Annotated in this window: 54 protein-coding genes and 1 pseudogene (2 of these 55 cut by a window edge); 27 read left to right on the forward strand and 28 right to left on the reverse strand. The window is 68.1% G+C overall.

The genetic code is table 11. The features are described 5' to 3' along the window. Together G6N28_RS12560 and G6N28_RS12565 are read left to right on the forward strand one after the other, a co-directional pair. Positions 1-958: the 3' portion of an Ig-like domain-containing protein gene (locus G6N28_RS12560; protein WP_163900707.1), read on the forward strand. 3578 nt of this gene lie to the left of the window's left edge; the window shows 958 of its 4536 coding nt (coding positions 3579-4536); its start codon lies off the left edge, out of view; it ends in the stop codon at positions 956-958. Positions 959-1015: 57 nt separating this feature from the next. Then, on the forward strand, positions 1016-1447 hold the full coding sequence (locus tag G6N28_RS12565) for a hypothetical protein (protein ID WP_163900709.1): 432 nt from the start codon (positions 1016-1018) through the stop codon (positions 1445-1447). On the opposite strand, the gene dinB is transcribed toward G6N28_RS12565, so the two are convergent. Together dinB and G6N28_RS12575 are read right to left on the reverse strand one after the other, a co-directional pair. Further along, complete coding sequence (gene dinB, locus G6N28_RS12570) at positions 1444-2673, reverse strand: DNA polymerase IV (RefSeq protein WP_163900711.1); 1230 nt, start codon at positions 2671-2673, stop codon at positions 1444-1446. The two genes, G6N28_RS12565 and dinB, sit on opposite strands and share 4 nt — an antisense overlap. A 30-nt stretch (positions 2674-2703) precedes the next feature. Next, positions 2704-3351 carry a TetR/AcrR family transcriptional regulator gene (locus tag G6N28_RS12575; RefSeq protein ID WP_163900713.1) on the reverse strand — a complete coding sequence of 216 codons (648 nt, stop codon included), beginning with the start codon at positions 3349-3351 and terminating at the stop codon, positions 2704-2706. A 76-nt stretch (positions 3352-3427) separates the two neighbouring features. Between G6N28_RS12575 and G6N28_RS12580 the strand changes: the two genes are divergently transcribed. Then, entirely contained in the window at positions 3428-4897 is a 1470-nt protein-coding gene (locus G6N28_RS12580; RefSeq protein ID WP_163900715.1) for a flavin-containing monooxygenase, read from the forward strand. 17 nt (positions 4898-4914) lie between these two features. On the opposite strand, the gene rraA is transcribed toward G6N28_RS12580, so the two are convergent. The 8 genes and pseudogenes from rraA to G6N28_RS12620 all read right to left on the reverse strand — a co-directional run bounded on the left by rraA (position 4915) and on the right by G6N28_RS12620 (position 9993). Beyond that, positions 4915-5394: a ribonuclease E activity regulator RraA gene (gene rraA / locus G6N28_RS12585; RefSeq protein WP_163900717.1), complete on the reverse strand. Its 480-nt coding sequence runs from the start codon at positions 5392-5394 to the stop codon at positions 4915-4917. After that, positions 5391-6144: pseudogene (locus G6N28_RS12590) on the reverse strand (MerR family transcriptional regulator). Before G6N28_RS12590 ends, rraA begins: the two are co-directional and overlap by 4 nt. 33 nt (positions 6145-6177) lie before the next feature. After that, entirely contained in the window at positions 6178-6648 is a 471-nt protein-coding gene (locus tag G6N28_RS12595; protein ID WP_163900719.1) for a hypothetical protein, read from the reverse strand. Positions 6649-6716: 68 nt separating this feature from the next. Next, complete coding sequence (locus G6N28_RS12600; protein ID WP_235674555.1) at positions 6717-7640, reverse strand: CopD family protein; 924 nt, start codon at positions 7638-7640, stop codon at positions 6717-6719. After that, positions 7637-8146 (reverse strand): copper resistance CopC family protein, encoded by a 510-nt coding sequence (locus tag G6N28_RS12605; protein ID WP_163900724.1) that lies wholly within the window; start codon positions 8144-8146, stop codon positions 7637-7639. The genes G6N28_RS12600 and G6N28_RS12605 overlap by 4 nt, the downstream gene beginning before the upstream one ends. Beyond that, positions 8143-8769: a YcnI family copper-binding membrane protein gene (locus G6N28_RS12610; RefSeq protein ID WP_163900725.1), complete on the reverse strand. Its 627-nt coding sequence runs from the start codon at positions 8767-8769 to the stop codon at positions 8143-8145. The genes G6N28_RS12605 and G6N28_RS12610 overlap by 4 nt, the downstream gene beginning before the upstream one ends. Before the next feature lie 35 nt (positions 8770-8804). Next, positions 8805-9335, reverse strand: a complete 531-nt coding sequence (locus tag G6N28_RS12615; protein ID WP_179962065.1) for a hypothetical protein — start codon at positions 9333-9335, stop codon at positions 8805-8807. 1 nt (position 9336) lies between these two features. After that, entirely contained in the window at positions 9337-9993 is a 657-nt protein-coding gene (locus G6N28_RS12620) for a DUF6474 family protein (protein WP_163900727.1), read from the reverse strand. Positions 9994-10201: 208 nt separating this feature from the next. Between G6N28_RS12620 and G6N28_RS12625 the strand changes: the two genes are divergently transcribed. Then, entirely contained in the window at positions 10202-10693 is a 492-nt protein-coding gene (locus G6N28_RS12625; protein ID WP_163900729.1) for an ImmA/IrrE family metallo-endopeptidase, read from the forward strand. Continuing rightward, on the forward strand, positions 10690-11859 hold the full coding sequence (locus G6N28_RS12630; protein ID WP_163900731.1) for a hypothetical protein: 1170 nt from the start codon (positions 10690-10692) through the stop codon (positions 11857-11859). The genes G6N28_RS12625 and G6N28_RS12630 overlap by 4 nt, the downstream gene beginning before the upstream one ends. A gap of 47 nt (positions 11860-11906) precedes the next feature. On the opposite strand, the gene G6N28_RS12635 is transcribed toward G6N28_RS12630, so the two are convergent. The 4 genes from G6N28_RS12635 to G6N28_RS12650 form a co-directional block, all read right to left on the reverse strand. After that, the gene (locus tag G6N28_RS12635) at positions 11907-12305 is read right to left on the reverse strand and encodes a helix-turn-helix domain-containing protein (RefSeq protein WP_163900733.1); all 399 of its coding nucleotides are present in this window, start codon (positions 12303-12305) and stop codon (positions 11907-11909) included. A gap of 343 nt (positions 12306-12648) precedes the next feature. Further along, positions 12649-13329 carry a TMEM165/GDT1 family protein gene (locus tag G6N28_RS12640; protein ID WP_163900735.1) on the reverse strand — a complete coding sequence of 227 codons (681 nt, stop codon included), beginning with the start codon at positions 13327-13329 and terminating at the stop codon, positions 12649-12651. A 265-nt stretch (positions 13330-13594) separates the two neighbouring features. Continuing rightward, positions 13595-14128 (reverse strand): peptidase, encoded by a 534-nt coding sequence (locus G6N28_RS12645; RefSeq protein WP_163900736.1) that lies wholly within the window; start codon positions 14126-14128, stop codon positions 13595-13597. A 70-nt stretch (positions 14129-14198) separates the two neighbouring features. Then, positions 14199-14480 (reverse strand): S24/S26 family peptidase, encoded by a 282-nt coding sequence (locus tag G6N28_RS12650; protein ID WP_163906187.1) that lies wholly within the window; start codon positions 14478-14480, stop codon positions 14199-14201. A gap of 86 nt (positions 14481-14566) precedes the next feature. On the opposite strand from G6N28_RS12650, the gene sodN reads away from it, so the two are divergent. Beyond that, positions 14567-14989, forward strand: coding sequence for a superoxide dismutase, Ni (gene sodN / locus G6N28_RS12655; RefSeq protein WP_163900739.1), 423 nt, complete (start codon positions 14567-14569; stop codon positions 14987-14989). Positions 14990-15053: 64 nt separating this feature from the next. Here sodN and G6N28_RS26740 read toward each other — a convergent pair whose 3' ends face one another. Then, on the reverse strand, positions 15054-15212 hold the full coding sequence (locus G6N28_RS26740) for a hypothetical protein (protein ID WP_170307895.1): 159 nt from the start codon (positions 15210-15212) through the stop codon (positions 15054-15056). 378 nt (positions 15213-15590) lie between these two features. On the opposite strand from G6N28_RS26740, the gene G6N28_RS12660 reads away from it, so the two are divergent. Further along, positions 15591-16640 (forward strand): DUF4328 domain-containing protein, encoded by a 1050-nt coding sequence (locus tag G6N28_RS12660; RefSeq protein WP_163900741.1) that lies wholly within the window; start codon positions 15591-15593, stop codon positions 16638-16640. Then, on the forward strand, positions 16637-17488 hold the full coding sequence (locus G6N28_RS12665) for a glycerophosphodiester phosphodiesterase (RefSeq protein WP_163900743.1): 852 nt from the start codon (positions 16637-16639) through the stop codon (positions 17486-17488). Before G6N28_RS12660 ends, G6N28_RS12665 begins: the two co-directional genes overlap by 4 nt. A gap of 11 nt (positions 17489-17499) precedes the next feature. Here the strand turns inward: G6N28_RS12665 and G6N28_RS12670 are convergent, their stop codons facing one another. From G6N28_RS12670 to G6N28_RS12685, 4 genes are all read right to left on the reverse strand, one after another. Then, positions 17500-18045, reverse strand: coding sequence for a ferritin (locus G6N28_RS12670; protein WP_163900745.1), 546 nt, complete (start codon positions 18043-18045; stop codon positions 17500-17502). Positions 18046-18175: 130 nt separating this feature from the next. Beyond that, a complete protein-coding gene (locus G6N28_RS12675) occupies positions 18176-19348 on the reverse strand; it encodes an LCP family protein (protein ID WP_235674759.1) in 1173 nt (390 codons plus the stop codon). Positions 19349-19442: 94 nt separating this feature from the next. After that, positions 19443-20210 (reverse strand): CPBP family intramembrane glutamic endopeptidase, encoded by a 768-nt coding sequence (locus G6N28_RS12680; protein WP_163900749.1) that lies wholly within the window; start codon positions 20208-20210, stop codon positions 19443-19445. Positions 20211-20240: 30 nt separating this feature from the next. Then, on the reverse strand, positions 20241-21035 hold the full coding sequence (locus tag G6N28_RS12685) for a DUF2470 domain-containing protein (protein ID WP_163900751.1): 795 nt from the start codon (positions 21033-21035) through the stop codon (positions 20241-20243). A 107-nt stretch (positions 21036-21142) separates the two neighbouring features. Between G6N28_RS12685 and pheA the strand changes: the two genes are divergently transcribed. Next, a complete protein-coding gene (pheA, locus tag G6N28_RS12690; RefSeq protein ID WP_163900754.1) occupies positions 21143-22069 on the forward strand; it encodes a prephenate dehydratase in 927 nt (308 codons plus the stop codon). Further along, positions 22066-22758 carry a histidine phosphatase family protein gene (locus tag G6N28_RS12695; RefSeq protein WP_163900757.1) on the forward strand — a complete coding sequence of 231 codons (693 nt, stop codon included), beginning with the start codon at positions 22066-22068 and terminating at the stop codon, positions 22756-22758. The genes pheA and G6N28_RS12695 overlap by 4 nt, the downstream gene beginning before the upstream one ends. On the opposite strand, the gene G6N28_RS12700 is transcribed toward G6N28_RS12695, so the two are convergent. From G6N28_RS12700 to G6N28_RS12710, 3 genes are read right to left on the reverse strand one after another with little or no spacing between them, the layout of a single operon-like run. Continuing rightward, a complete protein-coding gene (locus G6N28_RS12700; RefSeq protein WP_163900759.1) occupies positions 22738-22932 on the reverse strand; it encodes a hypothetical protein in 195 nt (64 codons plus the stop codon). The genes G6N28_RS12695 and G6N28_RS12700 overlap by 21 nt on opposite strands. Positions 22933-22980: 48 nt before the next feature. After that, complete coding sequence (locus G6N28_RS12705) at positions 22981-23331, reverse strand: metallopeptidase family protein (protein ID WP_163900760.1); 351 nt, start codon at positions 23329-23331, stop codon at positions 22981-22983. 4 nt (positions 23332-23335) lie between these two features. Then, positions 23336-24748 (reverse strand): septum formation family protein, encoded by a 1413-nt coding sequence (locus G6N28_RS12710; RefSeq protein ID WP_163900762.1) that lies wholly within the window; start codon positions 24746-24748, stop codon positions 23336-23338. A gap of 201 nt (positions 24749-24949) precedes the next feature. Between G6N28_RS12710 and serS the strand changes: the two genes are divergently transcribed. Beyond that, positions 24950-26209, forward strand: a complete 1260-nt coding sequence (gene serS / locus G6N28_RS12715; protein WP_163900764.1) for a serine--tRNA ligase — start codon at positions 24950-24952, stop codon at positions 26207-26209. Here the strand turns inward: serS and G6N28_RS12720 are convergent, their stop codons facing one another. Both G6N28_RS12720 and G6N28_RS12725 read right to left on the reverse strand, forming a co-directional pair. Next, complete coding sequence (locus G6N28_RS12720; protein ID WP_163900766.1) at positions 26210-26542, reverse strand: hypothetical protein; 333 nt, start codon at positions 26540-26542, stop codon at positions 26210-26212. Then, positions 26539-28101: an MBL fold metallo-hydrolase gene (locus G6N28_RS12725; RefSeq protein ID WP_163900768.1), complete on the reverse strand. Its 1563-nt coding sequence runs from the start codon at positions 28099-28101 to the stop codon at positions 26539-26541. Before G6N28_RS12725 ends, G6N28_RS12720 begins: the two co-directional genes overlap by 4 nt. 94 nt (positions 28102-28195) lie before the next feature. On the opposite strand from G6N28_RS12725, the gene G6N28_RS12730 reads away from it, so the two are divergent. From G6N28_RS12730 to G6N28_RS12740, 3 genes are read left to right on the forward strand one after another with little or no spacing between them, the layout of a single operon-like run. Then, positions 28196-28972, forward strand: coding sequence for a lysophospholipid acyltransferase family protein (locus G6N28_RS12730; RefSeq protein ID WP_163900769.1), 777 nt, complete (start codon positions 28196-28198; stop codon positions 28970-28972). A gap of 5 nt (positions 28973-28977) precedes the next feature. Continuing rightward, complete coding sequence (locus G6N28_RS12735) at positions 28978-29739, forward strand: lysophospholipid acyltransferase family protein (protein WP_163900772.1); 762 nt, start codon at positions 28978-28980, stop codon at positions 29737-29739. After that, positions 29736-30554 carry an HAD family hydrolase gene (locus G6N28_RS12740; RefSeq protein ID WP_163900774.1) on the forward strand — a complete coding sequence of 273 codons (819 nt, stop codon included), beginning with the start codon at positions 29736-29738 and terminating at the stop codon, positions 30552-30554. Before G6N28_RS12735 ends, G6N28_RS12740 begins: the two co-directional genes overlap by 4 nt. A gap of 24 nt (positions 30555-30578) precedes the next feature. Here G6N28_RS12740 and G6N28_RS12745 read toward each other — a convergent pair whose 3' ends face one another. Next, positions 30579-32150 carry an N-acetylmuramoyl-L-alanine amidase gene (locus tag G6N28_RS12745; RefSeq protein WP_276001168.1) on the reverse strand — a complete coding sequence of 524 codons (1572 nt, stop codon included), beginning with the start codon at positions 32148-32150 and terminating at the stop codon, positions 30579-30581. Positions 32151-32338: 188 nt separating this feature from the next. Then, complete coding sequence (locus G6N28_RS12750) at positions 32339-33238, reverse strand: hypothetical protein (RefSeq protein WP_163900778.1); 900 nt, start codon at positions 33236-33238, stop codon at positions 32339-32341. 219 nt (positions 33239-33457) lie between these two features. Between G6N28_RS12750 and glf the strand changes: the two genes are divergently transcribed. The 13 genes from glf to G6N28_RS12815 all read left to right on the forward strand — a co-directional run bounded on the left by glf (position 33458) and on the right by G6N28_RS12815 (position 54156). After that, positions 33458-34660 carry a UDP-galactopyranose mutase gene (glf, locus tag G6N28_RS12755; RefSeq protein WP_163900780.1) on the forward strand — a complete coding sequence of 401 codons (1203 nt, stop codon included), beginning with the start codon at positions 33458-33460 and terminating at the stop codon, positions 34658-34660. Beyond that, positions 34657-36579 carry a glycosyltransferase gene (locus G6N28_RS12760; protein WP_163900782.1) on the forward strand — a complete coding sequence of 641 codons (1923 nt, stop codon included), beginning with the start codon at positions 34657-34659 and terminating at the stop codon, positions 36577-36579. The genes glf and G6N28_RS12760 overlap by 4 nt, the downstream gene beginning before the upstream one ends. Continuing rightward, positions 36572-37120, forward strand: coding sequence for a phosphatase PAP2 family protein (locus G6N28_RS12765; protein WP_163900784.1), 549 nt, complete (start codon positions 36572-36574; stop codon positions 37118-37120). The genes G6N28_RS12760 and G6N28_RS12765 overlap by 8 nt, the downstream gene beginning before the upstream one ends. After that, positions 37117-38079 carry a decaprenyl-phosphate phosphoribosyltransferase gene (locus tag G6N28_RS12770; RefSeq protein ID WP_163900786.1) on the forward strand — a complete coding sequence of 321 codons (963 nt, stop codon included), beginning with the start codon at positions 37117-37119 and terminating at the stop codon, positions 38077-38079. Before G6N28_RS12765 ends, G6N28_RS12770 begins: the two co-directional genes overlap by 4 nt. Beyond that, the gene (gene zomB / locus G6N28_RS12775; protein ID WP_407664956.1) at positions 38057-40129 is read left to right on the forward strand and encodes a terminal beta-(1->2)-arabinofuranosyltransferase; all 2073 of its coding nucleotides are present in this window, start codon (positions 38057-38059) and stop codon (positions 40127-40129) included. Before G6N28_RS12770 ends, zomB begins: the two co-directional genes overlap by 23 nt. 109 nt (positions 40130-40238) lie before the next feature. After that, on the forward strand, positions 40239-41249 hold the full coding sequence (locus G6N28_RS12780; RefSeq protein WP_163900790.1) for an alpha/beta hydrolase: 1011 nt from the start codon (positions 40239-40241) through the stop codon (positions 41247-41249). Positions 41250-41378: 129 nt separating this feature from the next. After that, positions 41379-42449, forward strand: coding sequence for an esterase family protein (locus tag G6N28_RS12785; RefSeq protein ID WP_163900793.1), 1071 nt, complete (start codon positions 41379-41381; stop codon positions 42447-42449). Between the two features lie 142 nt (positions 42450-42591). Beyond that, a complete protein-coding gene (locus G6N28_RS12790; protein WP_179962066.1) occupies positions 42592-43479 on the forward strand; it encodes an alpha/beta hydrolase-fold protein in 888 nt (295 codons plus the stop codon). Positions 43480-43534: 55 nt separating this feature from the next. Then, positions 43535-43999, forward strand: a complete 465-nt coding sequence (locus G6N28_RS12795; protein ID WP_163900797.1) for a DUF732 domain-containing protein — start codon at positions 43535-43537, stop codon at positions 43997-43999. 18 nt (positions 44000-44017) lie between these two features. Beyond that, positions 44018-45025: a carboxylesterase Culp6 gene (gene culp6 / locus G6N28_RS12800; RefSeq protein ID WP_163900799.1), complete on the forward strand. Its 1008-nt coding sequence runs from the start codon at positions 44018-44020 to the stop codon at positions 45023-45025. Positions 45026-45231: 206 nt separating this feature from the next. Beyond that, a complete protein-coding gene (fadD32, locus tag G6N28_RS12805) occupies positions 45232-47121 on the forward strand; it encodes a long-chain-fatty-acid--AMP ligase FadD32 (RefSeq protein WP_163900801.1) in 1890 nt (629 codons plus the stop codon). Between the two features lie 19 nt (positions 47122-47140). Beyond that, a complete protein-coding gene (pks13, locus tag G6N28_RS12810) occupies positions 47141-52585 on the forward strand; it encodes a polyketide synthase Pks13 (RefSeq protein WP_163900802.1) in 5445 nt (1814 codons plus the stop codon). Further along, the gene (locus tag G6N28_RS12815) at positions 52582-54156 is read left to right on the forward strand and encodes an acyl-CoA carboxylase subunit beta (RefSeq protein WP_163900805.1); all 1575 of its coding nucleotides are present in this window, start codon (positions 52582-52584) and stop codon (positions 54154-54156) included. The genes pks13 and G6N28_RS12815 overlap by 4 nt, the downstream gene beginning before the upstream one ends. 88 nt (positions 54157-54244) lie before the next feature. Here G6N28_RS12815 and G6N28_RS12820 read toward each other — a convergent pair whose 3' ends face one another. Both G6N28_RS12820 and G6N28_RS12825 read right to left on the reverse strand, forming a co-directional pair. Next, positions 54245-55153: an MBL fold metallo-hydrolase gene (locus tag G6N28_RS12820; protein ID WP_163900807.1), complete on the reverse strand. Its 909-nt coding sequence runs from the start codon at positions 55151-55153 to the stop codon at positions 54245-54247. Between the two features lie 115 nt (positions 55154-55268). Further along, positions 55269-57369: the 3' portion of an arabinosyltransferase domain-containing protein gene (locus tag G6N28_RS12825; RefSeq protein ID WP_163900809.1), read on the reverse strand. The gene runs 1109 nt beyond the window's last position; only the last 2101 of its 3210 coding nucleotides appear in the window; its start codon lies beyond the right edge, outside the window — the gene reads right to left on this strand; it ends in the stop codon at positions 55269-55271.

The following is a 57369-nucleotide window of genomic DNA, read 5'->3' on the forward strand; positions in this document are numbered from 1 at the left end:
CAACAGCTTCGGCGTAGCGGCGACTGCGACCGTGGCGGTGACCGTCAAGGACGCTGAGCCCATCACCTTCGACGACGAAGTGGTGCCGTCGCAAACCTTCCTTGATATGCATGCCAACCTGATTCATGTGCTGACAGATGACGAACTGCGGATCGTCCACCGCGGGACCGGCAGGTGGGACATCATCGAACTCGGCGCGACGCCATCGAGCGTCACGGTGACTTCCCGCGGTGATTACGCCTATGTCGGCACGTCGGATGGCGCTGATGTCACGGCCGTCGCAAAGATCGACCTCCGCACGGGCGCCTCGACGGCGATCGGCGAAGTCGCCCAACCAACGGCCATGGCACTGAACCGTTCTGAGCGCAAGCTATACGTCGCGAACTATCAGGACGCCACCGTCTCGGTGATCGACACGCAGACAGGGGAACAGCAGATCCTGGATATAGGTCTGCGGAGCAATTCCATCGCGGTCAGCGAGTTCGGCGAGACCCTGTACGTCGGGAGTATCAACAACGAAGTGTGGGCGGTCAACGGTGAGACCGGATCGAAAGAGCTTGTGTACAGCGGTGCCTGGGATGAGACGACCGTCGCGGACCTGAGCGTCACCGCGGTGCGCAATTTCGTATATGTGGCCGATGGGCTCAACAAGAGGGTGGCCGTCATCGACACCTCTACCAACGAGACCTACGCCGTCTACGACGTCTGGGACAGTCCCACGGGCGTGATCGCATCGCGCTACGGCGGGGTCGTACTCGTCGCGTCCCGTGCCGAGAACAAGATCGCGGTCATCAGCCTGGAACTCGGCGTGCTCGGCGCGTTCGAGGTCGGTGGCGATCTCATTGACATCGATTTCGCGGACACCTTCCAGGACGACGCTTATGTCACGACGCGCGAAGGTATTTCGAGAATTCGGACCGCGGACATCTATTATCTTTTCCGAACGGACCAGCTGTGAGCGCCTGCCTGGCCGGCCGCGGCCGAGCCGCGTACCGCTTCGGCTTAGACTCCACGCATGGGCGCTGATCTCGGTGTCGACACCACCGTCACCCTGCTCGCTGCGGGGCTGATCTTCCTGCTGGCGCTGGTGCTCGGCGTGTGGAAGTACCGGCAGATGGCCACGGCGGAGAACCACCTCGCGCACCCGTATGTGGACATCGCGCACCGCGCGGCGCTGCTGTACTCGTTCGCCACGCTGCTGATCGCGGTGTTCGTCGAACTCAGCCGCTGGCCGACGTGGGTTAACCTGACCGCGGCGATGGTGGCGGTTTTCTTCTTCGTCGTCGCGATCGCGAGCTACATCAACCACGGCGCCCGCCGCGACACCACCAACCAGTTCGCGCGCCCCACCGCGGCGTTGCACGCCGGGATGGTGGCGCTGATCATCGGTGAGATCGGCGGTTTTGCGGTGCTTTTCGCGGGATTTGTTGCCGCGCAGTTCTTCTAGTCCGGCAGCTGCGGCATCTCCAGGCCCGGGTCGCGACCGAGCAGCACCCCGCGAGTGAGTGCGGCGTTTCCGTAGCGCTGCCGCACCTGGTCGACGGCGGCGTCGAGCGCGAGCGGGTCCGCGTGTCCCCAACTCACGTGTGGGCCCACTTCGAACGGCAACTCCAGCTGTTGTGCGCCATCGCGGTCGATGCCTGACACCGCGAAGCCGATCAACGTGAGACCCCGCTCGGCGATCAGCGGAGCGGCGGCCGCCACCAGCGACCGCACGGTGGCCAGGATCGCGTCCGTCGACGCCGTCGCGCGCGGCATCGTGTGGGATCGGGTGGCCCGGCTGAAATCGTCAAACCGCAGCCGTAACACCACCGTTCGTCCGGTGCGACCGGCCTTGCGCATTCGGCGGGTGATCCGGTCGACGAGGTTGACGACGACGGCGTCGACCTCGACCGCCGACATCGCGTTGCCGGCCCGGCCGAGCGCGCGTTGGGCACCAACCGAGCGGCGGCGCACGCCGGTCACCACCCGGCGCCGGTCGATGTTGCGGGACAACGCGAACAGCCTGCTGCCCATCGCCCCGCCGACCAGCGAGCCCAGCGTCGACTCGCTGAGCTCGGCGACGTCGGCCACCGTCTCGATGCCGTAGTTGTGGAGCTTCTCGGCGGTCTTGGCGCCCACGCCCCACAGCCGGCGCACCGGCAGCGGGTGCAGGAACGCCAGTTCCCGGTCGGGCGGAACGAGCAGCAACCCGTCGGGCTTGGCCTCCTGGCTGGCCACCTTCGCCAGGAACTTGGTGCGGGCGATGCCGACCGTGATGGGCAGCCCGACCCGGCTGCGGACCTGTGCCCGCAGCCGTGCCGCGATCTCCACCGGGGTACCCGAGACCCGCGCCAGCCCGGAGACGTCGAGGAAGGCCTCGTCCACGCTGAGCGGTTCGACCACCGGCGTGGTGTCGTCGAAGACCTCGAACACCGCCCGGCTGGCCTCGGTGTACGCCGACATGCGCGGGGGCACGACCACGGCGTGGGGACACAGCTGCCGTGCCTGACGGCCGCCCATCGCGGTGCGCACGCCGTAGGCCTTGGCCTCGTAACTCGCTGCCAGCACGACCCCGCCGCCGACGATCACCGGTCTGCCGCGCAGCGCGGGGTCGTCACGCTGCTCGACGGACGCGTAGAACGAATCGAGGTCCGCGTGCAGGATCGCCGCAGCCGACTTTGACACGAACATATGTTCGCATCGCGGGACGACAATCCGCGGTCAGTGCGGGGATTTGCCGTAGATGCTGGTGACCCAGATGTGGGCCAGTGTGTCGACGAGGTTCTCGGAGCTGACCGCTGGTTGCTGCTCGGCGAACGCCGCCAGCATCGTCCGCTCGTTCATCAGGTTGAGCGCGACGGCCAGGTCGGCCGAGGGGATGGTCTCGGGAGCCGCGCCGCGGGCGCGTTCGGCGTCGATGGACTCGGCGGTGTGGTCGATCCACTTCTGCATGAAGTGCGACCACACCTCCCGGATCTCGGGGTTCGACGGCCGGGCTGCGGCGCCTGCGAGGGTCACGGCCCGATGCGAGCCGAACGTCTCGAACAGCGCGTTGATCGCCTTCCACACCCCGGCCGGGTCGACGGCGGCGTCCCTGCCGCCCATGGCTTGGTCGGCGTTGCGGTCCGCCTCGTCGATCACCTGCCGGACGAGCGCCAGCACGACCGCGTCCTTGGACGGGAAGTAGAAGTAGAAGGTCGGCCGCGAGATACCGGCACCTTTGGCGAGGTCGTCGACCGAGATGTCCGCCAAGCCACGCTGCTCGAGCAGGCGCTCGGCGGTTTCCAGAATCGCCTGCTCACGTTCGTCGCCCGACGGCCTGCTGTTGCGGCGGGCTCGGACGGCGCGGGGCTGGCTGCCGGTGGTCACCTACGAAACTTTACACGATGTCGAAACTTTCAACATACTGTTGACTCTATCGACACTGTGTTGATAACTTGACAGCATGACCGAATTTGTCGACGTCGTAATCGTGGGTGCGGGCATCTCCGGCATCAGCGCCGCCTGGCATCTGCAGGACCGCTGCCCGGACAAGAGCTACGTGATGCTGGAGCGTCGCGAGAACCTGGGTGGCACCTGGGACCTGTTCAAGTACCCGGGCATCCGCTCGGACTCCGACATGTTCACTCTGGGTTTCCGGTTCAAGCCGTGGACCTCGGAGAAGGCCATCGCCGACGGCCCGTCGATCATGGCCTACCTGAAGGAGACCGTCACCGAGTACGGCATCGACAAGCACATCCGTTTCAACCACAACGTGTTGTCGGCGGACTGGTCCGACGACGAGAACAAGTGGACCTTGCGCGTCGCGCGCGACCGGCAGGAAGTCGAGATCAAGTGCTCCTTCCTGTTCGCCTGCAGCGGCTACTACAACTACGACGAGGGCTATCTGCCGAAGTTCGAAGGCTATGACGACTTCGAAGGCGCTTTGGTCCATCCGCAGCACTGGCCCGAGGACCTCGACTACCAGGGCAAGAAGATCGTCGTCATCGGCAGTGGCGCCACCGCCGTGACACTCATTCCCGCACTGGCCGATTCGGGCGCGGGCCATGTGACGATGCTGCAGCGTTCGCCGACCTACATCGGCACCCTGCCGGACGTGGACCCGTTCACCGTGCGGATGAACAAGACCCTGCCCGCCAAGGCCGCCTACGTCGTGAACCGGTGGAAGAGCATCCTCTTCCAGTGGGTGCAGTACCGTCTCAGCAGGCGGTTCCCGAACTTCATGCGCAAAACGCTGATGACGATGGCGCAGCGCAGGCTGCCCGAAGGCTACGACGTCGAGAAGCACTTTGGCCCGCGGTACAACCCGTGGGATGAGCGGCTGTGCTTGGCACCCAACGGGGATCTGTTCAAGACGATCCGCGACGGCAAGGCCGACGTCGTCACCGACACCATCGAGCGGTTCACCAAGACCGGGATCAAGTTGACCTCGGGCCAGGAACTCGAGGCCGATATCATCGTCACCGCAACGGGTTTGAACCTGCAGCTGTTCGGCGGTGCGACGATCTCACGGAACGGCGAGCCGATCGAGCTCAACAACACCATGGCCTACAAGGGCATGATGTTGACCCACATGCCGAACCTGGCGTTCACCATCGGCTACACCAACGCTTCGTGGACGCTGAAGGCAGATCTGGTGTCCGAATTCGTCTGTCGCCTGCTCAATTACATGGATGCCAAGGGATATGACACGGTCGAACCGCAGCATCCCGGTAACAGCGTCGACGAACGCCCGCTGATGGACTTCACCCCCGGCTATGTGCTGCGTGCCCTGGACTATCTGCCCAAGGCCGGCCACGTCACGCCGTGGCGGCTCAAGCAGAACTACTTCCTGGACCTGCGCCTCATCCGCCACGGCAAGGTCGACGACGCCGCGCTGAAGTTCAGCAGGCACCGTGCGCCGGTGACGGTCTAGTCCTTCAGCGAGCGCGCTCAAAAGTTGATCACGACGATGCCGTCGTCGTCGCTGTAGGCGATGTCGCCCGGCGTGAACACCACGCCCCCGAACCCGACGGGGATATCCCGTTGCCCGGCACCGGTTTTGGTGCTCTTGCGTGGGTTGGTGCCGAGCGCCTTGACGCCGATGTCGAGCGTGCGCAGCGTCGCGGCGTCCCGCACGGCACCGTTGATGATCAGCCCGGCCCAGCCGTTCTGCACACCCAGGCCGGCGATGAGGTCGCCGACCAACGCGGTGCGCAGCGAGCCGTCGCCGTCGATCACCAGCACCCCGCCGTGACCGGGTTCGGACAGCACCGATTTGAGCAGCGCATTGTCCTGAAAGCACTTCACCGTCGTGATCGTCCCGGCGAACTGCGCGCGACCCCCGAACTGGCGCAGCTGCAAATCACAGCTGCGGACGTCGGGTCCGATCTCGTCGACCAGGTCTGCGGTCGGGCGGGGTTCGATGCTCACCGCTCGATGCTAGCGACGATGATGTCGCGGACCCACTGAGCCAGGCCGGGTTCGGCGTCGTTGTAGAAGCTGCCGTAGCGCTCGTCCTCGACATACAGGTCACCGAGGCTGCGGTGCATGTCGTCGGTGCAGTCGTAGAACCGCTCGATGTTGGCCCGGTGGCGCGCAGCCAGTTCGTCGGCCGCTGCCGAACCGGGTTCGACGCCGTCGCGCTTGGCGGCCGCGAGCGCCGCCAGAAGCGCATCGTTCTCCGCCTTGAACTCGATCCAGTCCTGCTTCGTCATCTGCGCGGTCCGCTGCTGCGATTGCCGCCACGCCTCGGTGCCGCCCCAGCGTTCTTCGGCTTCGGCGGCGTACTCGTCGGTGAACGCCTCGGTGCCGAAGATCTCGACCTGTTCCTCGGCGGTGAGTTGAACCCCACGGCGGTGTGCGCTCATCAGTTCCTCCACTGCTTTGATCGTGTGCTGTAGCCGGTCGGCCTGCTCCAGCAGCAGCCGGTGCTGTCGCTGGAGGCCGCTCGAGCACGTCCGCGTCCCCGTCGAGCAGGGCGCGGATCTGTCCGAGCGGCAGCCCGACCGCTCGGTACACCAGCACCAGATGCAGTCGTTCGATATCGGCATCGGTGTAGCCGCGGTGGCCCGCCGAGGTGCGGATGCTCGGCACCACCAGGCCGATGTGGTCGTAGTGGTGCAGGGTCCGCACCGAAACCCCGGTGAGGGCGGCTACCGCGCCGACGGTTCTGGCGTCCATGTCGCCACTATCGACCCTGACGTCGCGTGAGGGTCAAGTTCTACGGCGCACCAGCAGCACGACGAGGATGGCCAGCAGACCGGCCGCGACGGCGGCTGCGATGGGCAGCCGCGACGATTCCGGGCCGGGCGGTGGAAGCGGTTCGGGTCCCGAGACCGGGTTGCTCGCGCTGGCCACGGTTGCCTTCGCCTGTGCCGCGGCGACCTTGGCGGCCGACGTCAAGCTCTCGTCGGGGGTCGGCGCTTTTTTGGCGGGCGCTTTCTTGACCGGGGCCTTCTTCGCCGCGCCGTTCTTGGCCGGAGCCTTCTTGGCGGGGGCCGCCTTCTTCGCGGGCGTCTTTTTCGCCGCCTTCGCGGGGGCTTTCTTGGCCGGCGTCTTCTTCGCTGCCTTCTTGGCTGCCTTGGCCGGCGGTTCGGACTGCGCGTCCGGCACCGGCGGTCCCGACTCGGAGGCCGGCGGCGTGCCTTCCGGCTTCTCGTCGGGTCGGCCCTGCTGGTCTGCCATCGGGCTGCTCCTTTGCAGTTTCTGTGTCTCGGCCGGCAACGGTTCCATCATGCCAGGTCGGCCACGTGCTAACCGGTGACGGCCAGTCCGGCGGCCAGGGCCAGCGCGACGGCCATCATCGACAATTCGACCACCGACCGTGACCGCGACACCACCGCGGTGGCCCGGTGGGCGCGCGCGGCGGGCAGCCACATCGTCCTGTTGCGCCAGCCCAGCACCACCAACGCGGCCGTCATCGCGATCTTCGCCGACAACACCCGCCCGTATCCGGTGGCGTACAGGTCCGCGGCCGAATCCAGTCGCACCGCGGCTCCGAGCACCCCTCCGGCCAGCAGCGCCACCACACACCACAGCGACAACGTCGAGAAGCGCGGCAGCAGCCGGGCCCACTGGCCGCGATGCTCGACCGTGAGCAGCAGCGCGGCCAGCACGCCACACCACAGCGCCGCCGCCAACATGTGTACCGCCACCGCGAACCCACCCAGCGCGCTGTCGGAGAAGTGTCCCGTCAGCGGCCGCGCCACCACGCCGATGGCGGCCACCCCGGTCAGCATCACGACCGTCGAGATCGCACGGGGCGCGGCGAGCGCCGCGACGCACACCACCGCCGCCGCGGCCAGCGCCACCAGCCCGGCCCGCCCCGCCGTCGTCGCGACCACGAAATCGGCCACCGTGCCCATGTCGAGCCGCAACACCCGGATGCCCGCGGTCTGCGCGGCGGCCACCACCAACCTGGTCAGCTCGGACAGCAGCCAGACCCCGGCACTGGCGGCCAGCGGCGGTGCGGCCCGGGATACCAGCTCAGCGCGGTACCGATCCCCATCGAGCATCGGCACCGCCGCCAGCCCCAGCGCGACGACCGCCGCACAGTCGGACACCGCGCGCACCAGCGTTTCGGTCAGCGAGGCCTGCGGGTAGGCCAGGGCCCACGCCAGCGCCGCCGCGGCCGCCACGACCAGCGCCCCGCCGGCCACCGCCCTGCACCGCGTCACGTGCGGCGCCGCACCGCCCACAGCACGCCTGCGCCCACGATGAGGACGACGCCGACGTAAAGCGGCCACATCGGGAAGCCGTTGCCGGCCGGTTCGTCCGCCGTGGTCGCCGACGGCCCGGGCGTCCCGGTGCCCGCCACCGTCAGCTCGAAGCTCCACGAACCGGAGACGACGTGCCCGTCAGCCGAGGTCGCCCGGTAGTTCACGGTGTAGGTGCCTGCCGGACCCAGCGGGCGCACCCCGACGCTGAGGACCGCGCCCTCGACCGTGGGCTCCCCGGTCGACCACAGGTTGCCGTCGGGTCCCACCACCGTCATCGCCGCGAACTGCGGCTGCATCGCTTCGTTGAACGTCGCGCTGACCGTGGTCGGCGCTTCCGTCAGCTCGGCGTTCTCGGCGGGGTCGGTGGCGATGCGGGTGGCGTGCGCGGACGCGTCCTGGGCGCCCACCAGCGCGCCCGTCGTCAGCCCGAACAGCAAAAGAGCCGCCGCGAGAACGTGTTTCATGACCGCCTCCTTGTCAGTGCGACCGTCACCGCCGCTGCCGCCACCGCCAGCGCGCCGCCGGCCAGCCAGCGGGCCGTGGTGTCGGCCGCCGTCGGCTGGGCGGGCGCGGGCTGGGCGAATTCCAGCGCAGGGACCGGGTATTCGGGTTCGCCGCCGTCGGACAGCGGTGGCTGGTCCCAGCGCACCACAGTGCCGTCCGAGTAGGTCTGGGTGGTTGGGAAGCTCACCGATTCGGCGTCAGGCAACTTGACCGAGATCCGAAACAGCGCGAACTGTTCGGGCGAGATGCCAGTGCCGGGCGCCGCCGTCCAGGTGACGGATCGGACGGTGCCCGCGGCGACGTCGCGATCCAGGCGAGCCGTCCAACCCGGCATCATCTCGGTGCGCACCGACGTCACCTCGGGCAACTCGACGCTCAATTCGGTTGTCAGCGCCCCGGTGTCGGACTCACCGGGCACCCGGAACGTCACGGTTGCGGTGCTGCCGGGGGTGGGATGGTCGGCCTCGGCATGCACGTGCGCCGACGCCGCGCCGGCGGTCGCCAACCCACCGACCAGCACGGTCGAGGCCGCCGCGGCCGCGGTGATGAGGGCGCGCGAGGACGCCCTTGCAATGGAACTCATTGGTTGATGCTTTCTGGTGTCGAGTAAGGGTCAGGTCAGCGGACGGCACCGACCGGTGGGCCCCGATGTGACACCGAAGCGGCAAGCAACAGAGCAGACCGTAGCGGCTGCTCGGCGCGGCGAACCGCGGTGACCGTCGTCGCGGCCACCGGCGCGAATCGGGCGCGCGCCACCGTGCGCGCCACGTGCGACGCGGCCCGACACAACCGTTCACCGGTGACGATGAGAACTGCACCGACCCCGACGGCAATCACATGGGCGGCCAGCATCACCCACGCGGACGGGGCGGCGCCTAGCGCGTGGTCGTGGCCGGCGGAAAGGATCAGATGCCCGAGAAGTTGTCCGGCCGCAAGCAGCGCGATCAGGATCCGGAGCTCACCGGCGCGCGGCACCGCCGCGGCCGCCGCACCCACGGTCGCGGCCAGCACGATCAGCTGAATGGCCGACGCTCCGGTCGGTGGCGTGCCGGCACCCGTCCCGTGCGCGGCCACCGCGAGCGCAGCGGTCAGCAGACCGCAGGACCACCCCCGGATGCGGACCGCGACGCGGGACGGCGAGATCGACATCTCAGCTCACGCCGAGCCGTGCCATCAGATCGGCGTCGATGCCATCGAGCTGGCGGGCGATCGCGGCGTGTGAGGAGCGCCGCTGCGGCGTCGGCATGTGCTCGGCGGCGGTGACGGCGGCCGACAGGTCGCTGAGCCGCTCCGTCATGGCCGCGACGAACTGTTTGGTCTCGGCGTCCTTCGGCTTCTTCTCGGCGACCACACGCAACGAGTTCTCCGCGCCCGCGATGCGGGCCGAAAGTTCGGCGCCGTGTCCGGAGAACTGGCCGAGCTGGGTGAGCGGAACACCTAGCCGTTCGGCGCGCCGTTCGTCGAGCACGCCCCGTACCGAGGTGGCCGCGCGGTACGCGACCGGCACCACGACCGGGGCGAGCAGTCGGGTCACGGTGAGCATCCTGCGGATCCGGCCGGGGGCGAAGATCTTGCCTTCGCGGGCGGCCTTCAGCTGGGTCTCGGCCACCTTCAGCGCCGCCCTGTCGCTTTCGCGTTGCGCGTTGAGCTGGGCCTTGAGCGCTTTGGCCTCGGCCTTACGCTCGGCCTTGAAGCGACGCCTCTCGTTCTTCGCCGCCAGCTTTGCCTCGAGCTTGGCCTTGGCCTTGATGGCGCGCGCCTCGGCTCGACGGGTGGCGCGAGTCTTGCGTCGCTTGAACGGGCTCATCCCGAGTGCCTCCCGGCTGTGGGTTCTGGTTGCGGTGCAGCCCAACACTATCGTCCGGCGCAGCCGCGGCGACGGTGGTGGGCTTGGCACCATCGTCGGATGCGGGCATGCTGGACCCACCGGGGGCCGCGAGGTTGGGTCAACTGAACAGAAATGCCCGCCCCGACGGAGCGAAGCGCGCATAGTGGACTCGTTGAAGGGGGTATGTATGCCTGCCAGCCGCCGTGTCACCCGTGCCGTGGGTGCGGTGCTAGACCTCGCGCCGCGGCATGGAGAGGTGTCACTGACCCGACTCGTCGAAGCGGTCAGCGAGGACCGTGGCCGACCGATCGAGCTCAAGATGGCCGAACTGCCGCCCGGTGTGTGCGGGCAGTGGCGGCAGTACACCGACCGCGACGTGTTCGTGATCCAGAAGGGGCTGCCCGCCTGGGACCGGACCCTGGCCCACGAACTCGGTCACCTGGTGCTCGGTCACGAGGGCACGCCGGTGGTGGAAGCGGCGCGCGAGAACGCCGAGGTGGCCAGCCTTGATCTGATCGGATACATGCTCAACCAGCGGACCGGCTGCATGGGACCCGGCGGTGAGGACGCCGAGCAGGAGGCCGAGGACTTCGCGGCCCTGCTGCTCTACCGGCTGGGCCGGTTGCCGTCGGACCGGTCCTCGATCGTCCAAGTACGGCTCGGAGAGGCATTTGGTTGATCGTCTGGGTGATCGCCGGTCTGCTCGGATTGGCCACCGGACTGCGCATCGGGTGGGCGTTGGTCAACAAGCAGTCCCTGGTGAGCACCGCGATGATCCTGGCGTTGGGCAGCCTCGGGCTGGTCGCCGCGCTGAACTGGCCGCCGTTGACGCTTCTGATCGACACCGCGCTGCGGTGGCCCAACATGTCGATGGGGCTGACCCAGCTGGCACTGATCGGCTGCGCGGCGGGCAGCTGCGTGATGATCACCACCGTCTCCTCCGGACGTAAACCCGCCACCATTCGCAAGATCGCCATGGTGCAGTACGGCATCGCCTCCGTGATCGCCGTGGTGAGCCTGGCGGCGTTCTTCAGCGCGGGGAAACAGCCGGAGATGGCGCCCGACGAATACTTGCGCCAGAACCTCAACTCCGGCAACTCGCTCCCGTGGCTGTTGCCGCTGCTGTACGTGCTGCTCGCGCTGTCGCTGGTGTCGTGGGCGGGGATGCGTTATTCCAACCGCAGCCGGCGGGGCCGCGCCCTGTTCGTCTTCACCGTCGGGATCGTGCTGATCGTGGCGGCCTCGGGGTTCTTCTTCCTGCAGGTGGTTGGCGACACCGGCCCGGTGGGGGTGCGCACCGCGGCGACGCTACTGGGCTGCGCCATGCTCGTCGTCGCGGCGGGATCGCTACTACCCAGCATCGAGGACTGGTTCGGGGCGCGTCGCGAACTGCGGGTGATCCAACCGCTGCTGACCGAGTTGGGGCGCCGGCATCCCGACATCGGGATCGGTGTGCGCCCGCGCGGCCCGCTGGCCTTCCGGGTGGCCGAACGGATGTCGTTGATCTCTGATGCGCTGTTCTTGGAGGCCACCGCCGCCGACCACAAAGGCAACGGTTCCGCGATCGACGACGACGGCGAGGAGATCGAGACGCCGGACGTGCCGCCGAGCGAACAGGCGCGGGCGATCGCGCGGTGGGTCCACAGCGGTCGCGAAGACGCCCCGAACGGCAAGAAGGTGGCCTTTCCCGGGCCGGGCTGGCTGCGCCAACCGGAGACACATTCAGACCGCGAATGGATCCTCGAGATCGCGCAGCAGTACCGCACGCTTACCCGAGCCCAGGACGGCTCGGGTAACGCGTCCGGAAACACGCAGCCTCAGCCGGCACGGCTGGAAAGCCGCTGACCCTCAGCACAGCACTTCGCCGGGCGATAGCGCCCCGCGAGCGAGGGCTAATCGTCCAGGTGCTCCCGGCGGCGCAGCTCGTCTGCCTTCTGCACGAGGTCCTGCTGGGCTTCGGTGGACAGACCGACCGTGCGCGCCGCAATACGGCGGACACCCTCGTCGCGCATGTTGGCGAGCCAGGTCAGTTCCTTGTCCAGCTTCTCGTAGTACTCGTCGTCGGTGAAGTACGCCGGCTTGATACGGAAGAAGTTGGCAAGGGCTGCCATCGTCGCTGCGGACGGGTTGGTGCGGTTGCCCGAACGAAGCTGAGACAGGTAGGGGGCTGACATGGTGATGCCCTCTGCCTTGAGCGCAGCAATCACTTCAGCCGACGTGTGCGGGCCCCGGCCCGGCGGATAAACCGTGTCGAACAGGCGGTTTAGCCGGGCGGCGAACGTCGTGCTCATCGATATGACCTCCACATGCGTAGACGAGCGGGTTTATTGGCGGCGTATTTGCTGATCATCGTAGCCAGTGTTGTGCTGACAACCAAGTGCAAACCACTCAAAAATTGACCCGCCTTGTCGTTGTAGATAGCCGCCACGGGCGGTGGCGACCCCTCTAGAGTAGGCCGACCGCGCGGGCCTGTGGGGCGTTCTGGCAAATAATAACGCTCGCGTCGTATTTGATTTGCCAGCACATACGGCGCCGGAACCTCACCAATGGCGCCAAACAACACTGGCAACGCCCATCACGCGCATGTCACAAGCCGAGACCGTTTGCTAGTAAGGCGAGCTTAGTAAAGTTTCGCTATCGGCGTACCAGCACGTTCGGCACGGGCCGTCGTCGGACCGCCCCGACCGCCATGGCGAGCGCGGCGATCGTGGCCACGGACCCGGTCGCGGCCACCGCGGCCCACCTCATCCCGAGGGCCGCGTCGAAGAGGATCCACACGCCGAACGACAAGAACAGCACACTCGCGAGGTTGTGCAGGAACCGCACCGGCAACCGGCGGTGCAGAACCGCGCCGGCCGCGATCGCCACCCCGTCGGCCGCCACCATGCCGACCGTCGCCCCGATCCACACCCCGGCCCAGTGGTGATCGCTGGCCAGAGCCACCGTGGCGAGCATTGTCTTGTCGCCCAGTTCGGCGAGGACGAACGACGAGACGATCGCGGGAACGACGAACCGCGCTTCGGCCACCCGGATGTCGCCGTCGTCCCCGCTGTGTCCGGAACGCCATGTCCACGCGGCGAACAGCAGGAAGGCGATGGCCGCGGCGAACGCGATCGGCCGATCGGGCAGCGTCAACCCGAGGAAATGGCCGATGGTGACCGACAGGCCGTGCACCAGCATCGCCGCCAGGCCCACCCCCGACAGCACCACCCACCACCGGTGGCGCAGCGCGTAGGTGATTGCGATCAGCTGCGACTTGTCGCCCAGTTCGGCGACGAACACCACGGCCAGGCTGATGACTATCGCGGTGAGCATGAGAAAGACCTTTCGACGCGTCGCCGACGGGCCACATGTTCAGCGGTCCGTCAGCTTCGGTCGAAGGTCTCGCCCACCGCCACTCGGTCGAGTCGCGGTTCGTGGGCCGGGCTTGCGCCAGTATGTCGACCCGACGATTGGGGGCTACTCCCCTTCGCTGACGTGACCGACCATAGCGGCCTTCGGCACGGCGCGCCACCGCCACGGAGATTTCGGGCACCCGAAACAATTGTTCAGGAGGCTGAATCGAATGCTTCGAAATGCCTTACGCCGCAAGCAGCATCGCAAGAATGGCGGTGTCGGGATGGCTGATCGGGTCGACGCCGACGCGGCTGACCATCGACGTCACCGTGCCGTCTGCTTCGGCCTCGACCCACGCGGCCCGGTGTTCGAGGCCCAGATGCGGAAGCCCGGGCAGCAGAACGCAACCCGACGCGGCGCCCGTGCACTCCGGCAGCGACGGCGTGGTCTCCGAAGGTGGATGCAGCATCAGCAGTGCCGGGGGCTGCTGATGCGCGAAATGGCCTGGGGCGACCGCTGACTCGCCGATCACCGTGCCTTCTGCGACCACAAGGCCGACGGTGTCGGGCTCGGGTTCGTCGGGCAACTCTTCACGGGCCCCGAAAATCGTTGTAGTGGCCAGCAAGCCGGGCAGTGACGCGACCCGCACCGCCAGCGTCAGGAGCTGCGCCCACTCTTTGGTGGAGTCCGGCCAACGACCCGAGATGACGAAGCCCTTGAGCGCGCCTCGTGAGTGAAACGGGGCGATCTCGATCGCCCGACCGGAGCTCTTTTCCATCCTGCCTCCGCGCCTTCGTTATTGGCTCAGGATGCGGTGCAAACGCTTGGCACACAAGACGACACGGGTGCTAACCGTCGACTTTGTGGCGCCGGACCGTCCACACCACACGGTAAGACCCGTCGGCAGGCACCCAGCCGAACTCGCGCGAGTCCATGGCGCCAGGCACACCGGGATTGTCGGACAGGGCCTCGAATGTCGCGTCACGACCGGCGCCGCGCACCTCGCCGACCCGCTTGACGAGCCAGCGGGAGGACAGCGTCGGATCGCGAAACACCCGCAGCTGGCCCGGCCGCGGAGTTCGGCAGCGCAGCCCGAGGAGCCCATCGCCGGGGGACAGCGTGGGCAGCATCGAATCCTCGACGACAGCGAATCGTCGTAGCGGCCAACTACACCGTCGATGGTTGCGGCCCATCCCCGAAGGGTAAGTTAGGAGCCATGCTGCATCGACTGTTCGCCAACGCAACCCCTGCCCATGCCCACTGCGACTTGTACTGCGGCGTCTACGACCCCGCCCAGGCCAAGATCGAAGCGCTCTCGTGTCTGAAGACGATTCAGAAGTACCACGACTCAGACGACGAGCACTTCCGCGCCCGCTGCGTCATCATCAAGGAGCGCCAGGCCGAGGAGGTCAAGCATCACCTGATGGTGCTGTGGGCCGACTTCTTCGCCAAGGAGCACTTCGAGCAGTTCCCGAACCTGCACCAGTTGTTCTGGGACGGTGTGCACGGCGCCGGTGACGTGAAGAAGTCGCTCGATGTCGCCGTGGCCGAGAAGCTGCTCAAGACGATCGACGAGATCGCCGACATCTTCTGGCAGACCGACAAGGGCAAGCAGATGGGTGTCTATCCGCCCGCCTGAGCCCGTCCATCCCACTCAATAAACAGAGCCGCCGGAAATCTTCCGGCGGCTCTTTCGTGCGGGCTCAGAACAACACGATCAGGGCGAGGATGCCCAGCAGCACCAGCGCGATCACGCCGGCGCGCACACAGGCCACCATCTGCGCGCGGGTGTAGACGTTCGAGGAGGCCTGCCACTCAGACGGCGGTACCGCAGATCCCGGACCCATCGGATATGACCCCATCAAGTACTCCTGACCTGCACGTTCGCTAGTTCTCCTCAGTGAGCCGTGTCACAAACGCCACGTTGTGACGCCGATCATAGCGGGTGGGATCCACGGCGCGAAATCAACCATCGGCACGCCGAGCTCGATGTTCGCCGACCCGGTTAGGGTTAGCTCAGCTATGGATTTCGCTCGTGCCGGTGGACGGGTTGCGTGAACGCGGTCACATTATCCACAGTGATCTTCAGTGGCCGCACGGATTGGGCGGCTCACAGCGGTTACCGGCTGATCATGGCCTGTGGATGAACCTGTGGAAACTGTGGATAGTCCGGAATTGCTGATCTCGCAGGGCGGGGCCGCACGTGCGGGGTGCCCCCGCGTCGTCGCTAGGCTGGTCGGATGATCCAGGTGTGTTCCCAGTGCGGAACGCGGTGGAACGTGCGCGACCGGCGCCGGGTCTGGTGCCCGCGCTGCAACGGCACCCTTCTGGCGCCCGCAGGGCCCGAACCGGGCACCGAGTGGAGCGCGGCCGCCGTGGCTGCGCCTGCGCGGCCGTCCGCGCGGGGCGCGACACCGCCGCGCCTGCCGCCGGGCTACCGCTGGATCGCCGTGCGCCCCGGAGCCCCGCCGCCGCCGCGACGCGGGCGTAGACCGCTCGGGCCCACCCCCCGCTACACGGTCATCCCGCGGTGGGGGTTGACCGAGCACTTCGACCACACCGACGAGCAGCAGTCGGCACCGACGACCGGCCCCGCGCTCGCGACCGTGCGCAGCCTGCTCGTCGCGACGATGATCGTGCTGGGTGCCGCGGCGTTCATCCACCTGGTGCGCTACGCCCTGCTGATCATCAACCGCAGCATGCTGCTCAACCCGTGGATCGCCGGGTCGGCGACGTGGCTGGGAGTCGGCATCAGCGTGATCGCGATGTTCATGGTCTTCGCCAGCTTCGTGGTCCTGGCCAACTGGCTGGTGGCCCGGCGCGCCGCCGCATTCGCCCACCGCGGGCACGTCGACCCCCGGCCGGGCTGGGCGCTGCGCGCCGGGTGCCTGGTGCCGCTGGTCAACCTGGCGTGGGCACCGGTGTTCGTGCTCGAGCTCGCGGGGGTCGAGGAGCGGTTGACCTGGCTGCGCAGGCCGGTGGTGATGTGGTGGCTGGTGTGGGTGGCCAGCTACGTGGTATCGATCTGGTCCATCGCGACGAGCTTCGCCCAGGACGCCCAGGGCATCGCCGACAACACGGTCACGACGATCGTTGCCTACCTGCTGGCCCTGGCCGCATTCCTGCTGGCGTACAAGGTCTTCGAAGGTTTCGAACGACAACCGATACAGCGTCCGACCAAACGCTGGGTGATGGTGTCGGAGGCCGAAACCCCCGAAACCCCCGAAACCCCCGAAAGCGTTGCCGCGGTAGAGGCTTCGGGACAGAACCCGGCTACCGTATCCGTATGATCTCGGCCGAAGGCGGAGCCGCCGAATCGGCGGATTCGGCACCAGAACCCGGCGGCCACCCGTTTGTCGTCGCGCACCGCGGCGCCTCGGCCGACCGGCCCGAGCACACCCTGGCCGCCTACCAGCTGGCGCTGGAGGAAGGCGCCGACGGCGTCGAGTGCGACGTGCGGCTGACCCGCGATGGTCACCTCGTGTGCCTGCATGACCGCAAGGTCGACCGCACGTCCAACGGCACCGGGGTGGTCAGCGAGATGACGTTGGCGCAGTTGCGTGAACTCGATTACGGCTCATGGCATCCCAGCTGGCGCTCGAACTCGGGGCACGGCGACACCGGCCTGTTGACCCTCGAGGAGCTGGTGACGCTGGTGCTGGACTGGAACCGCCCGGTGAAGCTTTTCATCGAGACCAAACACCCCGTCCGCTACGGCGCGCTGGTGGAGAGCAAAGTGCTCGCCCTGTTGCACCGGTTCGGTATCGCGTCACCGGCATCGGCCCGTCTGGCCAGGGCGGTGGTGATGTCGTTCTCGGCGGCCGCGGTGTGGCGGATCAGGCGTGCGGCACCGATGCTGCCGACGGTGCTGCTCGGCGACACGTCGCGGCTGTTGGGCGGCAGCGCCGCGACCACGGTCGGGGCCACCGCCGTCGGGCCGTCGATCATGACGTTGCGCCAGCATCCGGAGCTCGTCGATCGCGCCGCCGCGCAGGGCAGGGCGATGTACTGCTGGACCGTCGACCATTTCGAGGACGTCGGCTACTGCCGCGACCTCGGGGTGGGATGGGTGGCCACCAACCATCCGGGCCGCACCAAGAGCTGGCTGCAGGACGGGCTGACCGGCGCCGGCCGCTAGCGCACCGCAGCTTACAAGCGGCCGCCCGCGGCCTTGGGAGCCGCAGAATCCGTTGCTCGCGAAGGGATTTCGCGTGCGACAAAGTCCTCGAGATGGAACAGGTTGGTGCCGGCCCGGTCGGCGACGCGCACCAATGTCGTCATCAGCGACATCTCCTCGACCTGTTCGGCCAGGAACCACTGCATGAACTGCTCGCCGAGGTAGTCGCCCTCGTCGCGGGCGACGCTGGCCAGTCTGCCGACCTGCTCGGTGACGGTGCGTTCCAACTCCAGCGCCAGCGTGAGCGCTTCGCGCACCGTTCCGAACGCGTTGCGCACAGCGTCCACCCCGGGGATCTCCACGTCAATCCCCCGGTCGAGCAGGTACTGCACCAGCATCATCGCGTGGTTGCGCTCCTCGACCGACTGGCCGTAGAACAGCTTGGCCAGCTGGGGCAGGTCGGCGCCGTCGAAGTAGACCGCGATGGCAAGGTATTGCTGTGAGGCGCTCAATTCGCTCCGGATTTGCTCTTGGAGCAAGCCGTGGAATTTCGTGTCGTGAGCCTCAACTGTGGTCATGGGAGCGACGATATAGCAGGTCAGACCGGGTTGTCAGCGAAGGTGCGCCTAAGACAGGCCAGCTTTCCCTAACTAAGCCTGCCCAGTGTGACGCCGCTGACATTTCCCGGATTGGGTTTGCTGTGACGGCTCATGGTTGGGCGTCTAGGACGTCTTGGGGCACCGGTGCATCCGAGCGCATGGCGTCGAACAGTTGCTCGGCGGCGTCGCTGTCCCAGACCACCACCGAGCCCGCAGCGCTGCCGGTGAATTCGCCGATCGGCACGGTCACCGTGGTGACGTCGCCACGCATCGCCCACGCCAGCCGCGCCAGGTCCCAGATGTGCGCGCCCTCGTCGACGGCGACGGCCTTACTCAGCGCCTCGGCCATCGGTTGCCAGCGCAGCGGGTTGAGCAGCACCACGGGGCTGGCCGCGCGGTGCAGCAGCGCGGCCATGAAGGCGCGCTGGCGCAACATCCGGTCCAGATCGGCGCGCGGCGTGGCGCGCGTACGCACGTACCCGAGCGCGCTGCGCCCGTCGAGCTGCTGACACCCCGCGGGCAGGTCGATACCGGCCAACGGGTCGTTGACGGGCTCGTCGAGGCACATCGTGACGCCGCCGACGGCGTCGACCATCACCGCGAACCCGTCGAACCCGATCTCGGCGTAGTGGTCGAGGCGCAGCCCGGTGGCCTGTTCGACGGTCTGGGCCAGCAGCGGCGCGCCGCCGAGCGTGAACGCCGCGTTGATCTTGTCGCTGCCGTAGCCGGGAACCTCGACGTAGGAGTCGCGCGGAATGGACACCAACGTGGTCTCGGTGCTCGACCAGAGCGCGGGGATGTGGAGGAGCAGGATCGTGTCGGTGCGGCCGTCGCCGAGGTCGCCGCCGGTGGCCAGGTCGGCCTGTTGTTCGGGCGTCAGGTTCTGGCGGCTGTCGGACCCGACGAGCAGCCAGGTGGTGCCCGACCCGGCGGCCGGTCGGCCCGGGTAGTTGGTCAGCGCGGGTATGCGCTGCAGCGAACGGTCCAGCCAAATCCCGGTGGCCACTGTCGCGACCACCATCACCAGCAGGCACGCGAGCAGAACTCGGCCCCAATGTCGTTGGCGGCGTGGCTTTTTCGATTTCTTTGGGGCAGGCGGCGGAGGCGGCTGACGCGGGGCAGGAGGCTTGCGCGGCGGTGGCGGCCTGCGGGGCGGTGGCTGGCGCGGGGGAGGCGGAGGCGGTGGGGGCCTGTGTTGCGGGGTCGGCGGGTGGGGTGGCCCCGGTGGCGGTGGCTGGCGCGGGGGCGGCGGCGGTCGGTAGGTGAGATCTCGGCGGATCACCTGTGACGGCTCTCGACGAACCCGGGGGTCCCGGCCCCTGGGTGGTCGCGGCGCGTCGGTCACAGAAAGAAATCTACGTGGCGGCCGCCGGTTTTCACTGCAGCCAGCTCAGGTGCCCTGCGGCAATCGTGTAGCCGACGAACGCCACCGCGTCGATCAGCGTGTGCGCGATGATCAGCGGCCACAGCCGCCCGGTGCGCAGATAGACGTAACCGAAGACCAGGCCCATCGCGAGGTTGCCGAGGCCGGCGCCGAAGCCCTGGTACAGGTGATACAGGCCGCGCAGTGCGCTCGAAGCGAGCACGGCGACCACCGGGTTGACCCGTAGTTGGCGCAGCCGGGTGAGCAGGAAGCCGACCACGATCACTTCCTCGGCCCAGCCGTTGGCGAAGGACATCAGCAGCAGCACCGGAATGCGCCACCACGTGTCGTACAGTTCGGCGGGTTCGACCGAAGCGTTGAGCCCGAGGACGCGGGCGATCTGATAGAGCGCCAGGCCCGGGATCCCGATCAGCGCGGCGAGGCCGACGCCGCCGAGCACGTCTGGGCGCCACCGCGGCAGGCCGAGGCCGATCCGGTCGGGGCCCAAGCCGCTGCGCCACAACAGATATACGCCCAGCGCGCCCCATGCCAACAGTTGAAACAGCCCGGCCAGGTTCAACCCGAGGTCGATCAGGTCGAACTGCGAGCGGCGCGGGTTGAGCGCGACGACCTGACCGGCGAGGCCGAGCAGGACCGATTCGGTGAGGCGCAGCAGCGCGGTATACGCCGACAACGCGAACGTCACGGCCAGCACGACGCCGACTTCGATGCGCAGCGCGCGTCGCTGCGGTTCGCTCAGGTCGTTCGCGCCGCCGGTCACCGCAGCTACGGTAGCGGGCGGGGGTTCGCGTCAGGCCCGGCGCGCGCGCAGCCCGTTGAGGAAGGGGCAGCCGAGCAGGATCCTGATCGCCTGGCTCAGCCCGGTGACGTCGTCGACCGGTTTGGCGAACGGCAGCCGCACGTCGTGGTCGCCCTCGTCGTTCTCCACCCGCAGCCGCACGCCGTAGCGGTCCAGCCCCAGCGGGCGCACCCGACCGCGCCGCATCGACATGGGCAGCCGGCTGGCCAGCCGGTCCACCAGATCGCGGTGCGCGGACTCCAGGTGCAAAAGCCAGCCGGACTCCATGGCGCAGAACGGATCCGGCCGGGCCGCCAGCAGTTCGCTCACGCCGATCGATTCGGCGCCGGTCGAGTCCGCGGCCACCACCGAGTCGACCTCCAGCCGCAGCAGTGCGTACCGCAGATCGTCGGCATCGCGGAGCGGACCGGAGTTCACCTGCAGCAGCGCCGGGTTGGGGTCCTCCGATGCGACCAGGTCGAGCAGCGGCGCGACGGCCGAATCGGGAATGTGGTGCAGGCGGCCGCGGATCCACACCAGCGAGCGCACCGGTTCGCGCAGCGGTAGCGGCGCGTAGTCGGTCATCTCCATGAAAGCGGGCACCCCGGCGGGGCCGGCGGTGGCCACCTGGCCTGCCAGCAAGGCGCCGTGCGGGACGGTGACCGCGAAGCTGCCGTCGTCCAGCAGGTGATGTACGGGAGATTCGGCGGGGTCCATGCCCTCGACCGCGAGCATCGCCCCTCCTGCCTTGGCGCATGCGCTGCGGATCCGCTCGGCCGTCGTCGGTGCCATCGTGGTGGTCGCCATGTCCCTCCTATGGTTAGGTGAGCCTAACTTAACTAGGCCCGGCCGCCTCGCGCAAGGCTTACGTGCAGCGGAACGGGATTACCGGGGTGAACCGATAGGGTTGAGCCGTGCCACGCATCGCCTATCTCGGACCCCAGGGGACCTTCACCGAGGTGGCGCTGCGCAAGATGGCAGCCACCGGCATGGTTCCCGGCGACCCGTCGTCGCTGGACGTGACGCCGGTGGCGTTCGAAAGCGCGGCCGCCGCACTGGCCGCGGTCCGCGCCGGGGACGCCGAGTTCGCGTGCGTGCCGCTGGAGAACTCGATCGAGGGCGCGGTGTTGCCGACCCTCGACAGCCTGGCCGCGGGCACCCCGCTGCAGATCTTCGCCGAACTCACCCTCGACGTGGCGTTCACCATCGTCGTCCGGCGCGGCACCAAGGCGGCGGACGTGGCCACCGTTGCCGCGTTTCCCGTGGCCGCGGCGCAGGTGCGCCAGTGGCTGGCGGCCAACCTGCCCGGCGCCACGCTGGTGCCCGCCTATTCGAACGCCGCGGCCGCGCACGACGTCGCCGAGAAGCGTGCCGACGCCGGGGTGAGCACGGCGCTGGCCGCCGAACGCTGCGGGTTGGCGGCATTGGCCACCGACGTCGTCGACGAGGCCAGCGCCCGCACGCGGTTCGTCCTGGTCGGATCGCCCGCGCCGCCGCCGGAGCGCACGGGCGCCGACCGCACCTCGGTGGTGCTTCGGCTCGACAACGTGCCCGGCGCGCTGGTCTCGGCGCTGACCGAGTTCGCCGTGCGCGATATCGACCTGACCCGCATCGAATCCCGGCCCACCCGAACGGAGTTGGGCAGCTACATGTTCTTCCTGGACTGCGTCGGACACATCGACGACATGGCGGTCGCCGAGGCACTAAAGGCGTTGCACAGACGTTGTGCGGATGTGCGTTATCTGGGTTCCTGGCCGACGGAATCGGCCGTCGGCGCGGTGCCGCCGGAACTGGACGAGGCAACGCGCTGGCTGACGCGACTTCGGGAGGGCAAGCAGTGAGTGGGCGGTTGGTGTTGGTCCGGCATGGGCAGTCGCATGCCAATGTCGAACGGCGGCTGGACACCCGCCCGCCGGGAGCCGCGCTGACCGACCTGGGACGTGACCAGGCGCGCACCTTCGCGCGACGCTCCGTCTCGACGCACCGGCCCGGGTTGCTCGCGCACTCCCAGGCGGTGCGGGCGAGCCAGACGGCGCACGAGATCGCCGCCGAACTCCGGCTGGACGCCTACGAATTCGAGGGCATCCATGAGGTTCAGGTCGGTGACCTCGAGAATTGCAACGACGACGACGCCATCACGGAGTTCGAGACGATCTATCAGCGGTGGCATCAGGGCGATCTGAACGTGGCGATGCCCAACGGCGAGTCCGGCCGCGACGTGCTGGACCGGTATCTGCCGACGATCAACGAGCTGCGGCTGCGCCATCTCGACGACGCCTCCTGGCAGCACGACATCGTCGTCGTCAGCCACGGCGCGGCGATCCGGCTGGTGTCAAAGGTGCTGGCAGGCGTGGAAAGCAGCTTTGCGTTGGACCACCATCTCGGCAACGCCGAATCGATCGTGTTGGCGCCGATCACCGACGGCCGCTGGAGTTGTGTGCAGTGGGGCGCACGCACGCCGCCGTTCTATCCGGAGCCCGATGTGCAGCCGGTCCGGGACGCGCTGCAGTCAGCTGACCCGATGGGCTGACACCACCACGGCGCAGGTGCAGCCGACCGTCTCGCAGTCGATCCGAAACGTGTGCACCACCTCCGGCATCGCGCAGTCGGGTTCGGTGCATTCGGCGCGCGCGGACGCGTGATGGATGACGGTGCCGTGGCAGTGGTCCAGGCCGGCGCGACAGTCGCGACAGTCACTGCTCATGGCCCGTTCATAGCACCGCGCGACGACAATTCGGGGATGCCGCGCCCGTCATCCCCAACCCAGTTCGTGCAGGCGCTCGTCGTCGATGCCGAAATGGTGGGCGATCTCGTGGATCACCGTGATCGCCACCTCCTCGACCACCTGTTCCTCGGTCTCGCAGCTGTCCAGCAGCGCCTCGCGATAGATCGTGATGGTGTCCGGCAGCGAGCCGGCGTACCACGAGTCGCGCTCGGTCAGCGCGATGCCCTGATACAGGCCGAGGAGATCGCGCTCCTCGTCGTTGCGGGCCTCGACGAGAACGACGACGTTGTCGATCGCATCCGCAAGCTTCGGAGGAATGAGATCAAGCGCCTCGGAGACCAACTCCTCGAACCGTTGCGGGCTCATCCGCACGGCCACGCCGCTACTGCCCCGGTGGCGGCGGCACCGGTGCCGGTGCGGGTGGCGGAGGCGCCGGTGCGGGTGGCGGGGGAAGGATCCCCGGCGGCGGTGGTGGCGGCGGCACGCCCGGCGGTGGCGGCGGGGCACCGGGCGGCGGCGGGACTCCCGGTGGCGGCGGCGGGCCGTTGAGGAAGGTGTTGCCCGGTTGCTCGGGCTCGGTGGGCTCTGAGCTCTCCTCGGCGCCCACCTGCTGGCCGTGTTGGGTCGAATCGGTGGTGGCGCTGCTGCTGCCGCCGCCGTGCGTGGTCCCGCTGCTGCTGCCGCTGCTACTGCTTCCGCCGCTGTAGGACTGGTCGCTGGTCGCCGCCGACGAGCTGATCTCGGGCATCGGGATCGGCGGGAAATTGAGCCGTTCCTGGGGAATGTCGGGCGGCGGGATCGGGGGCTGACCGTTGATCAGCAGCGGACCCTTGGCGCTGTTGAGCAGCGTCGACCAGCCGCCGTTGCCGAGCGTCGCCCCGATGCTGCACGACACCTGCTTGCTGCCTGCCGTCCAACTCGGCAGCGAAATCGTGCTGTAGATCAACGTCAGCGTGGTGCTGCGCAACTCGATCGGCGCCAGGTAGTCGTCGGTCATCCGGGTGCAGGCGTCCTTGATGAAGGCGTCCTGCTCGGGTTCGGGCGGAAGCGCGTCGGGGAACCTCTCGGCCAGGTTGACCGCGCCGGTCACCTCCATGGCGTGCGGTGCGGCGCAGTCGACGGGAACGTCGGTCGGCTGGTTGGTCGACGGCTCGATCCCCAGGCAGGTGCCCGCGGGCCAGACCTTGGACTGGTCGTTGTCGGCGACCTTGCCCTTGAACGGCAGCTGCTGGTTGTTCGGGCCGGGCAGTTGCAGACCGCACAGCATGCGGCGTTCGCCCTGGTTGCGCCAGGCCCGGTCGCCGGACCACAGCATGCTCACGGTGAACCGGCTGTTGGGGTCGTAGTCCGCGCCGAGGTAGCGGCGCACCGAGGTCGCGCACTGCTCCTGGCTGATCTGCTGGATCCGCGTCGGCGACGGCGGCTCGGCATCGGGCCCGTACTCGCTGCCCGGATAGGTGCGCATGTCCACCGACTGGGCGACCTCGAAGCGGTGTTCGTCCTTGCAGTCGACGATCTCGGCGGCGTCCGGCGTGCGATCCGGCCAGTTCAGGCAGTCACCGGCCTTGGCGTGCTCGAACGTTTCGTTGCCGCGCGGGCCCAGCGAGATCGTGCTGGCGGTCAGGCCTGCGGTGCCGTCGCGCTGCGGCACCGCGATGATCAAACCCGCGACGAGCAACGCACCCAGCGCGGTCAGCAGCAGCCCGCGGCGCGTCGGCGTGGCATGCAGGCTGTGCCACCACGCCACCCGCTGCGGCCGCTCGTCGCGCTCGGGTTCGTCCAACATCTGCTCCATTGTGACAGGCGTGTCGGGCCATGCGACAAGTGATGCGTTTGTAAAGTTATGGGGTTGTGGCTGGGCCGGTTGCGCCGCGACTTCTGCACCAGGGTCGTTGCCGCACTCGGATCACAGCCCCTGCGGCAGAAATCGAGGCACCGAGCCGTCGGGCCGACCTCGAGATGTCCGATCCTGCGCGCCGAAAGTAGTGTGACGCCCGTGATCGACCTCAAGCTGCTGCGCGAAAATCCAGACGTCGTCCGCGCCTCGCAGCGCGCTCGCGGCGAAGATCCGGGCCTCGTCGACGCGCTGCTCGAGTCCGACGCCGCGCGGCGGGCCGCGGTGACCGCCGCCGACAACCTGCGCGCCGAGCAGAAAGCCGCCAGCAAGAAGGTGGGCAAGGCCTCGCCCGAGGAACGGCCGGCGCTTCTCGACGAGGCCAAGAGCCTCGCCGAGAAGGTCAAGGCCGCCGAAGCCGCCCAGGCGGAAGCCGAAAAGGCTTTCACCGCAGCGCATATGGCGATCGCCAACGTGATCATCGACGGCGTGCCTGCCGGCGGCGAAGACGACTTCGTCGTGCTCGAGACCGTCGGCGAACCGCGGGCCATCGACAGCCCCAAGGACCACGTCGAGCTCGGTGAAGCACTGGGGTTGATCGACCTGGAGCGCGGCGCCAAGGTGTCCGGGGCGCGGTTCTACTTCCTCACCGGTGCGGGTGCCCAACTGCAGCTCGGGCTCATGCAGCTCGCGGCGCGGCTGGCGACCGACAACGGGTTCACGCTGATGATCCCGCCGGTGCTGGTGCGGCCCGAGGTGATGGCAGGCACCGGGTTCCTCGGCGCGCACAGCGAAGAGGTGTACCGGATCGAATCCGACGACCTGTATCTGGTCGGCACCTCCGAGGTGCCGCTGGCCGGCTACCACGCCGACGAGATCCTCGACCTGTCCGGCGGACCGCTGCGCTACGCCGGCTGGTCGTCGTGCTTCCGCCGAGAGGCAGGCAGCCACGGCAAGGACACCCGCGGCATCATCCGCGTGCATCAGTTCGACAAGGTCGAGGGGTTCGTCTACTGCACCCCGGATCAGGCCGAGGCCGAACACGACCGGCTGTTGGGCTGGCAGCGCGAAATGCTGGCCAAGATCGACGTGCCGTATCGGGTGATCGACATCGCCGCGGGGGATCTGGGAATGTCGGCGGCGCGCAAGTTCGACTGTGAGGCATGGCTTCCCACCCAGCAGACCTATCGCGAGCTGACCTCGACGTCGAACTGCACGACCTTTCAGGCGCGTCGGCTGGCGGTGCGCTACCGCGACGAGAACGGCAAACCGCAGATCGCCGCCACGCTCAACGGGACGCTGGCCACCACCCGCTGGCTGGTGGCGATCCTGGAGAACCATCAGCAACCCGACGGCAGCGTCCGCGTTCCCGAGTCGCTGGTGCCGTTCGTCGGCACCGAGGTGCTCGAGCCCAAGCGGTAGCTAGTCGCCGAGCAGTTCGTCGAGCATCGCGGTGAACTGCTCGGGGTCAGCAGGCGTGAAGGCGGGCCGCCACCGGTTGTCGGCGACGTCGAGGGTGATCAGGGTCTTCTTCAACGGCCTGCCGACGTCCAGCGGGAGCCAGCGGCGCAGGTCCGAGCTGCCCCAGATGCGGAACCGGTGGAGCCAGTTCAGCGGTGTCGCGGTGTAGCGACGGATCGACGACAGCGGAATGACCTTCGACGTGCCAGACGGAAAGTGGTAGCGGCGCAACGTGATCGCCTCACGATCCAACTGGATCAGTCCGTCGTCGTAGTACTGCCGCGGCGCGCTCACAGCTTCTTGCACCGCAGCTCGTGACCCTTGCTGGTCAGGCAGCGACCGTTCTGGAGGTTCCACTGCCAGCCGTGCAGGTTGCAGGTCAGCGTCGAGCCCTCCACCACGCCGAACTTCGACAGGTCGGCCTTCAGGTGGGGGCAACGGCGCTGAATCTCCCAGCCGTCCAACGTGATCGTCGCGGTGTCATCGTGGGCTTCGGCGAACCAGCCGTCGGCGTAGGCGATGCGCTCGTCGGTCAGGCACTTGAAGAACGTGTACAGGTACTCGTTGTAGCCACCGACCCGCCAGGCTTTGAACCGCGTCGACAAAAAGATCGTGTTGACCCAGTCCGGCTCGTTGTCGCGCAGCACCGTGCGCACCAGTTCCGGGGCGATCTCGAAGCCGTAGCGGAACTTCTCATCCGAAATCGGCTCGCGCACTGTACGTTTAGGGAAGTCCAGCACGACGGTCTCGGAGTGGTCGCGGCCATTCAGCCGAAGCTCGACGGGGTAGCCGATCCCGTCGCAGATCTGGTCGCTCTGAATCATGATCGGTTCGAACACCGCGCGCAGCGGTTCCAGCAGCGACTCGCCGGCCGCAAGTGCCCAGCTCGCCTTCTCGGCGGCCAGCACCGGTGCCATCCGCTCGGCGTAGTCGGCGATGTAGTCCGCCTTGCCGGTGGTGAAGATCGCCTGCACTTCGTCATCCGGCAGCGGATGGCGCAGCGAATTCAGTTGCGAGCCGGTGAATTGCGCCGTCGACCCGGGAATCATCAGCAACCCGCCGTCGTGGCCGTGCGCGCGCATCTGCTCGAGGAACACGACCTGGTCGGGAAAGATGTTGGCCGGATCGCCTGAATCGTCGTTGAGGTGGCGCAGCTCGGGATCCAGAAAGCACGGCGGGCCCGCGGACGGAATCACCCATCGCGCCCCGACCTGCGCGATGTACTGCCTGCAGCGGTCCATCTGCCGTTGGCGCTTCTGGACGCCGAACGCTTCTTTCGCCCGCGCCGGCATGTCGTAGACCATCGGGTACCAGATCGCCCCGGAGTACTGCAGCATGTGCACGTCGACCTGGTCGAAGTCGGCGTGCACCACGTCGAGGTCGACCGGGCGGGCGTCGTTCATGTTGAAACAGACCGTTTCGCCGTCGTCGACCACCAGGCCGGAGTCACCGATCGGTCCATCCGCCGGGGCCCGCAGCGCGATGATCATCACATCGAGATCGCCTTTGGGGCCGCCGACACGGTGCTTGACCGAGTCGGTGGTCTCGAAGAACCGGTGAAAGCCGACCTTCTCGAGTTCGCGGCGCAGATCCGGCACCGGAAAGTCCGGCAACAACACCACCGCGTCCTTGTTCACGTGCTCGCGCAGATTCTTCGGGTCGAAGTGGTCGGCGTGCAGATGCGAGACGTAGAGGTAGTCGCAGTCGCCGATGGCGTCCCAGTCCAGCGCGCTGTTGTCGGGAAACGGAAACCACGATCCGAAGTACGCCGGGTTCAACCAGGGGTCACACAGGATGCTTCCGGCCTTGGTGTCAATGCGAAAACCCGCATGCCCGACGCTTGTGACCTGCACCAACGACCTTTCCCCTCGATGATGGTGACCCTTCGAGCTTAACGGGAGCAGACGGCGGAAGTCGCATCCGCGCGGGCGCACTACGCTAGCGGCTGTGGAACCGGTCTACGGCACAGTCATCCAACTCGCACGCCTGGCCTGGCGCGCGCAGGGGTTGACGTTCACCGTCACCGGAGTGGAGAACCTGCCCGCCACCGGCGGGGCGGTGGTGGCCGTCAACCACACCAGCTACTTCGATTTCACCTTCGCCGGGCTGCCCGCCTATCGCCAGGGTCTGGGCCGCAAGGTGCGCTTCATGGCCAAGAAAGAGGTGTTCGACCACAAGATCAGCGGGCCCCTGATGCGCAAGCTCGGCCACATCGAGGTGGACCGCAACAGCGGCGCCGAGTCGTTCGACATGGCCTGTCAGAAGCTGAAGGACGGCGAGCTGGTCGGGGTCTATCCGGAGGCCACCATCAGCCGCAGCTTCGAGATCAAGGAACTCAAGTCCGGGGCGGCCCGCATGGCGATCGCCTGCGACGTGCCGATCGTGCCGCACATCGTCTGGGGCGCCCAGCGGATCTGGACCAAGGGCCACCCCAAGAACCTGTGGCGGCCCAAGGTGCCGATCGCGGTTGCGGTCGCAGAGCCGATCTACCCGACGTTGCCCGCCGCCGAGCTGACCGCGCTGCTGCGATCGCGGATGCAGCACCTGCTGGAACGCGTGCAGGACGACTACGGCCCGCATCCCCCTGGCGAGTACTGGGTACCGCATCGACTGGGCGGCGGGGCGCCCTCGTTGGCCGAGGCCAGTCGGATGGATGCCGAGGAGGCCGCCGAGAAGGCCGCTCGACGCCAGAGCGGTCCGGACACGACGGGCGCGCCGGGATAGCGTCGATGGAACCCGTATTCCGGACGCTTGAGGTTCTCGTCAAGGCGGCAGTCAGGGTCCACGGGATCCGGATCACCTTCAACGGGCTCGAGCACATCCCCACTTCTGGCGGCGCGGTGATCGCCATCAACCACACCAGCTACATCGACTGGCTGCCCGCCGCTTTGGCCGCGCACTACCGCGGCAGGCGACTGCGGTTCATGATCAAAGAAGAGATGCTGGAAGTGAAGGTGGTCAGCTTCCTCATCAAGAACACCGGCACGATCCCGGTGGACCGCCGTGCCGGCGCGGGCGCCTACGCGGTCGCCGTGGACCGGCTCCGCGCGGGCGAAGTCGTCGGGGTCTATCCCGAGGCCACCATCAGCCGCAGCTTCGAGCTCAAGGAGTTCAAGACCGGCGCCGCGCGGATGGCCCGCGATGCCGACGTCCCGCTGATTCCGCTCATCGTCTGGGGAACCCAGCGCATGTGGACCAAGGATCATCCAAGACAGTTGGGCCGCAGCAAGTTTCCGATCGTCGTCGAGGTCGGCGCGCCCCTGCGCGCCGCGGAGAGCATGAAGCAGACTTTGACAGAGTTACGGGCGGCGATGAGCGCGCTGTTGGACAAGGCACAGCGGGACTACCCGCATCCCCCAGGCGCGTTCTGGGTGCCGCGACGGCTCGGCGGCAGCGCGCCGACGCCTGCCGAAGCCAGGCTGCTCGACGAAGCCGAACTCGCGGAGCGCGCCAAGCGGCGCGCGGAGCGAGAAGCCAAGGGCCGCCGATGAACCGGCCCGCATTGATCGCTTCCGACGTGGACGGCACATTGCTGGACGACGACGAGAAGATCGCCCCCCGCACCCGAGCCGTGGTGCACGCGGCCGTCGAGGACGGGGCGCAGTTCGTGCTGGCCACCGGCCGTCCGCCGCGCTGGGTGCAGCCGGTCGTCGACGCACTTGGGTTCGCGCCGATGACGGTGTGCGCCAACGGGGCGGTGATCTACGACCCCGCCACCGACCGGATCGTCTCCGCGCGCACGTTGTCCGCCGACTTGCTCGCCGAACTCGCCGATATCGCCACCAGGGCCATTCCGGGAGCGGGGCTGGCGGTCGAACGCGTGGGAAACAGCGCGCACGACGCGGCGACGCCACAGTTCGTCAGCTCGCCGGGCTATGAGCACGCCTGGCTCAATCCGGACAACACCGAGGTGTCCGTCGAGGACCTGCTCAGCGCGCCGGCGATCAAGCTGCTCGTCCGCAAGGCCGGCGCCGACAGCGCTGACATGGCCGCAGTGCTGGCTGACGCGCTCGCCGGGCTCGCCGACATCACCTACTCCACCAACAACGGCCTGATCGAGGTCATGCCGGTAGGCATCAGCAAGGCGTCGGGGATCGACGAGGTGGCCCGGCCGCTGGGGATCGCCGCCGACGAGGTGGTGACGTTCGGTGACATGCCCAACGACATTCCGATGCTGGAGTGGGCCGGGTTGGGGGTGGCCATGGCCCACGCCCACCCCGAGGCGCTGGCCGCCGCCGACGAAATCACCTCGACCAACAACGAGGAGGGTGTGGCCCGCGTGCTGGAACGCTGGTGGGCGCAGTAGGTTTCGGCCCACGCCCGGGTATTTCTACGTGGGGCTGATCGGAGGGGTGAAGCGCTCCAGCTGGATCGGTTCTTCGTCGACGTACGTCGGCGGAAGGTCGACCGCGATGGCGTCGACCACCCGTGTCACGCCGCCCGTCTCGCGGTCGAAGTTGAGCGTGCCGTGCTGGAAGTTCTGCACGATCCACAGCGACTCGTGGATCTCGCCGCTGGTCGGCAGGCCCAACGCACCGCGCTCGAAACCCAGCGATCCCCACGCCTTGTAGATCTCCCCGGTCAGCGGCTGGGCCCCGGTCGCGGGCGACCAGTACATCGCGCCGCGCTCGAACGTCGCATACCGGATGCCGTCCTGACCGGACGCCTCCGGAGACGTCGGATTGCCCAGCGGGCTGTTCGCCCCGCCCATCGCCTCCCAGCGGGCGAAGATCGCACCGCCGCGCAGCATGTCCACCAGATCGGCAGGGCCCGGCGGGCTGTTGAATCGCGCCGCGATCTCCCGGATCTGATCCATCAGCGCATAGGCCGCATTGCCGGGGCACTCGGTGATCCCGACGTCGCGGTGGGTGAAGATCGCGGGCAGCGTCGGGGCGGACCCGAACGGGAACTTGGAGAACGAGCTGCCCGCCGAGGCCAGCACCACGGTGCCCCTGGGATCGATGCGATCCATGCCCAGCCGCCAGCCCAGCAGCCGGCCGGTGGTGCCCAACTGGATCGGGGTGGGCGGCACGGCGTCGAAGTTGCCCATCATCGCCACGCCCCAGGTGTCGCGGTTGAAACCGCCGGTGTGGGCGCCCTCGACGGGTCTGGTGATGCCGCCCGCACGACCTTCGAACACCTGGCCGTACTTGTCGACCAGCGCGTTGTATGCGATGTCGCACCAGCCCAACGTCCGGGTGTGGTACTCGTAGATCGAGCGCACGATACCGGCGGAGTCCTCCGGCGCGTACTCGTTGCTGCCCGCGGTGTGATGGACGATGCCGGCTCGGATTCCGTTGTCGTACCGCGGTTCTCCGCACCGCATCGATTCGTCGGCGCCCCACTGCGCGCGGCCGATGACCACCGGCGGCACGCCGGGGCTGTTCACCGCCGAGGGCAGCGGCAGGTTGTCCACCGGTGCCTGCGGCGGGCTGATCAGCACCGCGTTGAGGTTCTGCACGAACGGTTGCTCGACGTTGGCGGGCACGTAACCCAGCTCCGGCCCGTCGTCGCCGGCCTCCTGCCGGGGCGGGGTGGGCGCGGCGCCTTCGGGCCGCCTCACCGCGATCTGCACCGTGGTGGTGCGCCCGACGAACACCGGTTCGGTGCCCCGCGGACCCGCGGCTTCGGGTCCGTCGGGACCGACCCCCTCCAGGGGCTCGACGTCGTACCACGGCCCCCACGAACCGTCGGCCTTCTTGGCCCGCACCCGCGCCGACGTGCCGGTGAGATCGGATGCGGTGAGCGCGACCATCGCGAACGGCGTGTCCTGGTGGATCTCCCTGATGGTCTCGCCGCCGCCGAGATCGGTCAGCGGCTGCTCGGCCATCTTGGGCGCTTCGAGGGCGGGCGCACGCTCCTCATCGCCGCCGGGCAGGCCGCAGAGCGCCATCGGCAGCATCACAGCCGTCGCCGCGACAGCGGTGAACAGCAACGACGGCGCGGGACGACGGCACGGCACAGACCGATGTTACGTAAGTGTCAGTTGTTACTAATGTTTCGACACGGCGTGATTGGCCGGAAAGTGACCGTCCTGCAACGGCACCGCAGAGCCGCCAATGGGCTTCTGCGGTGCCGTTCGGGACAGGGTCAGGGCGCGGGGGCCGGTGGGGCGGCCGCGGGGGCCGGCGGCTTGACGGCCGACATGATCGCGGGCATCACCATGCCCTTGAGCAGATCGATCGCCTCTCCGGCGCCCAGCTGATTGGCCATGCTGGTCAGGTCGCCGATGATTCCGCCGCTGGCGGGAGCGGTGGTCGCAGGCATCGCCAGCGACGGGTCGCCCAGGATCGGGTAGGTGCCCGTGGCGGGGTCCAGCCCGATCGGCGCCGAGATCGGCACCTCGCTGGTCAGCCCGGTCGAGGCCGGCACGGCCAGCGCGGGGTCGGTCAGGGCGGGCGGGGTCGACAGCCCGGGCGCGGTCAGATCCGGCGTGGTGAGGCCGGGCGTGGTGAGTCCGGGCGTGGTGGCCGTCGGGCTGGTCGGTGCGCCCGGGTCGGTCAGCCCCGGCGTGGTGAGCGCGGGATTGGTCAACGACGGGTCGGCCAGCGCCGGGTCGGTGAGGGCCGGGGCGGTCGCCCCTGGCAGGCTCGCGCCGGGAACGGTGGCTCCGGGGACATCCAGGCTCGGCCCCGTCAGCCCCGGCGTGGTGAGGCCGGGCGTGGTCAGCGCCGGAGACGTCAGCGCCGGTGAGGTGAGCCCGGGTGAGGTCAGCGACGGCGGCGTGGTGGACCCCGTGCCGGTGAGCAGCCCCGTCGGCATCGGCGGCAGGTTGATGCCGAACTGCGACAGCCCCTGTGACAGGGCCGACATCAGCTCGCCGGGCAGGTCGGTGATCAATGCGGCCTGCACGAACTCGCGATGCTGGGCCGCGGGCTCGGTGCTCGCGGCCAGGTCGGTCACGGCGATTACTGCGGCTGGACTCGCGACTGCCAGGGCCACGACTGCGCTCGTGGCTGTGGAAAGCCTGCGTCGGCGGCGGTTCGGCACGGAAGTCTCCTCAATATATGGACTACGTCGGGTAGGTGATCTTGTGAACAACCCAGGTCTCGCGCTGTCGGCGGAGAACCGACGTGAACGACGTTACTGATGTGATTACTGAGGCAAAAGTGACGATGCGTAATCGTGAGCCGATCGCAACCTTTTGCCGCCCGCCACCGCCTTGTCGGATTCGGGCGGGCCAAGCGTGTTCGGATACCCTTGCTGCCGATGACAGCTCGTTATGACCTCTTTGTCGTCGGTTCCGGATTCTTCGGTCTGACGATTGCCGAGCGCGTGGCGACTCAGCTGGACAAACGCGTTCTCGTCGTCGAGCGTCGCCCGCACATCGGCGGTAACGCCTACTCGGAGCCCGAGCCGCAGACCGGGATCGAGGTGCACAAGTACGGGGCGCACCTGTTCCACACCTCCAACAAGAGGGTGTGGGAGTACGTGCGCCAGTTCACCGAGTTCACCGGCTATCAGCACCGCGTGTTCGGCCTGTATGACGGGCAGGCGTACCCGCTGCCCATGGGCCTGGGCCTGGTCTGCCAGTTCTTCGGCCGCTACTTCACGCCCGACGAGGCCCGTGCGCTGATCGCCGAACAGGCCGCCGAAATCAAGACCGAGGACGCGCAGAACTTCGAGGAAAAGGCGATCAGCCTGATCGGCCGCCCGCTCTACGAGGCGTTCTTCAAGGGCTACACCGCCAAGCAGTGGCAGACCGACCCCAAGGAGCTGCCGGCCTCCAACATCACCCGGTTGCCGGTCCGTTACACGTTCAACAACCGCTACTTCAACGACACCTACGAGGGGCTGCCGGTCGACGGCTACACGAAGTGGTTGGAGAACATGGCCGCCGACGACCGCATCGAGGTCCGGCTGGACACCGATTGGTTCGACGTCCGGGATCAGCTGCGCGCCGAGAACCCGGAGGCGCCGGTCGTTTACACCGGGCCGCTGGACCGGTACTTCGACTACGTCGAGGGGCGGCTGGGATGGCGCACCCTCGACTTCGAGTTGGAGGTGCTCGACACCGGCGATTTCCAGGGCACCCCGGTGATGAACTACAACGACATCGACGTGCCCTACACCCGGATCCACGAGTTCCGGCACTTCCACCCCGAGCGGGACTATCCCACCGACAAGACCGTCATCATGCGCGAGTTCTCCCGGTTCGCCGACGACGATGACGAGCCCTACTACCCGATCAACACCGAGGCCGACCGCGCCCTGCTGGCCGCGTACCGGGCTCGGGCCAAGGCCGAAACCGCTTCTGCGAAGGTGTTGTTCGGCGGTCGGCTGGGCACCTATCAGTATCTCGACATGCACATGGCCATCGCCAGCGCGCTGAGCATGTACGACAACATCCTCGCGCCGCACCTGCGGGACGGCGCCCCACTAAGCAACGGCACAGAAAGTAGCAGCGCATGAGTGACATTCCGTCCGGCGCGCTCGAGTCCGGAGAATCCAGGGCCGTCAGCCTGCTGGCGCGCATCATCTCGCCGCGCTCGGGTGAACCGCTCGACGTCCGCAAGCTCTATATAGAGGAATCGACCACGAATTCGCGTCGCGCACACGCGCCGAGTCGCACCAGTCTGGAGATCGGTGCCGAATCGGAGGTGTCGTTCGCGACGTACTTCAACGCGTTTCCGGCCAGTTACTGGCGGCGGTGGTCGACGCTGGACACGGTGGTGTTGCGCCTCGAGTTGACCGGTAGCGGGCGGGTGGACGTGTATCGCTCGAAGGCCACCGGCGCCCGGATCACCGTGGGCGGTGCGCCGTTCAGCGGCGAACCCGCCGCCGTCGAGTTCGAGATCGACCTGTCCCCGTTCGAGGACGGCGGCTGGATCTGGTTCGACATCACCACCAACAGCAACACCACGTTGCACAGCGCGGGGTGGTATGCCTCGAAGCCCGCGCCGGGCCGCGCCAACATCGCGGTCGGCATCCCGACGTTCAACCGGCCCGCCGACTGCGTCAACGCGCTGGCCGCGCTGACGGCGGATCCGTTGGTGGACGAGGTGATCGGCGCAGTCATCGTCTCCGACCAGGGCACCAAGAAGGCCAAGGACCATCCGGGGTTCGAAGCTGCGGCCGCGGCGCTTGGCAACCGGCTCTCGATCCACAACCAGCCGAACCTCGGCGGCTCCGGGGGCTACAGCCGGGTGATGTATGAGGCGCTGAAAAACACCGACTGCGAACAGATCCTGTTCATGGACGACGACATCCGCATCGAGCCGGACTCGATCCTGCGGGCCTTGGCGATGAACCGGTTCGCCAAGGCGCCCACCCTGGTCGGTGGCCAGATGCTCAACCTGCAGGAGCCCTCCCATCTGCATGTGATGGGGGAGATGGTCGCCCAAGAGAACTTCATGTGGACCAACGCCGTCAACACCGAGTACGACCACAACTTCGCGAAGTTCCCGCTCAGCGACGAAGAGGAGCCGCGAAGCAAGCTGCTGCACCGCCGCATCGACGTCGACTACAACGGCTGGTGGATGTGCATGATCCCGCGCCAGGTCGCCGAGGAACTCGGTCAGCCGCTGCCGTTGTTCATCAAGTGGGACGACGCCGACTACGGGTTGCGCGCGGCCGAGCACGGCTACGGCACCGTGACCCTGCCCGGGGCGGCGATCTGGCACATGGCGTGGAGCGACAAGGACGACGCCATCGACTGGCAGGCGTACTTCCACCTGCGCAACCGGCTGGTGGTCGCGGCCCTGCACTGGGACGGCAACATCCGCGGCCTGCTGGCCAGCCACTTCAAGGCGACCATGAAACACCTTCTGTGCCTTGAATACTCGACCGTTGCCATCCAGAACAAGGCGATGGACGATTTTCTGGCCGGCCCCGAGCACCTCTTCTCGATCCTGGAGTCGGCGCTGCCGGACGTGCGCAAGATGCGTCAGCATTTCCCCGATGCGGTGGTGCTGCCCGGCGCCACCGCGCTTCCGCCGCCGTCGGACAAGCTGCGCAAGAAAGTGAAGATCCCCACCAACCCGGTGGCGATCTCCACGCGGCTGGCTCGGGGCGTGGTTCACCAGCTCAAACCGCACGATCCAGAACACCACCGGCGCCCGCAGATCAACGTCGCCACGCAGGACGCCAGGTGGTTCTCGCTGTGTGTGGTCGACGGGGTCACCGTGACCACCGCCGACGGCCGCGGCGTGGTGTATCGCCAGCGTGACCGCGCGAAAATGTTTGCCCTGCTTCGTCAGTCGCTGCGGCGCCAACTTCAGATCGCCCGCAAGTTCGACCGCATGCGCAAGGTTTACCGCGACGCCCTGCCGATGCTCACAAGCAAGGAGAAGTGGGAGTCGGTGCTGCTCGAGACGTCGCCGCATGCCTGACCTCCTGGGCGGCGACACCGTGGCACCGCCGCGCGGCGAGGAGGCCGTGCTGGTGGCGGTTCAGCGCGTGCTGGCCCAGCGTCCCGCCGCGGTGACCGGCGCGCGGGCGCTGAGCCACTTCGGGGAGCACAGCCTGGGTTGGCTGGCCGTCGCCGGGCTGGGTGCGCTGCTGTCGCCGCGCCGCCGGCGGTCCTGGCTGGTCGCGGGGGCCGGTGCATTCGTCGCGCACGCGGCGGCGGTGTTGATCAAACGCGTGGTGCGGCGCGAACGACCGCACCACCCGTCGATCGCGGTGAACGTCGCCACGCCGAGCAGGTTGAGCTTCCCGTCGGCGCACGCGACGTCCACCACTGCGGCGTCACTGCTGCTGGCCCGGGCCACCGGGCTGCCGCTGCCTGCGGTTCTGGTGCCGCCGATGGCGTTGTCGCGGTTGGTGCTCGGCGTGCATTACCCGACCGACGTGCTCACCGGCATCGTCGTCGGTGCGGCCGTCGCGGAGGCGGTCAGCACGGTCGCCGACCGAATGGAAGGGGACCGATGAGCATCTCGAAGGAAAGCAGCGCAGGGGGCGCACCGCAGTACAGCGACGACCCCACCCCGGGCAAGGGCCCGCCGCGCAACGTCGTCACCGGCCTCGTCAAGGCCACCCGGCCTCGGCAGTGGGTGAAGAACGTTCTGGTTTTCGCCGCGCCGATCGCGGCTCTCGGCGACGACCGGTACGCATACGACTACCGCGAAGTCCTGATCCGGGTCCTGTTGGCGTTCGCGGTCTTCAGCCTGGCCGCGTCCGCGGTCTATCTCATCAACGACGCCCGCGACGTGGAAGCCGACCGGGCGCATCCGACCAAGCGGTACCGCCCGATCGCGGCAGGCGTGGTGCCCGAATGGTTGGCCTACGCGCTCGCGGTGGCACTGGTCGCGGGGTCGCTGGCCATCTCCTGGATGGTGACGCCCAATCTGGCGCTGGTGATGGCGATCTACGTCGGCATCCAGCTGGCCTACTGCTTCGGTCTCAAGCACCAGCCGGTCATCGACATCTGCATCGTGTCGTCCGGCTTTCTGATCCGGGCCATCGCAGGCGGTGTCGCCGCGGATGTGCCGTTATCGCAATGGTTCTTGCTGATGATGGCGTTCGGCTCGCTGTTCATGGCGGCCGGCAAGCGCTACGCCGAGCTGCAGCTCGCCGAGCGCACCGGCGCCAAGATCCGGAAGTCACTGGAAAGCTACACCAGTTCCTATCTGCGGTTCGTGTGGACCTTGTCGGCGACCGCGCTGGTGTTGTGTTACGGGTTGTGGGCCTTCGAGCGGGACGGCACCGGCGGAACATCGTGGTTCGTCGTGTCGATGATTCCGTTCACGATCGCGATCCTGCGCTATGCCGTCGACGTCGACGGCGGTCTTGCCGGTGAGCCAGAGGAGATCGCGTTGAAGGACCGGGTGTTGCAGCTGCTGGCCGTCGCGTGGATCGGAACCCTCGGTGCCGCCGTTTTCCTCAGTTGACCAGCTCACCCTGACGGTCGCGCGTGCGGTGGCGCGCGGACCGCGGTTTGTCTACGACAAGACCGTCCGGTTCAGCCTGTGGGCGAGCGTGCTCGTCGTCGCCGCCTTGTTCACCTGGGGGGCCTGGGAGCGCCGCTGGATCGCCGACGACGGCCTCATCGTGCTGCGCACGGTACGAAACCTGTTGGCGGGCAACGGTCCGGTGTTCAACGCCGGCGAGCGGGTGGAGGCGAACACCTCCACTCTGTGGACGTATCTGGTCTATCTCGGCGCGCTGATCGGCGGGCCGGTGCGGCTGGAGTATGTGGTGCTCGTTCTCGCTTTCGTGCTCAGCGTGGCTGGGGTGGTACTGGCGATGCTGGGCGCCGGGCGGCTGTACGCACCGAGCCTGCAGGGGCGGCGCGCGCTGATGCTGCCCGCCGGTGTGCTCGTCTACATCGCGCTACCGCCCGCCCGCGACTTCGCCACCTCCGGTCTCGAGAACGGTTTGGTGCTGGCTTATCTGGGCCTGCTGTGGTGGATGATGGTGTGCTGGTCGCAGGCCTTGCACACCAACCGGCCGGCGCAGCGGCCGCCGCGTGACGGGACACCGAGCATTCGCAGAAAACCGGTCGGTGCGGCACCTCCCGACCCGCAGCAACAGCATGTGGTCAGCGGGTTCTTCGACGGCGCACTGGCTTTCGTCGCGGGGCTGAGCGTGCTGGTGCGGCCCGAGTTGGCGCTGATCGGCGGCGGCGCGCTGGTGATGATGCTGATCGCTGCCCGCGACCGGCGCCGCCGCGGGCTGATCGTGCTCGCAGGCGGCCTTGTCCCGGTGCTCTACCAGATCTTCCGAATGGGCTACTACGGGTTGATCTTCCCGGGTACCGCGCTGGCCAAAGAGGCGTCGGGATCGAAATGGGCGCAAGGGTTCACGTATCTGGCCAACTTCAACCGCCCCTATCTGCTGTGGGCGCCTGCGATCCTGCTCGCCGGACTGGCGGCGGTGGTCCTGGTGACCCGCGGGCGGCCGTGGTGGACACATCGCGCCCCCGCGCCCGGCTACGGTCGGCTGGCCCGGATGGTGCAAAGCCCCGCAGCGGTGGTGATCTTCTTCCTCGTCAGCGGTCTGCTGCAGGCGCTGTACTGGATCCGCCAGGGCGGCGACTTCATGCACGGCCGGGTGTTGCTCGCACCCGTGTTCTGCATGCTGCTGCCGCTGGCGGTGATCCCGGTCGTGTTGCCCGACACGACCCGAATGGCCCGCGGCGCAGGGTATCTGTTCGTTGGCGCCACCGGGATGCTGTGGGCCGCGGTCGCCGGTTGGGCACTGTGGGCGGCCAACTCCAGCGGGATGGGCGCCGACGCGACCCGGGTCACCTACTCCGGCATCGTCGACGAGCGGCGGTTCTACAGCCAGGCCACCGGCCATGCGCATCCGCTCACCGCCGCCGACTATCTCGACTATCCGCGAATGCGGGCGGTGCTGCGGGCGCTGAACAACACGCCCGACGGTGCTCTGCTGCTGCCCGCCGGTAACTACGACCAGTGGGATGTGGTGCCCGCGATACCGCCGCCGCCGGATGCCCCACCCGAGGTGAAGGACCAAAAGCCGCCCCACACAGTCTTTTTCACCAACCTCGGCATGCTCGGCATGAATGTCGGCCTCGATGTGCGCGTCATCGACCAAATCGGTCTGGCGAATCCGCTGGCCGCGCACTCTGACCGGCTCGAAGACGGTCGCATCGGCCACGACAAGAACCTGTTCCCGGATTGGGCGGTGGCCGAGGGGCCGTTCCTGAAGACGTCGCCGTGGATTCCGGCTTACCTCGACGAGGACTGGGTGGCCCAGGCCGAGGCGGCGCTGAAATGTCCCGCCACCGACGCGATGCTGAACTCGGTCCGCGGGCCGATGGGGCCGCGGCGCTTCCTGTCGAACTTGCTGCACGCCTACGAGTTCACGCAGTACCGGATCGATCGGGTGCCGCTCTATGAGCTGGTCCGATGTGGGCTGGAGGTGCCCGAATCCACTGCGCCCCCTTACACTGGCATGCCGGCAACCGGGCCCTAGCCGTCGGCGATCTGCCCGCCGTCGGGAAGTTCCTGGTAACACCGCACCGTGGCGGCGCGATACATCTGTCGCAGAGCGCCTTTCGTGCGGCGCCGAAATCACGAAACGGATGGTAAGAGCTGTGCGAACCTGGCTTCGCCGCGCGTTGGCGGCCACGGCGGCCGCCGTCGTGCTGCCCGGCCTCACCGCCGCGGTCGAGGCGGTGCCGAGCGCGAACGCGTTCTCTCGGCCCGGCCTGCCCGTCGAGTACCTCGACGTGTACTCGACGGCGATGGGGCGCAACGTGCGTGTCCAGTTCCAGCCCGGAGGCGCGGCGGCGCCGACATTCCAGCCCGGAGGCGGCGGGGACAAGGCGGTCTATCTGCTCGACGGTCTTCGGGCCCGCGACGACTACAACGGCTGGGACATCGAAACCCCTGCGTTCGAGTGGTTTCTGGACTCCGGGATCGCCACTGTGATGCCCGTCGGCGGCCAGTCCAGCTTCTACACCGACTGGTACTCCCCGTCGAGCTTCAACAACCAGCCCTATACCTATAAATGGGAGACGTTCCTGACCAGTGAGCTGCCCCAGTGGCTGGCGGCGCACAAACAGATCTCCACCGTCGGTAACGGCGTGGTCGGGGTGTCGATGTCGGGCAGCGCGGCATTGATCCTGGCGGCCTTCCATCCGGCGCAATTCCGTTACGCCGCATCGCTGTCCGGCTTTCTGAACCCGTCGGCGCCGTTCATGCAGCAGGCCATCCGGGTGGCGATGCTCGACGCGGGCGGCTACAACGTGGACAACATGTGGGGCGCACCCTGGGATGGGGCATGGCGGCGCAACGACCCGATTGCGCAGGTCGGCAAGCTGGTCGCCAACAACACCAGGCTGTGGATCTACTGTGCGCCCGGCGGTGTCACGCCCGTCGACGTGAACGCCGACCCCAACCAGGTGTTCGCTGCTCACAGCCTGGAAGCGATGGCGTGGAAGAGCAACAAGGACTTCCAGGCGGCCTATCTGGGGGCGGGCGGCACCAACGCGACCTTCCATTTCCCGGCGGCCGGAAATCACGCGTGGCCGTACTGGGGTGAACAGCTTCAGGCGTTGAAGCCTGACCTGATCGCGACCCTCAACGGTTAAGGAGTGACCAGGCACGATACCTGCTAAATAGAAGGATCACAGCAAGGTGTGGTTGACTGCACGAGCAACGCGGCACGGCCTGAGGGGCATCATCCGCGTGCGGCATACGACAGATGGGATAGAACAAGCATGAAGTTCGTTGGCAAGATCCGGCGTGCGGCGAGGACCCTGCCGCGCCGGCTCACGGTTGCAGCACTCGCGGCGGCCGTGTTGCCCGGTTTCGTCAGCGCCGTCGGAGGCTCGGCGACCGCCGAGGCCTTCTCTCGTCCGGGGTTGCCGGTCGAGTACCTGATGGTTCCGTCCGCGGGGATGGGACGCGACATCAAGGTGCAGTTCCAAAACGGCGGCCCCAACGCGCCGGGGGTCTACCTGCTCGACGGGCTGCGCGCCCGCGACGACTTCAACGGCTGGGACATCGAGACCGCCGCGTTCGAGTGGTACCTGGACTCGGGCCTGGCGGTGATCATGCCCGTCGGTGGCCAGTCCAGCTTCTACAGCGACTGGTACAAGCCGGCTTGCGGCGACAACGGTTGCCAGACCTACAAGTGGGAGACGTTCCTGACCCAGGAGCTGCCCGCCTATCTGGCCGCCAACAAGAGCGTGGACCCCAACCGCAACGCGGCGGTGGGCCTGTCGATGGCCGGCTCGGCGGCGCTGACGCTGGCGATCTACTACCCGCAGCAGTTCCAGTACGCGGCGTCGCTTTCGGGCTTCCTGAACCTCTCCGAGGGCTGGTGGCCGATGCTGGTCAACATGTCGATGGGGGATGCGGGCGGCTACGACGCCAATGACATGTGGGGTCGCACCGAAGACCCGAACAACGCGTGGGAGCGCAACGACCCGATGGTCAACATCGACAAGCTGGTCGCCAACAACACCCGCATCTGGGTGTTCTGCGGTAACGGCAAGCCCGCCGAGATCAACGGTCGGCTGGCCGGCGACAACTTCAACGCGAAGTTCCTGGAGAGCTTCACGCTGCGGACCAACGAGACGTTCCAAGAGGAATATCTGGCTGCCGGCGGAAAGAACGGCGTGTTCAACTTCCCGTCGGGCGGCACCCATGACTGGCCGTACTGGGGCCAGCAGGTGCAGCAGATGAAGCCGGACATCCAGCGGGTGCTGGGTGCCACCCCGCAGCCGACCACCCCGGTCGCCACCGAGGCCGCGCCTGAGGCGGCTGCCGCGGAGACCGGCAACTAACGCGGCGGCTTCGGCAACACGCAGTTGACGGCGGCGATCCCGGGCGGGTCGCCGCCGTCAGCCATTTCGGGCGGGTCCGCCGGGTTGGTGTGATTGACTACCTCGCGCGGGGACATCAGACGATCGTGAGGTGGCGTAGTTGATGCGTGGATTGTTCCGAGGACTCCTGACGGCGGCGCTGACACTGGGCATGTGGACCGCCGGTACCTCCGCGGCACCGGACGCCAGAGCCGATGTCGAGATGCTGATGGTGCCGTCGGCGGCGATGGGTCGCGATATCCCGGTCTCGTTCCTGGCAGGCGGCCCGCACGCCGTGGTCCTGCTCGACGCCTTCAACGCCGCGCCCGACGTGAGCAACTGGGTGACGGCAGGCAACGCCATGAACACCCTGGCGGGCCAGGGCATCTCGGTGGTCGCTCCGGCCGGCGGCGCGTGGAGCATGTACACCAACTGGGAGCTGGACGGCAGCAAGCAGTGGGAGACGTTCCTGGCCGATGAGCTACCGAACTGGCTGGCCGCCAACAAGGGCCTCGCGCCAAGCGGACACGGCATCGTCGGCGCCGCCCAAGGGGGCTACGGCGCGATGGCGATGGCCACGTTCCATCCGGACCGTTACCGCTTCGCCGGTTCCTTGTCGGGCTTTCTGACCCCGGAACGGACCGGCGTCGACGGCGCGATCACCGCCGGCCTGGCGCAGTACGGCGGCGTCGAAACCCGCAACATGTGGGGCTTGCCACAGTTGGGCCGGTGGAAGTGGCATTCGCCAAACGCGCACGTGCAGCTGCTCGCCGACAACAACACCCGGCTGTGGGTGTTCAGCCCACCTGCCGGTGGATGCACCGATCCGGCCGCGATGATCGGCTACTGCGACATCGCGCAGGGCACCAACCGCGAGTTCTACCAGCACTATCGCTCGGTGGGCGGCAAGAACGGGCACTTCGACTTCCCGACCTCCGGCAACCACGACTGGGGCAACTGGAGCGCACAGCTGGCCGCGATGACCGGCGAATTGGTCACCACGATCAGGTAGCCGAACGTTGCCGCGGCTGCCGGGTGCCGCCCGAATCAGCCGGTACCTTGGAGGCGTGCAGCAAGCGGGATGGCGGACAGTGGGCGCAGCCCAGGTGCTTCTGGCGTCCGCGACCGTGTTGATGACCGGATGTTCGGGTGACGGCGTGCTCGCTCTCAGCCAGCCGGACCCGGAGACCGCGACGGTGCACGGCCACGCCGGTACCGCAGCGCCCGGCCCGCCCGCCGCGGGTGGCAAATCCAACGCCCTGGTCGTGACCGAACGGCAACGCGCCTACCTCGACGCGCTGACCGCCGCGGGGGTGAAACCCTCCAGCGACCTGATGGCGTTGAACATCGGCTCCTATGTGTGCCAGGCGCGCGCGGCCAAGCACGGCGAGCAGGCGGTGTGGGACATCGTCCATCCGCTGGTGCGCAGCGACGCCGGCAGCGACCAGTTGGCCGCGACACCACCGTCGGCCGCGGAGATCGACGCGGCCACCGCCGACTACATTCGCATCGCGACACAACGACTCTGCTAGCGGGAGCCCGAAACATCCATGGCCAAGACCAATCGGCGGAAACGCCATCGCATCCTCGCGCTCGTCGCGGCCGGGGCGGTGGCGCTTGTGGTGGTGCTGGTCGCCGTCCTGGTGTGGGTATGGCAGCGCGCGCCGGAGATACCGCCGGGCGCCGTGCCGCCCACCACGGCGCCGCCGGGTGTGGTGGTGCCGCCGAAGAAGCCGCGCCCGGAGTTTCAGGACGCCAGCTGCCCGGACGTCCAGCTGATCTCGATTCCCGGCACCTGGGAGTCCTCACCGCAGATGGACCCCTTCAACCCGGCGCAGTTCCCGATGGCGTTGCTGCTCAACGTGACCAACCCGATCCGCGCCGAGTTCGACCCGGGCCGCGTCGAGGTGTACACCGTGCCCTACACGGCGCAGTTCCACAACCCGTTCTCGTCGGACAACCAGATGTCCTACAACGACAGCCGCGCCGAGGGTTTTCACAACACCGTGAAGGCCATGGCCGACATGAACGAGCGCTGCCCGCTGACCAGCTACGTGCTGATCGGGTTCTCGCAGGGCGCGGTGATCGCCGGTGACATCGCCAGCGACGTCGGCAACGGCCGCGGGCCGGTCGACGAGGACCTGGTGCTCGGGGTGGCCTTGATCGCCGACGGCCGCCGCCAGACCGGCGTCGGCCAGGACGTCGGCCCCAGTCCTGGAGGGGTAGGCGCCGAGATCACCCTCGACGAGATCCCGTTGCTCAACGAGTTCGGCCTGGACATGACGGGACCTCGCCCCGGCGGGTTCGGTCTGCTCAACGACCGCACCTACGAGATCTGCGCGCACGGCGACCTGATCTGCTCGGCACCGAAGTCGGCGTTCAACATCACCCAGCTGCCCAAGACGCTGGAAGTGCTCAGCGGCGGGGCCGGGCAGCCCATCCACGCGATGTACGCCTCACCGGAGTATTGGAACGTCAACGGCATGTCCTCCACGCAGTGGACCCTGAATTGGGCGCGGGATGTGATCGATAACGCTCCGCACCCGAAACATGGCTGACCTGTGACCGGACGGATTTGGCGAGGGACAGGCGAACGCCTAACATTAAGAAATAACTAAGACCAGCAAGCGTCGGCACGCCGGAACACGCACCTCAGAGCGCCCACGTGACGCGGGCCAGCACCCGCTACGATCTGAGGGTTTGGGGTCGCGTGGGCGGGCGTGATCAAGGCGCCGATGCGAGTGGTTCTTGACAGGAGTAAGAGATGGCCTTCCACAACCCGTTCATCAAAGACGGACTGATCAAGTTTCCGGACAACGGCAGCTTGGTCAAGCACGTCGAACGATGGGCGAAGGTGCGTGGGGACAAGCTCGCCTACCGGTTCCTGGACTTCTCCGTCGAGCGCGACGGTGTCGCGCGCGATCTGCACTGGGCCGACTTCGGCGCCCGTAACCGCGCCGTCGGCGCGCGACTCCAGCAGGTCACCCAGCCCGGTGACCGGGTCGCGATTCTGTGCCCGCAGAATCTGGAATATCTCGTCGCGTTCTTCGGCACGCTGTACTCGGGCCGCATCGCCGTGCCGCTGTTCGACCCGAACGAGCCGGGTCACGTGGGCCGCCTGCACGCCGTGCTCGACGACTGCGAGCCGTCGGCGATCCTGACCACCACCGAGGCCGCCGAGGGGGTACGTAAGTTCTTCCGCACCCGGCCCGCCAACCAACGTCCGCGCGTCATCGCCGTCGACGCGGTGCCCGACGAGGTCGGCGCCACCTGGGAGGTCACCCCCGTCGACGAGCACACGATCGCCTACCTGCAGTACACCTCGGGCTCGACACGCATCCCGACCGGGGTGCAGATCACCCACCTGAACCTGGCCACCAACGTGGTTCAGGTGATCGAGGCGCTGGAAGGTGAGGAGGGCGACCGCGGCGTCTCCTGGCTGCCGTTCTTCCACGACATGGGGCTGATCACCGTGCTGCTGTCGCCGATGATCGGCCACTACGTCACGTTCATGACGCCGGCCGCGTTCGTGCGCCGCCCCGGCCGCTGGATCCGCGAACTCGCCCGCAAGGAGGGCGACACCGGCGGCACCATCTCGGTGGCGCCGAACTTCGCGTTCGACCACGCCGCGGCCCGCGGGGTGCCGAAAGAGGGCGAGCCGCCGCTGGACCTGTCCAACGTCAAGTGCATCCTCAACGGCAGCGAGCCGATCTCGGCCGCCACCGTGCGGCGGTTCAACGAGGCGTTCGGCCCGTTCGGGTTCCAGCCCAAGGCGATCAAGCCCTCCTACGGCCTGGCCGAGGCGACCCTGTTCGTGTCAACCACGCCGATGGACGCCGAACCGACCATCACCCATGTCGACCGCGACGAGCTGAACAACCACCGCTTCGTCGAGGTGCCCGCGGACTCGCCGAAGGCCGTGGCACAGGCCGGCGCGGGCAAGATCGGCCTGGCCGAATGGGCTGTCATCGTCGACAACGACACCGCCACCGAACTTCCCGACGGTCAGATCGGCGAGGTGTGGATCAGCGGCCAGAACATGGGCACCGGGTATTGGGGCAAGCCCGAGGAGACGGTGGCCACGTTCCAGAACATCCTGAAGTCGCGCACCAACCCGTCGCATGCCGAAGGGGCCCCCGACGACGCCACCTGGGTGCGCACCGGCGACCTCGGTGCCTACTACAACGGTGAGCTCTACATCACCGGGCGCACAAAGGATCTGGTGATCATCGACGGGCGCAACCACTACCCGCAGGACCTCGAGTACTCGGCGCAGGAAGCGACCAAGGCGCTGCGCACCGGGTTCGTCGCCGCGTTCTCGGTGCCGGCGAACCAGCTGCCCGACGAGGTGTTCGAGAACGCCCACTCCGGTCTCAAGCGCGACCCCGACGACACCTCGGAGCAGTTGGTGATCGTCGGCGAGCGCGCCCCGGGTGCGCACAAGCTCGACATGGGCCCGATCGCCGACGACATCCGCGCCGCGATCGCCGTGCGCCACGGTGTCACGGTGCGCGACGTGCTGCTGACGGCGGCGGGCGCCATTCCGCGCACCTCCAGCGGCAAGATCGGCAGGCGCGCCTGCCGCGCCGCCTATCTGGACGGCAGCCTGCGCAGCGGCAAGATCCCCAACGCCTTCCCCGACGAAACCGACTGACGGCTGACTTCCGCTGAACATGGCTGATACACAAGACGACTCGCAGCAACCCGAGATGCCGTCCGGCGACGACATCCAACTCGCGCCCGAGAAGCCGCTGAACGCACCAAAAACCGACATGACGGTGGCCGAGATGCGCACCTGGCTGCGCAACTGGATCGCCAACGCCACCGGCCAGTCGCCGGACGCGATCAACGACTCCACCCCGATGGTGGAGCTGGGGTTGTCGTCGCGCGACGCGGTCGCGATGGCCAGCGACATCGAGGATCTCACCGGTGTCACGCTGACCGCGACGGTGGCGTTCCGGCATCCGACGATCGAGTCGTTGGCGACGGTGATCATCGAGGGCGAGCCCGAGCCGGCCGAGGGCTCCGACGACGAGGACTGGACCCGCGATGTCGACGAGGACGTCGCCAACATCGCCATCGTCGGCATCGCCACCCGGTTCCCCGGCGATATGAACACCCCGGAGGAGACGTGGCAGGCGCTGCTGGAGGGCCGCGACGCGATCACCGACCTGCCCGAGGGCCGCTGGGAGGAGTTCCTCGGCGAACCGCGCATCGCCGAACGCGTGGCCAAGGCGCGCACCCGCGGCGGCTACCTGTCCGACATCAAGGGCTTTGACGCCGAGTTCTTCGCGCTGTCGAAGATGGAGGCCGACAACATCGATCCGCAGCAGCGGATGGCGCTCGAATTGACCTGGGAGGCACTCGAACACGCCCGCATCCCGGCGTCGAGCCTGCGCGGGGCGAATGTCGGCGTCTACATTGGCAGCTCGCTGAACGACTACAGCTTCCTGGCGATGTCGGACCCGTCGGTCGCGCACCCGTACGCGATCACCGGCACGGCCAGCTCGATCATCGCCAACCGGGTGTCGTACTTCTACGACTTCCGCGGCCCGTCGGTGGCCGTCGACACGGCGTGCTCGAGCTCGCTGGTCGCCGCGCACCAGGGGGTGCAGGCGCTGCGCTCGGGCGAGGCCGACGTCGCGATCGTCGGCGGCGTGAACGCGTTGATCACGCCGCTGGTCACCGTCGGTTTCGACGAGGTCGGCGGGGTGCTGGCGCCGGACGGCCGGATCAAGTCGTTCTCCGCCGATGCCGACGGCTACGCCCGCTCCGAGGGCGGCGGCATGCTGGTGCTCAAGCGGCTCGGCGACGCGCGCCGCGACGGCGACGACATCATCGCCGTCATCGCGGGCAGCGCCGTCAACCACGACGGGCGGTCCAACGGCCTGCTCGCGCCGAACCCGGACGCCCAGGCCGAGGTGCTGCGCAAGGCGTACAAGGACGCGGGGATCAACCCGCGCGACGTCGACTACATCGAGGCGCACGGCACCGGCACCATCCTCGGCGACCCGATCGAGGCCGACGCGCTGGGACGTGTCGTCGGCCGGGGTCGCACCGCCGACAAGCCCGCACTGCTGGGCGCGGTGAAATCCAATGTGGGACACCTGGAGTCCGCCGCGGGCGCGGCCAGCCTGGCCAAGATGGCGCTGGCGTTGCGCAACAACAAGATTCCGCCGTCGATCAACTACGCCGGGCCCAACCCCTACATCGACTTCGACGGGGTGCACCTGAAGGTGGCCGACACCGTCACCGACTGGCCCCGCTACAGTGGGCGCGCCATCACCGGGGTGTCCGGGTTCGGCTTCGGCGGCGCCAACGCGCACCTGGTGCTGCGCGAGGTGCTGCCGTCCGATCTCGTTGAGCCCGAACCCAAGCCGGAACCCGAACCCGAGAAGCCGAAGCCGTCGGAGGCCAACGCCGTCTATGTGGGCGGGGTCCGGATGGACGAGTACGGAGAGTTCATCGATGATGACGACGATGACGCTCTGGACCGACCGGCGCAGGCCGCCGATGACGAGCCGGAACTGCCCGGGCTGACCGACGAGGCGCTGCGGTTGCTCGCGGTCGCGCGCGAAGAACTCGAGTCCGGCGAGCAGCCGACCCCGATTGTGCCACTGGCTGTCTCGGGCTTTTTGACCTCGCGGAAGAAGGCCACCGCCGCGGAACTGGCCGACTGGATCGACAGCCCGGAAGGACGCGCGTCGTCCCTGGAGTCGATCGGCCGCGCGCTGTCGCGGCGCAACCACGGCCGGTCGCGCGCGGTGGTGCTGGCCCGCGACCACGACGAGGCCGTCAAGGGGCTGCGCGCCGTGGCCGAGGGCAAGCAGAACCCCAACGTGTACAGCGCCGACGGGCCCGTCACCAACGGACCGGTCTGGGTGCTGGCCGGATTCGGTGCCCAGCACCGCAAGATGGCCAAGAGCCTGTACCTGCGCAACGACGTGTTCGCCGAGTGGATCAACAAGGTCGACGCCTACGTGCAGGACGAGCGTGGCTACTCGATCGTGGAGCTGATCCTCGACGATTCACAGGACTACGGCATCGAGACCACGCAGATCACCATCTTCGCGATCCAGATCGCGCTCGGCGAGTTGCTCAAGCATCACGGTGCGAAACCCGCTGCGGTGGTGGGCCAGTCGCTCGGTGAGGCCGCCGCGGCGTACTTCGCCGGCGGTCTCTCGCTCGAGGACGCCACCCGCACCATCTGCTCGCGCTCGCATCTGATGGGCGAGGGCGAGGCCATGCTGTTCGGCGAGTGGATCCGGTTGATGGCCCTGGTCGAGTACTCGGCGGAGGAGATCGAGACGGTGTTCGCCGATTTCTCCGACCTCGAGGTGTGCGTGTACGCCGCGCCCACCCAGACCGTGATCGGCGGTCCGCCCGAGCAGGTCGACGCGATCATCGCCCGCGCCGAGTCCGAGGGCAAGTTCGCCCGCAAGTTTCAGACCAAGGGCGCCAGCCACACCTCGCAGATGGATCCGCTGCTCGGTGAGTTGGCCGCCGAACTCGTCGGCATCCAGCCGCATCCGATCCAGATCGGTTACTTCTCGACGGTGCACGAGGGCAAGTACTTCCGGCCCGGCGAGGTGCTTCACGATGTGGACTACTGGAAGAAGGGGCTGCGGCACAGCGTCTACTTCACCCACGGCATCCGCAACGCCGTCGACAACGGCCACACCACGTTCCTCGAGCTCGCGCCGAACCCGGTCGCGCTCATGCAGGTCGGCCTCACGACGGCGGCGGCCGGTCTGCACGACGCCCAGCTGATCGCGACGCTGGCGCGCAAGCAGGACGAGGTCGACTCAATGGTCGCCGCGATGGCCCAGCTGTACGTGCACGGTCACGACCTGGACATCTGGACCCTGTTTCCCCGGCGGTCCACCGGGGCTGAGTACGCCAACATTCCGCCCACCCGGTTCCGGCGCAAGCCGCACTGGCTGGAGGCGCGGTTCACCGGCGACAGCTCGATGATCATGCCGGGCAACCACGTCGCGATGCCCGACGGACGCCACGTCTGGGAGTTCTCGCCCAAGGGCGAGGCGGATCTGGCGGCGCTGGTGAAAGCCGCTGCCGCGCAGGTTCTTCCGGACGCCAAACTGGTCGCGTCCGAACAGCGTGCGGTGCCCGGGGAGGGCGCCCGGCTGGTGACCACGCTGACCCGCCATCCCGGAGGGGCCAGCGTGCAGGTGCACGCGCGCATCGACGAGTCGTTCACGCTGGTGTACGACGCGGTGGTCAGCCGCGACGGCGCGGTCGGCGCGCTGCCGGTGGCGGTGGCCACGGGTGCGACTGTTGGTGCCGGCCAGGTCCTTGCGGAAGAGACTGCTTCACCCGACGTCGCCGCTGACGCGGCTCCGGCGATCCTGCAGGACAACCTGACCGCGGGCGCGGGACTGGCCGCCGGCTTCGCCAAGTGGTCGCCGGACTCCGGTGAGACCATCCACGACCGGCTGGGCGCGATCGTCGGCGGCGCCATGGGCTACGAGCCCGAGGACCTGCCCTGGGAGGTGCCGCTGATCGAGCTCGGGCTGGACTCGCTGATGGCCGTGCGGATCAAGAACCGCGTCGAGTACGACTTCGACCTGCCGCCGATCCAGCTGACCGCGGTGCGCGACGCCAACCTGTACGCGGTCGAGAAGCTGATCCAGTACGCGATCGAACACCGCGACGAGGTCGACCAGCTCGCCGAGCACCAGAAGGCCCAGACCGCCGAGGAGATCGCCGCCGAGCAGGCCGAGTTGATGGGCGGCGCGACGACCGTCGCCGAGCTCGAGCAGGTGCTGGCCGAGAAGACCGGCGTCGCCTCGGAGGTGACCAGCGCGGGCACGGCGACGGAATCGGATATCCCGGCGCCGCCAACCGATCCGAGCGGCCCGAACATCCCGCCGCCACCGACGGATCCGTCCGGTCCGGCGGTCCCGCCGCCGCCGACGGACCCCAGCGGACCCCAGGGTGACGGCCCGTCGCAGTCGGCCGTCGCGGCCGCCACCAAGGTGCTCACCCAGGAGGCGGTCACCGAAGCGCTGGGCGCCGACGTGCCGCCCCGCGACGCCGCCGAACGCGTCACGTTCGCGACGTGGGCGATCGTCACGGGCAAGTCGCCGGGCGGCATCTTCAACGAGCTGCCCGCCATCGACGACGCGACCGCGACCAAGATCGCCGAGCGGCTGACCGAACGCGTCGACGAAGGCACGATCACCGTCGACGACGTCCGCGCCGCCAAGACCATCGAGGAGCTGTCCACCACCGTCCGGGAGTACCTCGAGGGCGGCAAGGTCGACGGGTTCGTGCGGACCCTGCGCGCGCCGAAGGAGGGTTCGGACCGCGTCCCGGTGTTCGTGTTCCACGCCGCGGGCGGATCTACGGTGGTCTACGAGCCGCTGCTGAAGCGGCTGCCGCCGGACACCCCGATGTACGGCATAGAGCGGGTGGAGGGCTCGATCGAGGAACGCGCCCGCGAATACGTGCCGAAACTGTTGGAGCTCAACGGGGACAAACCGTTCATGCTGGCCGGCTGGTCGCTGGGCGGGGTGCTGGCTTACGCGTGTGCGATCGGGCTCAAGGAGGCCGGCGCCGACGTCCGCTTCGTCGGGCTGATCGACGCGGTGCGCCCGGGCGAGGAGATCCCGCAGACCAAGGAAGAGACCCGCGCCCGCTGGGATCGCTACGCCCGCTTCGCCGAGCGCACCTTCAACGTCGAGATCCCCGAGATCCCCTACGAGGAACTCGAGAAGCTCGACGACGAGGGCCAGGTGCGGTTCGTCCTGGAGGCGGTCAGGCAGAGCGGGGTGCAGATCCCCGGCGGCATCATCGAGCATCAGCGCACGTCGTACCTGGATCAGCGGGCCATCGACACCGCCGAGATCCGGCCCTACGACGGCAAGGTGACGCTGTACATGGCCGACCGCTACCACGACGACGCCATCTACTTCGAGCCGCGCTACGCGACCCGGCAGCCCGACGGCGGCTGGGGCGAGTTCGTTTCCGACCTGGAGGTCGTGCCCATCGGGGGCGAGCACATCCAGGCGATCGACGAGCCGTACATTGCGAAGGTCGGCGCACACATGAGCGAGGCGATCAGCCGCATCGAGTCTGAGGAGAAGCAGGCCAAGTGACCACGGAATCTCTTCCACCCCCTCGCACCAAAACGACCGCCGAACTGCTGGCCGAGCTGCGCGAAAAGCTGGAGCAGGCCAAGGAACCCGCCGGGGAGAAGGCGATCGCCAAGCGGGCGAAGAAGGGCATTCCGAGCGCCCGCGAGCGCATCCACGCGCTGCTCGATCCCGGGAGCTTCCTCGAGATCGGCGCGCTGTGCAAGACGCCGGGCGATCCGAACGCGTTGTTCGGCGACGGCGTTGTGACGGGGCACGGCCGGATCAACGGCAGGCCGGTCGGGGTGTTCAGTCACGACCAGACGGTCTTTCAGGGTTCGGTCGGCGAGATGTTCGGCCGCAAGGTCGCCAAGCTGATGGAGTGGGTGGCGATGGTCGGCTGCCCGATCATCGGGATCAACGACTCGGCGGGGGCCCGCATCCAGGACGCGGTGACCTCGCTGGCGTGGTACGCCGAGCTGGGGCGTCGCCACGAGCTGCTGCGCGGTCTGGTTCCCGAGATCTCCATCATCCTCGGCAAATGTGCTGGGGGCGCCGTGTATTCGCCGATCCAGACCGACCTCGTGGTGGCGGTGCGCGATCAGGGCTACATGTTCGTCACCGGCCCGGACGTGATCAAGGACGTCACCGGCGAGGACGTGTCGCTCGATGAGCTCGGCGGGGCCGACGCGCAGGCCCGGTACGGCAACATCCACCAGGTGGTCGAGGACGAGGCCGCAGCGTTCCAGTACGTCCGCGACTACCTGAGCTTCCTGCCGCCCAACACCTTTGACGACCCACCGATCGTCAACCCCGGCCTGGAGCCCGAAATCACCCCGCACGACTACGAGCTCGACTCGATCGTGCCGGACAGCGACAACATGGCCTACGACATGCACGAGATCCTGCTGCGGATCTTCGACGACGGCGACGTGTTCGACGTCGCAGAGCAGCAGGGCCCGGCGATCATCACCGCGTTCGCCCGTGTCGACGGGCGCCCGGTCGGCGTGATCGCCAACCAGCCGATGCACATGTCCGGCGCGATCGACAACGAGGCGTCGGACAAGGCCGCACGGTTCATCCGGTTCTGCGACTCCTACAACCTGCCACTGGTTTTCGTGGTGGACACCCCCGGCTTTCTGCCCGGTGTCGCGCAGGAGAAGGGCGGCATCATCAAGCGCGGCGGCCGGTTCCTCAACGCCGTCGTCGAGGCCGACGTGCCGAAGGTGACGATCACGATCCGCAAGTCCTACGGCGGCGCGTATGCGGTGATGGGCTCCAAGCAGCTCTCCGCCGACCTGAACTTCGCGTGGCCGACCGCGCGCATCGCGGTGATCGGCGCCGAGGGTGCCGCGCAGCTGATCATGAAGCGGTTCCCGGACCCGAACACGCCGGAGGCGCAGAAGATTCGGGCCGACTTCATCGAGGGCTACAACCTCAACATGGCCACGCCGTGGATCGCGGCCGAGCGCGGGTTCATCGACGCGGTGATCCAGCCGCACGAGACCCGGCTGTTGCTGCGTAAGTCACTGAACCTGTTGCGCGACAAGCAGATCACGCGGGTGCAGCGCAAGCACGGCCTGACCCCGATCTAAGCACCTTCTTGCCGCGAGCGTGCGTGTCTGAGGGCGACACGCCGAGGTTTTGCCCGAGTTTACGCACGCTCGCGCCGGGGCGGCGGGCTCAGATCGGCGGCAGCCCGAGCCAGTCGTCGACCATGAACGCGTCCCCGCGCGCGACGACCGTCGCACCGCCGTGCCCCGGGTAGTGCGCGGGAACGACCGCAGCGCGACGCCGGGACGCTTCGGTGAGGATCCGTCGGCGCGTGGCTGCCGCCGCCTCGAAATCCTCGTCCCACGCGCAGGGATCGCCGGGCCGGGCGAGCTGGACGGGGCAGTGGGTCAGGTCTCCGACGAACACCGCGGGCTTGCCGGCGTCCAGCCACACCACCGACGATCCCGGGGTATGGCCCGGCGCCGGGCGCAGCCACAACGACTCGCTGAGCCGGTGGTCGTCAGACCACAGCTCGATCTGGTTCTCGACGGGAGAAACGCTGTCCGCGAACACTGTTCGGACATGCTCCTGTGCCGACTGCTCGTCCTCGGTGCGCGGCGTCGACGTCTGCGCCGGCCCGTCCGGCGCGAAATGCCGATAGTCGGCCTCCGGCATCAGGTACCGGGCGTTCGGGAACGTCGGCACCCACGCATCGCCGTCGCGCATCGTGTTCCAGCCGACATGGTCGAAGTGTAGATGGGTGTTGACGACCACGTCGACGTCGCCGGGGTCGAACCCCGCGGCCGAAAGCGTCTGCAAGAAGTCGGTCTGCAGGTTGTCCAGCGCCGCCATCCGCGGCCGGGACTTGCCGTTGCCCGCGCCGGTGTCGACGAGCACCGTCAGCCCGTCGACCTCGATCACCCACACCTGCAGCGCGATGCGCCATCCGGTGTCGGTCCAGAACGTCGGCGAGAACTCGTCGGCGTGTTCTTGCCAGGCCCCGGCGGGGGTGTGCGGGAACACCTTGGTGGGAAGATCGTCGACCTGCCACTCGATGACGCGGGTGAGCGTCGCGGCGCCGAGCCGTAGCTGATCCACGGCCCCAGGTTAGATCACGCCGAGCGTGCGCAAACTTCGGCAAAACGACGGCGTGTCGCCCTCAGACACGCACGTTCGCGGGAAAAGGGGACGGGCAAGCAAGGGCTCGGCGAGATTACGGCTTGATTCGGATGTGACCCGGCGAATACAACCCGCTGTGGGTGGTGGTGCCGAGTTCGAGTTCGGCGGGGACAGCCGCGCGCGCATCGGGGGTCGGCTCGAACTTGCGCAGCGAGCCCCAGTCGCGGCCCCAGTCGTTCGACAGGTAAGTCGCCATCACATGCGCGCGCAACAACAGGTCACTGATGCCGAGCAGCCCGCCGTTGAGGCCGTCCTGCCAGGTGTCGGTGTCCTTGCGTTTGGCGTTGTAATCCGGCGTGATCCGGAACTTGGGAATGTCGGTGACGCCGTTGGCGTGCAGCATCGGCTGCTGACACGGGAACGCCAGCCCGACCGCCCAGTCCATCAGCACCGGCTGCTCGGAGCCGACGTACTCCTGGACCGAGCGCAGCTCCGGCACCCGCGGCGGGGTGACGGCCACCCAGTCACCTGGCGTCAACGAAACATCCTCGGCGACAATGCGGACCGCGACCGCGTCGTCCGGAATGTCGGCCCGGGGGAACCGCAGATTGCGCCACGACGGGATCGGCCCGAGGTCGTAGGGTACCAGCCTGCCCGCGGGCACCGGCGCGCCGTCCGGCCCCGCGACCGCGTACTCGAGTTCGACGGTCTGGCCTTCGGTGCGCGCGTTGAACACGCTGTCGCCGGTGATGGTGCCCGCGGCGGTGACGACCACCAGCGGATGCGCGTCGTCCGGTGGCGGCAGCTCGTACCACGCCGACGCGAGCCTGCTTTCCTGCTGCGGGCCGGTGACGTAACTCCCGGCGAGCGGCACCCGGCCCGGGTCGAGCTGATAGGGCAGCGGCACCGTGGAGCCGTTGACGCCGGGGGCGTCGAGTTCGGTGGGATGATCCCAGTCGTAGTCGGTGCCGGGCATCGGCAGGTTGACTCGGATCGCTTCCGCGACAATCTTTTCCGGTACCCCGTTCGGAGTGAACCCGACCGGGTCGACGCCGCCGAGCGGACCGAGCGGCCCGTAGTTGCCGGGCAGCGGCGTCAGAAAGCCCTCGTTGGGATCGGGTTCGACGAGCACGTCGTCGGCCAGCCCGCAGCCACCGACGAACGCGCGCAGGTTCGCCCACGCGTTGGAGTAGGTCGGGTATTGGCGGATCGCGCCCACCAGCATCGAACCGACGAACACCACGACCATGAACCCGGCGGTGACGGGGATCGGCGCGGCGGTCAACGCCCGGGCGATGCGGCCCTCGCCGCGGTCGCGGGGCGCGAAGTGCAGCCACATCGCGTACAGCGCGGTGATCGCGAACAGCGCGAAGAAGATGGTGCTGACCGTGACGCCGCCGATCGCGGGCATGTCGTTGTTGAACGGCACCCCGAAGCTCGACACGTACCACCAGCCGTTGGTGGTGGCGAAGCACAGCGCCAGCAGGAAGAACACCGCGGCCAGCACCGCCATCCGGTTGCGCGACCAGCGCAGCACGGCGGGCGACACCAGCACCGTCGCCAACGCCGCCATGGCCGCGCCCACCGCGGCGAACAGCCCGAAGTGGTGTACCCACTTGGTGGGGGTGAACATCAGGAAGAAGATCGTGCCGAAGATGACACCCATCAGCCGCCATGCCGGACCGCGGGCGACCCCGGGAATTCGCTTGCGGCGCATCATGATGAACATCGACACGAACAGCGACAGCGCGGTGATCAGGAACCCGAACCGCCGCGACAGCGACCCGTCGACGGTCGGCAGGATCAGGTAGTAGTACCGCAGGTTCTCGGTGTACCACTCCTGGTTCGGCCCGACGTCGGTGCGGATCCTGGTCGCCTCGAGCACGGTCGCGAAGGTCTGGTCGAAGAAGACGACCGTCAGGATGATGGTGCCCGCGGCCAGAATCGGCGCGACCAGCGGCCAGGTGCCGACGAGACGGCGGCGGCGCACCAGGATTCGCAGGATCGGGCGGCCACCCGCGAGCAACGCGGCGACCGCGATCAGCCCCGTCGGCTGGATGCCCAGCGTGAACGCCGCGGAAAGCGTTGCCAACGCGGCGGGCGTCAGTCGTCCGGAGATGATGGCGCGTTCGATCAGCACGTAGGTGATCAGCGCGCCGGTGGCGATCTGGCCCTCGGGGCGCAGCCCGTTGTTG

The organism is Mycolicibacterium pulveris (genome assembly GCF_010725725.1).
In the GTDB taxonomy this organism is placed as follows: domain Bacteria; phylum Actinomycetota; class Actinomycetes; order Mycobacteriales; family Mycobacteriaceae; genus Mycobacterium; species Mycobacterium pulveris.

Bases quoted from the DNA above. Each gene is read 5' to 3' on its own strand.
- G6N28_RS12565 (WP_163900709.1), top strand. From the start codon at position 1,016: ATGGGCGCTGATCTCGGTGTCGACACCACCGTCACCCTGCTCGCTGCG.
- dinB (WP_163900711.1), bottom strand. From the start codon at position 2,673: ATGTTCGTGTCAAAGTCGGCTGCGGCGATCCTGCACGCGGACCTCGAT.
- G6N28_RS12580 (WP_163900715.1), top strand. From the start codon at position 3,428: ATGACCGAATTTGTCGACGTCGTAATCGTGGGTGCGGGCATCTCCGGC.
- G6N28_RS12595 (WP_163900719.1), bottom strand. From the start codon at position 6,648: ATGGCAGACCAGCAGGGCCGACCCGACGAGAAGCCGGAAGGCACGCCG.
- G6N28_RS12605 (WP_163900724.1), bottom strand. From the start codon at position 8,146: ATGAAACACGTTCTCGCGGCGGCTCTTTTGCTGTTCGGGCTGACGACG.
- G6N28_RS12610 (WP_163900725.1), bottom strand. From the start codon at position 8,769: ATGAGTTCCATTGCAAGGGCGTCCTCGCGCGCCCTCATCACCGCGGCC.
- G6N28_RS12615 (WP_179962065.1), bottom strand. From the start codon at position 9,335: ATGTCGATCTCGCCGTCCCGCGTCGCGGTCCGCATCCGGGGGTGGTCC.
- G6N28_RS12620 (WP_163900727.1), bottom strand. From the start codon at position 9,993: ATGAGCCCGTTCAAGCGACGCAAGACTCGCGCCACCCGTCGAGCCGAG.
- G6N28_RS12625 (WP_163900729.1), top strand. From the start codon at position 10,202: ATGCCTGCCAGCCGCCGTGTCACCCGTGCCGTGGGTGCGGTGCTAGAC.
- G6N28_RS12635 (WP_163900733.1), bottom strand. From the start codon at position 12,305: ATGAGCACGACGTTCGCCGCCCGGCTAAACCGCCTGTTCGACACGGTT.
- G6N28_RS12640 (WP_163900735.1), bottom strand. From the start codon at position 13,329: ATGCTCACCGCGATAGTCATCAGCCTGGCCGTGGTGTTCGTCGCCGAA.
- G6N28_RS12645 (WP_163900736.1), bottom strand. From the start codon at position 14,128: ATGGAAAAGAGCTCCGGTCGGGCGATCGAGATCGCCCCGTTTCACTCA.
- G6N28_RS12650 (WP_163906187.1), bottom strand. From the start codon at position 14,480: ATGCTGCCCACGCTGTCCCCCGGCGATGGGCTCCTCGGGCTGCGCTGC.
- sodN (WP_163900739.1), top strand. From the start codon at position 14,567: ATGCTGCATCGACTGTTCGCCAACGCAACCCCTGCCCATGCCCACTGC.
- G6N28_RS26740 (WP_170307895.1), bottom strand. From the start codon at position 15,212: ATGGGGTCATATCCGATGGGTCCGGGATCTGCGGTACCGCCGTCTGAG.
- G6N28_RS12660 (WP_163900741.1), top strand. From the start codon at position 15,591: ATGATCCAGGTGTGTTCCCAGTGCGGAACGCGGTGGAACGTGCGCGAC.
- G6N28_RS12665 (WP_163900743.1), top strand. From the start codon at position 16,637: ATGATCTCGGCCGAAGGCGGAGCCGCCGAATCGGCGGATTCGGCACCA.
- G6N28_RS12670 (WP_163900745.1), bottom strand. From the start codon at position 18,045: ATGACCACAGTTGAGGCTCACGACACGAAATTCCACGGCTTGCTCCAA.
- G6N28_RS12685 (WP_163900751.1), bottom strand. From the start codon at position 21,035: ATGGCGACCACCACGATGGCACCGACGACGGCCGAGCGGATCCGCAGC.
- G6N28_RS12700 (WP_163900759.1), bottom strand. From the start codon at position 22,932: ATGAGCAGTGACTGTCGCGACTGTCGCGCCGGCCTGGACCACTGCCAC.
- G6N28_RS12710 (WP_163900762.1), bottom strand. From the start codon at position 24,748: ATGGAGCAGATGTTGGACGAACCCGAGCGCGACGAGCGGCCGCAGCGG.
- G6N28_RS12735 (WP_163900772.1), top strand. From the start codon at position 28,978: ATGGAACCCGTATTCCGGACGCTTGAGGTTCTCGTCAAGGCGGCAGTC.
- G6N28_RS12740 (WP_163900774.1), top strand. From the start codon at position 29,736: ATGAACCGGCCCGCATTGATCGCTTCCGACGTGGACGGCACATTGCTG.
- G6N28_RS12745 (WP_276001168.1), bottom strand. From the start codon at position 32,150: ATGCTGCCGATGGCGCTCTGCGGCCTGCCCGGCGGCGATGAGGAGCGT.
- glf (WP_163900780.1), top strand. From the start codon at position 33,458: ATGACAGCTCGTTATGACCTCTTTGTCGTCGGTTCCGGATTCTTCGGT.
- G6N28_RS12760 (WP_163900782.1), top strand. From the start codon at position 34,657: ATGAGTGACATTCCGTCCGGCGCGCTCGAGTCCGGAGAATCCAGGGCC.
- G6N28_RS12765 (WP_163900784.1), top strand. From the start codon at position 36,572: ATGCCTGACCTCCTGGGCGGCGACACCGTGGCACCGCCGCGCGGCGAG.
- G6N28_RS12770 (WP_163900786.1), top strand. From the start codon at position 37,117: ATGAGCATCTCGAAGGAAAGCAGCGCAGGGGGCGCACCGCAGTACAGC.
- G6N28_RS12780 (WP_163900790.1), top strand. From the start codon at position 40,239: ATGGTAAGAGCTGTGCGAACCTGGCTTCGCCGCGCGTTGGCGGCCACG.
- G6N28_RS12785 (WP_163900793.1), top strand. From the start codon at position 41,379: ATGAAGTTCGTTGGCAAGATCCGGCGTGCGGCGAGGACCCTGCCGCGC.
- G6N28_RS12790 (WP_179962066.1), top strand. From the start codon at position 42,592: ATGCGTGGATTGTTCCGAGGACTCCTGACGGCGGCGCTGACACTGGGC.
- culp6 (WP_163900799.1), top strand. From the start codon at position 44,018: ATGGCCAAGACCAATCGGCGGAAACGCCATCGCATCCTCGCGCTCGTC.
- fadD32 (WP_163900801.1), top strand. From the start codon at position 45,232: ATGGCCTTCCACAACCCGTTCATCAAAGACGGACTGATCAAGTTTCCG.
- pks13 (WP_163900802.1), top strand. From the start codon at position 47,141: ATGGCTGATACACAAGACGACTCGCAGCAACCCGAGATGCCGTCCGGC.